The sequence below is a fragment of the Lentzea sp. CA-135723 genome, assembly GCF_050936595.1.
Classification (GTDB): Bacteria; Actinomycetota; Actinomycetes; order Mycobacteriales; family Pseudonocardiaceae; genus Lentzea.
Genome location: NZ_JBNJMK010000001.1, coordinates 1150029 through 1202746, shown reverse-complemented (window position 1 = coordinate 1202746; position 52718 = coordinate 1150029). Strand labels below are relative to the sequence as shown.

62 protein-coding genes (2 of these 62 cut by a window edge) are annotated in these 52718 nt (G+C 70.5%); 36 read left to right on the top strand and 26 right to left on the bottom strand.

Annotation, left to right across the window (positions count from 1 at the left end; genetic code table 11):
* The 3 genes from ACQEU1_RS05205 to ACQEU1_RS05195 all read left to right on the top strand — a co-directional run.
* On the top strand, nucleotides 1–904 hold the 3' portion of the coding sequence (locus ACQEU1_RS05205) for an ABC transporter substrate-binding protein/permease (RefSeq protein WP_433196758.1). 566 nt of this gene lie to the left of the window's left edge; the window shows 904 of its 1470 coding nt (coding positions 567–1470); its start codon lies beyond the left edge, outside the window; it ends in the stop codon at nucleotides 902–904.
* Nucleotides 901–1668, top strand: a complete 768-nt coding sequence (locus ACQEU1_RS05200) for an amino acid ABC transporter ATP-binding protein (RefSeq protein WP_433196756.1) — start codon at nucleotides 901–903, stop codon at nucleotides 1666–1668. The genes ACQEU1_RS05205 and ACQEU1_RS05200 overlap by 4 nt, the downstream gene beginning before the upstream one ends.
* 108 nt (nucleotides 1669–1776) lie before the next feature.
* On the top strand, nucleotides 1777–2085 hold the full coding sequence (locus ACQEU1_RS05195; protein WP_285639988.1) for a DUF1540 domain-containing protein: 309 nt from the start codon (nucleotides 1777–1779) through the stop codon (nucleotides 2083–2085).
* On the opposite strand, the gene ACQEU1_RS05190 is transcribed toward ACQEU1_RS05195, so the two are convergent.
* Nucleotides 2082–2504, bottom strand: coding sequence for an MgtC/SapB family protein (locus ACQEU1_RS05190; RefSeq protein ID WP_433196754.1), 423 nt, complete (start codon nucleotides 2502–2504; stop codon nucleotides 2082–2084). The genes ACQEU1_RS05195 and ACQEU1_RS05190 overlap by 4 nt on opposite strands.
* Before the next feature lie 206 nt (nucleotides 2505–2710).
* Nucleotides 2711–3277 (bottom strand): SMI1/KNR4 family protein, encoded by a 567-nt coding sequence (locus tag ACQEU1_RS05185; RefSeq protein WP_433196752.1) that lies wholly within the window; start codon nucleotides 3275–3277, stop codon nucleotides 2711–2713.
* 137 nt (nucleotides 3278–3414) lie between these two features.
* Between ACQEU1_RS05185 and ACQEU1_RS05180 the strand changes: the two genes are divergently transcribed.
* A complete protein-coding gene (locus tag ACQEU1_RS05180; protein WP_433196750.1) occupies nucleotides 3415–4056 on the top strand; it encodes a TVP38/TMEM64 family protein in 642 nt (213 codons plus the stop codon).
* 81 nt (nucleotides 4057–4137) lie between these two features.
* On the opposite strand, the gene ACQEU1_RS05175 is transcribed toward ACQEU1_RS05180, so the two are convergent.
* Both ACQEU1_RS05175 and ACQEU1_RS05170 read right to left on the bottom strand, forming a co-directional pair.
* The gene (locus ACQEU1_RS05175) at nucleotides 4138–4482 is read right to left on the bottom strand and encodes an RNA polymerase-binding protein RbpA (RefSeq protein WP_065919117.1); all 345 of its coding nucleotides are present in this window, start codon (nucleotides 4480–4482) and stop codon (nucleotides 4138–4140) included.
* Between the two features lie 238 nt (nucleotides 4483–4720).
* Nucleotides 4721–5476: a thymidine kinase gene (locus ACQEU1_RS05170; RefSeq protein WP_382437734.1), complete on the bottom strand. Its 756-nt coding sequence runs from the start codon at nucleotides 5474–5476 to the stop codon at nucleotides 4721–4723.
* Between the two features lie 517 nt (nucleotides 5477–5993).
* Here ACQEU1_RS05170 and ACQEU1_RS05165 point away from each other — a divergent pair.
* Together ACQEU1_RS05165 and ACQEU1_RS05160 are read left to right on the top strand one after the other, a co-directional pair.
* Entirely contained in the window at nucleotides 5994–6341 is a 348-nt protein-coding gene (locus tag ACQEU1_RS05165) for a PadR family transcriptional regulator (RefSeq protein WP_433196747.1), read from the top strand.
* Nucleotides 6338–7216, top strand: a complete 879-nt coding sequence (locus tag ACQEU1_RS05160; protein WP_433196745.1) for a hypothetical protein — start codon at nucleotides 6338–6340, stop codon at nucleotides 7214–7216. Before ACQEU1_RS05165 ends, ACQEU1_RS05160 begins: the two co-directional genes overlap by 4 nt.
* Here ACQEU1_RS05160 and ACQEU1_RS05155 read toward each other — a convergent pair.
* Complete coding sequence (locus tag ACQEU1_RS05155) at nucleotides 7213–8619, bottom strand: MFS transporter (protein ID WP_433196743.1); 1407 nt, start codon at nucleotides 8617–8619, stop codon at nucleotides 7213–7215. The genes ACQEU1_RS05160 and ACQEU1_RS05155 overlap by 4 nt on opposite strands.
* A gap of 54 nt (nucleotides 8620–8673) precedes the next feature.
* Nucleotides 8674–9435 carry a glycerophosphodiester phosphodiesterase gene (locus ACQEU1_RS05150; RefSeq protein ID WP_433196741.1) on the bottom strand — a complete coding sequence of 254 codons (762 nt, stop codon included), beginning with the start codon at nucleotides 9433–9435 and terminating at the stop codon, nucleotides 8674–8676.
* A gap of 295 nt (nucleotides 9436–9730) precedes the next feature.
* On the opposite strand from ACQEU1_RS05150, the gene ACQEU1_RS05145 reads away from it, so the two are divergent.
* The 3 genes from ACQEU1_RS05145 to ACQEU1_RS05135 all read left to right on the top strand — a co-directional run bounded on the left by ACQEU1_RS05145 (nucleotide 9731) and on the right by ACQEU1_RS05135 (nucleotide 12808).
* The gene (locus tag ACQEU1_RS05145; protein WP_030475304.1) at nucleotides 9731–10072 is read left to right on the top strand and encodes a hypothetical protein; all 342 of its coding nucleotides are present in this window, start codon (nucleotides 9731–9733) and stop codon (nucleotides 10070–10072) included.
* Between the two features lie 72 nt (nucleotides 10073–10144).
* Nucleotides 10145–12148, top strand: a complete 2004-nt coding sequence (locus tag ACQEU1_RS05140; RefSeq protein WP_433196738.1) for an EAL domain-containing protein — start codon at nucleotides 10145–10147, stop codon at nucleotides 12146–12148.
* Between the two features lie 51 nt (nucleotides 12149–12199).
* Complete coding sequence (locus tag ACQEU1_RS05135; RefSeq protein WP_433196736.1) at nucleotides 12200–12808, top strand: VOC family protein; 609 nt, start codon at nucleotides 12200–12202, stop codon at nucleotides 12806–12808.
* On the opposite strand, the gene ACQEU1_RS05130 is transcribed toward ACQEU1_RS05135, so the two are convergent.
* Entirely contained in the window at nucleotides 12801–13208 is a 408-nt protein-coding gene (locus ACQEU1_RS05130) for a hypothetical protein (protein ID WP_433196734.1), read from the bottom strand. The two genes, ACQEU1_RS05135 and ACQEU1_RS05130, sit on opposite strands and share 8 nt — an antisense overlap.
* Nucleotides 13209–13224: 16 nt before the next feature.
* Nucleotides 13225–13689, bottom strand: coding sequence for a PPOX class F420-dependent oxidoreductase (locus tag ACQEU1_RS05125; protein WP_433211334.1), 465 nt, complete (start codon nucleotides 13687–13689; stop codon nucleotides 13225–13227).
* A 10-nt stretch (nucleotides 13690–13699) separates the two neighbouring features.
* On the opposite strand from ACQEU1_RS05125, the gene ACQEU1_RS05120 reads away from it, so the two are divergent.
* The gene (locus ACQEU1_RS05120) at nucleotides 13700–14542 is read left to right on the top strand and encodes an alpha/beta fold hydrolase (RefSeq protein WP_433196732.1); all 843 of its coding nucleotides are present in this window, start codon (nucleotides 13700–13702) and stop codon (nucleotides 14540–14542) included.
* 84 nt (nucleotides 14543–14626) lie between these two features.
* On the opposite strand, the gene ACQEU1_RS05115 is transcribed toward ACQEU1_RS05120, so the two are convergent.
* The 3 genes from ACQEU1_RS05115 to ACQEU1_RS05105 form a co-directional block, all read right to left on the bottom strand.
* Nucleotides 14627–15814, bottom strand: a complete 1188-nt coding sequence (locus tag ACQEU1_RS05115; protein ID WP_433196730.1) for a diguanylate cyclase — start codon at nucleotides 15812–15814, stop codon at nucleotides 14627–14629.
* Nucleotides 15815–16044: 230 nt separating this feature from the next.
* Nucleotides 16045–17304 carry an MFS transporter gene (locus ACQEU1_RS05110; RefSeq protein ID WP_433196728.1) on the bottom strand — a complete coding sequence of 420 codons (1260 nt, stop codon included), beginning with the start codon at nucleotides 17302–17304 and terminating at the stop codon, nucleotides 16045–16047.
* Between the two features lie 3 nt (nucleotides 17305–17307).
* Entirely contained in the window at nucleotides 17308–18792 is a 1485-nt protein-coding gene (locus tag ACQEU1_RS05105; RefSeq protein WP_433196726.1) for a carboxylesterase/lipase family protein, read from the bottom strand.
* Between the two features lie 138 nt (nucleotides 18793–18930).
* Here ACQEU1_RS05105 and ACQEU1_RS05100 point away from each other — a divergent pair, with 138 nt between their 5' ends.
* From ACQEU1_RS05100 to ACQEU1_RS05090, 3 genes are read left to right on the top strand one after another with little or no spacing between them, the layout of a single operon-like run.
* Entirely contained in the window at nucleotides 18931–19587 is a 657-nt protein-coding gene (locus ACQEU1_RS05100; protein ID WP_433196724.1) for an HAD family hydrolase, read from the top strand.
* On the top strand, nucleotides 19584–20588 hold the full coding sequence (locus ACQEU1_RS05095) for a phosphotransferase family protein (RefSeq protein ID WP_433196722.1): 1005 nt from the start codon (nucleotides 19584–19586) through the stop codon (nucleotides 20586–20588). Before ACQEU1_RS05100 ends, ACQEU1_RS05095 begins: the two co-directional genes overlap by 4 nt.
* Nucleotides 20588–21799 (top strand): acyl-CoA dehydrogenase family protein, encoded by a 1212-nt coding sequence (locus ACQEU1_RS05090; protein WP_433196720.1) that lies wholly within the window; start codon nucleotides 20588–20590, stop codon nucleotides 21797–21799. Before ACQEU1_RS05095 ends, ACQEU1_RS05090 begins: the two co-directional genes overlap by 1 nt.
* Before the next feature lie 338 nt (nucleotides 21800–22137).
* Here the strand turns inward: ACQEU1_RS05090 and ACQEU1_RS05085 are convergent, their stop codons facing one another.
* The 4 genes from ACQEU1_RS05085 to ACQEU1_RS05070 are packed head-to-tail and all read right to left on the bottom strand — an operon-like array spanning nucleotide 22138 to nucleotide 26009.
* Complete coding sequence (locus ACQEU1_RS05085; RefSeq protein ID WP_433196718.1) at nucleotides 22138–22494, bottom strand: VOC family protein; 357 nt, start codon at nucleotides 22492–22494, stop codon at nucleotides 22138–22140.
* A gap of 10 nt (nucleotides 22495–22504) precedes the next feature.
* Nucleotides 22505–23218 (bottom strand): poly-gamma-glutamate hydrolase family protein, encoded by a 714-nt coding sequence (locus tag ACQEU1_RS05080; protein WP_433196716.1) that lies wholly within the window; start codon nucleotides 23216–23218, stop codon nucleotides 22505–22507.
* 59 nt (nucleotides 23219–23277) lie between these two features.
* Complete coding sequence (locus tag ACQEU1_RS05075) at nucleotides 23278–24126, bottom strand: S66 peptidase family protein (protein WP_433196714.1); 849 nt, start codon at nucleotides 24124–24126, stop codon at nucleotides 23278–23280.
* Nucleotides 24123–26009 carry a prolyl oligopeptidase family serine peptidase gene (locus tag ACQEU1_RS05070; protein ID WP_433196712.1) on the bottom strand — a complete coding sequence of 629 codons (1887 nt, stop codon included), beginning with the start codon at nucleotides 26007–26009 and terminating at the stop codon, nucleotides 24123–24125. Before ACQEU1_RS05070 ends, ACQEU1_RS05075 begins: the two co-directional genes overlap by 4 nt.
* Before the next feature lie 78 nt (nucleotides 26010–26087).
* Here ACQEU1_RS05070 and ACQEU1_RS05065 point away from each other — a divergent pair, with 78 nt between their 5' ends.
* The gene (locus tag ACQEU1_RS05065) at nucleotides 26088–26654 is read left to right on the top strand and encodes a DUF3090 domain-containing protein (RefSeq protein ID WP_285639948.1); all 567 of its coding nucleotides are present in this window, start codon (nucleotides 26088–26090) and stop codon (nucleotides 26652–26654) included.
* Between the two features lies 1 nt (nucleotide 26655).
* Nucleotides 26656–27441, top strand: coding sequence for an SCO1664 family protein (locus tag ACQEU1_RS05060; RefSeq protein WP_433196710.1), 786 nt, complete (start codon nucleotides 26656–26658; stop codon nucleotides 27439–27441).
* On the opposite strand, the gene ACQEU1_RS05055 is transcribed toward ACQEU1_RS05060, so the two are convergent.
* A complete protein-coding gene (locus ACQEU1_RS05055) occupies nucleotides 27438–29201 on the bottom strand; it encodes a KAP family P-loop NTPase fold protein (RefSeq protein WP_433196708.1) in 1764 nt (587 codons plus the stop codon). The two genes, ACQEU1_RS05060 and ACQEU1_RS05055, sit on opposite strands and share 4 nt — an antisense overlap.
* A gap of 686 nt (nucleotides 29202–29887) precedes the next feature.
* Here ACQEU1_RS05055 and ACQEU1_RS05050 point away from each other — a divergent pair.
* From ACQEU1_RS05050 to ACQEU1_RS05035, 4 genes are all read left to right on the top strand, one after another.
* Entirely contained in the window at nucleotides 29888–30922 is a 1035-nt protein-coding gene (locus tag ACQEU1_RS05050; RefSeq protein WP_433196706.1) for a S66 family peptidase, read from the top strand.
* Nucleotides 30923–31067: 145 nt separating this feature from the next.
* Complete coding sequence (locus ACQEU1_RS05045; protein ID WP_433196704.1) at nucleotides 31068–31496, top strand: hypothetical protein; 429 nt, start codon at nucleotides 31068–31070, stop codon at nucleotides 31494–31496.
* 5 nt (nucleotides 31497–31501) lie between these two features.
* Entirely contained in the window at nucleotides 31502–32203 is a 702-nt protein-coding gene (locus tag ACQEU1_RS05040) for an aminoglycoside phosphotransferase family protein (protein ID WP_433196702.1), read from the top strand.
* A gap of 9 nt (nucleotides 32204–32212) precedes the next feature.
* The gene (locus tag ACQEU1_RS05035; RefSeq protein ID WP_433196700.1) at nucleotides 32213–33019 is read left to right on the top strand and encodes a DUF3097 domain-containing protein; all 807 of its coding nucleotides are present in this window, start codon (nucleotides 32213–32215) and stop codon (nucleotides 33017–33019) included.
* Here ACQEU1_RS05035 and ACQEU1_RS05030 read toward each other — a convergent pair.
* A complete protein-coding gene (locus ACQEU1_RS05030) occupies nucleotides 33000–33428 on the bottom strand; it encodes a hypothetical protein (protein ID WP_433196698.1) in 429 nt (142 codons plus the stop codon). The two genes, ACQEU1_RS05035 and ACQEU1_RS05030, sit on opposite strands and share 20 nt — an antisense overlap.
* Before the next feature lie 98 nt (nucleotides 33429–33526).
* Between ACQEU1_RS05030 and ACQEU1_RS05025 the strand changes: the two genes are divergently transcribed.
* The 5 genes from ACQEU1_RS05025 to ACQEU1_RS05005 all read left to right on the top strand — a co-directional run bounded on the left by ACQEU1_RS05025 (nucleotide 33527) and on the right by ACQEU1_RS05005 (nucleotide 38255).
* Nucleotides 33527–33952 carry an NfeD family protein gene (locus ACQEU1_RS05025; RefSeq protein ID WP_433196696.1) on the top strand — a complete coding sequence of 142 codons (426 nt, stop codon included), beginning with the start codon at nucleotides 33527–33529 and terminating at the stop codon, nucleotides 33950–33952.
* A 46-nt stretch (nucleotides 33953–33998) separates the two neighbouring features.
* Nucleotides 33999–35195, top strand: coding sequence for an SPFH domain-containing protein (locus ACQEU1_RS05020; RefSeq protein ID WP_433211331.1), 1197 nt, complete (start codon nucleotides 33999–34001; stop codon nucleotides 35193–35195).
* A gap of 154 nt (nucleotides 35196–35349) precedes the next feature.
* Nucleotides 35350–35772: a YciI family protein gene (locus tag ACQEU1_RS05015; protein ID WP_433196694.1), complete on the top strand. Its 423-nt coding sequence runs from the start codon at nucleotides 35350–35352 to the stop codon at nucleotides 35770–35772.
* A 47-nt stretch (nucleotides 35773–35819) separates the two neighbouring features.
* A complete protein-coding gene (locus tag ACQEU1_RS05010; protein ID WP_433196692.1) occupies nucleotides 35820–37094 on the top strand; it encodes an RNA polymerase sigma factor in 1275 nt (424 codons plus the stop codon).
* An 84-nt stretch (nucleotides 37095–37178) separates the two neighbouring features.
* A complete protein-coding gene (locus tag ACQEU1_RS05005) occupies nucleotides 37179–38255 on the top strand; it encodes a hypothetical protein (RefSeq protein ID WP_433196690.1) in 1077 nt (358 codons plus the stop codon).
* 36 nt (nucleotides 38256–38291) lie between these two features.
* Here the strand turns inward: ACQEU1_RS05005 and ACQEU1_RS05000 are convergent, their stop codons facing one another.
* Entirely contained in the window at nucleotides 38292–39710 is a 1419-nt protein-coding gene (locus tag ACQEU1_RS05000; RefSeq protein WP_433196688.1) for an amidase, read from the bottom strand.
* 50 nt (nucleotides 39711–39760) lie between these two features.
* On the opposite strand from ACQEU1_RS05000, the gene ACQEU1_RS04995 reads away from it, so the two are divergent.
* Together ACQEU1_RS04995 and ACQEU1_RS04990 are read left to right on the top strand one after the other, a co-directional pair.
* A complete protein-coding gene (locus ACQEU1_RS04995; RefSeq protein ID WP_433196686.1) occupies nucleotides 39761–40258 on the top strand; it encodes a hypothetical protein in 498 nt (165 codons plus the stop codon).
* 72 nt (nucleotides 40259–40330) lie between these two features.
* A complete protein-coding gene (locus tag ACQEU1_RS04990; RefSeq protein WP_433196684.1) occupies nucleotides 40331–41200 on the top strand; it encodes a pentapeptide repeat-containing protein in 870 nt (289 codons plus the stop codon).
* Between the two features lie 4 nt (nucleotides 41201–41204).
* Here the strand turns inward: ACQEU1_RS04990 and ACQEU1_RS04985 are convergent, their stop codons facing one another.
* Nucleotides 41205–41705, bottom strand: a complete 501-nt coding sequence (locus ACQEU1_RS04985) for a CGNR zinc finger domain-containing protein (protein ID WP_433196682.1) — start codon at nucleotides 41703–41705, stop codon at nucleotides 41205–41207.
* A gap of 26 nt (nucleotides 41706–41731) precedes the next feature.
* Between ACQEU1_RS04985 and ACQEU1_RS04980 the strand changes: the two genes are divergently transcribed.
* The 3 genes from ACQEU1_RS04980 (at nucleotide 41732) to ACQEU1_RS04970 (ending at nucleotide 43442) form a co-directional block, all read left to right on the top strand.
* Entirely contained in the window at nucleotides 41732–41938 is a 207-nt protein-coding gene (locus tag ACQEU1_RS04980; RefSeq protein WP_433196680.1) for a hypothetical protein, read from the top strand.
* On the top strand, nucleotides 41925–42533 hold the full coding sequence (locus ACQEU1_RS04975; RefSeq protein ID WP_433196678.1) for a TetR/AcrR family transcriptional regulator: 609 nt from the start codon (nucleotides 41925–41927) through the stop codon (nucleotides 42531–42533). Before ACQEU1_RS04980 ends, ACQEU1_RS04975 begins: the two co-directional genes overlap by 14 nt.
* Nucleotides 42534–42809: 276 nt before the next feature.
* The gene (locus ACQEU1_RS04970) at nucleotides 42810–43442 is read left to right on the top strand and encodes a cyclase family protein (RefSeq protein ID WP_433196676.1); all 633 of its coding nucleotides are present in this window, start codon (nucleotides 42810–42812) and stop codon (nucleotides 43440–43442) included.
* 7 nt (nucleotides 43443–43449) lie between these two features.
* On the opposite strand, the gene ACQEU1_RS04965 is transcribed toward ACQEU1_RS04970, so the two are convergent.
* Nucleotides 43450–44313 (bottom strand): sucrase ferredoxin, encoded by an 864-nt coding sequence (locus ACQEU1_RS04965; protein ID WP_433196674.1) that lies wholly within the window; start codon nucleotides 44311–44313, stop codon nucleotides 43450–43452.
* A 100-nt stretch (nucleotides 44314–44413) separates the two neighbouring features.
* On the opposite strand from ACQEU1_RS04965, the gene ACQEU1_RS04960 reads away from it, so the two are divergent.
* Nucleotides 44414–44785 (top strand): DoxX family protein, encoded by a 372-nt coding sequence (locus ACQEU1_RS04960; protein ID WP_433196672.1) that lies wholly within the window; start codon nucleotides 44414–44416, stop codon nucleotides 44783–44785.
* On the opposite strand, the gene ACQEU1_RS04955 is transcribed toward ACQEU1_RS04960, so the two are convergent.
* The gene (locus ACQEU1_RS04955; RefSeq protein WP_433196670.1) at nucleotides 44776–45105 is read right to left on the bottom strand and encodes a hypothetical protein; all 330 of its coding nucleotides are present in this window, start codon (nucleotides 45103–45105) and stop codon (nucleotides 44776–44778) included. The two genes, ACQEU1_RS04960 and ACQEU1_RS04955, sit on opposite strands and share 10 nt — an antisense overlap.
* Complete coding sequence (locus ACQEU1_RS04950) at nucleotides 45102–45689, bottom strand: PadR family transcriptional regulator (protein WP_433196668.1); 588 nt, start codon at nucleotides 45687–45689, stop codon at nucleotides 45102–45104. Before ACQEU1_RS04950 ends, ACQEU1_RS04955 begins: the two co-directional genes overlap by 4 nt.
* Nucleotides 45690–45737: 48 nt before the next feature.
* Here ACQEU1_RS04950 and ACQEU1_RS04945 point away from each other — a divergent pair, with 48 nt between their 5' ends.
* Nucleotides 45738–46433: an SDR family oxidoreductase gene (locus ACQEU1_RS04945; protein ID WP_433196666.1), complete on the top strand. Its 696-nt coding sequence runs from the start codon at nucleotides 45738–45740 to the stop codon at nucleotides 46431–46433.
* Nucleotides 46434–46483: 50 nt separating this feature from the next.
* Nucleotides 46484–47113 carry a class I SAM-dependent methyltransferase gene (locus ACQEU1_RS04940; RefSeq protein WP_433196664.1) on the top strand — a complete coding sequence of 210 codons (630 nt, stop codon included), beginning with the start codon at nucleotides 46484–46486 and terminating at the stop codon, nucleotides 47111–47113.
* 6 nt (nucleotides 47114–47119) lie between these two features.
* Here ACQEU1_RS04940 and ACQEU1_RS04935 read toward each other — a convergent pair whose 3' ends face one another.
* Nucleotides 47120–47869 carry a ZIP family metal transporter gene (locus ACQEU1_RS04935; RefSeq protein ID WP_433196662.1) on the bottom strand — a complete coding sequence of 250 codons (750 nt, stop codon included), beginning with the start codon at nucleotides 47867–47869 and terminating at the stop codon, nucleotides 47120–47122.
* Nucleotides 47870–47872: 3 nt separating this feature from the next.
* Nucleotides 47873–48955, bottom strand: a complete 1083-nt coding sequence (locus ACQEU1_RS04930; protein WP_433196660.1) for an epoxide hydrolase family protein — start codon at nucleotides 48953–48955, stop codon at nucleotides 47873–47875.
* 52 nt (nucleotides 48956–49007) lie between these two features.
* Between ACQEU1_RS04930 and ACQEU1_RS04925 the strand changes: the two genes are divergently transcribed.
* The 4 genes from ACQEU1_RS04925 to ACQEU1_RS04910 all read left to right on the top strand — a co-directional run bounded on the left by ACQEU1_RS04925 (nucleotide 49008) and on the right by ACQEU1_RS04910 (nucleotide 51781).
* Nucleotides 49008–49952: a helix-turn-helix transcriptional regulator gene (locus tag ACQEU1_RS04925; protein WP_433196658.1), complete on the top strand. Its 945-nt coding sequence runs from the start codon at nucleotides 49008–49010 to the stop codon at nucleotides 49950–49952.
* Nucleotides 49953–49954: 2 nt separating this feature from the next.
* A complete protein-coding gene (locus ACQEU1_RS04920) occupies nucleotides 49955–50221 on the top strand; it encodes a hypothetical protein (protein WP_433196656.1) in 267 nt (88 codons plus the stop codon).
* A 119-nt stretch (nucleotides 50222–50340) separates the two neighbouring features.
* On the top strand, nucleotides 50341–51210 hold the full coding sequence (locus ACQEU1_RS04915; RefSeq protein ID WP_433196654.1) for an SDR family NAD(P)-dependent oxidoreductase: 870 nt from the start codon (nucleotides 50341–50343) through the stop codon (nucleotides 51208–51210).
* Nucleotides 51211–51220: 10 nt separating this feature from the next.
* Complete coding sequence (locus ACQEU1_RS04910) at nucleotides 51221–51781, top strand: TetR/AcrR family transcriptional regulator (protein ID WP_433196652.1); 561 nt, start codon at nucleotides 51221–51223, stop codon at nucleotides 51779–51781.
* Here ACQEU1_RS04910 and ACQEU1_RS04905 read toward each other — a convergent pair.
* Nucleotides 51770–52564 (bottom strand): LLM class flavin-dependent oxidoreductase, encoded by a 795-nt coding sequence (locus ACQEU1_RS04905; RefSeq protein ID WP_433196650.1) that lies wholly within the window; start codon nucleotides 52562–52564, stop codon nucleotides 51770–51772. The two genes, ACQEU1_RS04910 and ACQEU1_RS04905, sit on opposite strands and share 12 nt — an antisense overlap.
* A 64-nt stretch (nucleotides 52565–52628) precedes the next feature.
* Nucleotides 52629–52718, bottom strand: partial view of a DinB family protein gene (locus ACQEU1_RS04900; protein WP_433211328.1) — the final stretch only. Its footprint extends 405 nt past the window's final position; the window shows 90 of its 495 coding nt (coding positions 406–495); its start codon lies beyond the right edge, outside the window; its stop codon occupies nucleotides 52629–52631.

The window sequence follows — 52718 nt, the reverse complement described above, 5'->3', positions numbered from 1 at the left end:
CGACTACCTCGCCACCACCGGCTCGAAGGACGTCGAGATCGCCGGTGACGCCGGTCAGGCGGGCAGCGAGCAGGTCCTCGCCTTCCGGCAGGCCGACGGGGCGTTGCTGACGCAGGCGAACACCGCGATCGACGCGCTGAAGGCCGACGGCACGTTGCGTGGCATCTCGCAGAAGTACTTCAAGGCGGATGTGTCCGTTGAGGACGGTGGCGCGGCGGATCTTTCTCAGGGGCGTGGTCCGCGCAGCACCTGGGACGTCCTGGCGTCGACGGCCTGGCCGATGTTCGTGGGACTGGTGAAGGTCACGATCCCGCTGACGGCGCTGTCGTTCGCGATCGGCCTGGCGCTGGCGCTGCTGGTGGCGCTGGCCCGGATCTCGCCCTACCGCGTGCTGTCGGGCCTCGCGCGGGCGTTCATCTCGGTTATCCGCGGCACACCGTTGCTGTTGCAGCTGTTCATCGTCTTCTACGGCCTGCCGCAGATCGGCCTGAAGTTCCCGCCGTTCACCGCCGCCGTGGTCGCGTTCTCGCTGAACGTCGCCGGCTACGCGGCCGAGGTGATCCGCTCGGCGATCCTGTCGGTGCCGAAGGGCCAGTTCGAGGCGGCGTCGACGATCGGTTTCGGCTACGCGCAGACGTTGCGCCGCATCGTGCTGCCCCAGGCCGCGCGCACCGCCGTGCCCCCGCTGTCCAACACGCTGCTGTCGTTGCTGAAGGACACCTCGCTGGGCTCGGTCGTGCTGCTGACCGAGCTCTTCCGCGAGTCCCAGCTCGCCGCGGCCGAGAGCAACGAGTTCCTCGCTCTCTACGCCTTCGCGGGCCTCTACTACTGGGTGATCTGCGTGGCGCTGTCCGCAGGGCAGAAACGACTGGAGACCAGGCTGAACAGGTACGTGATCGCATGACCGACATCCGCATCGAGGTCTCCGGCCTGCACAAGTCGTTCGGCTCGCTCGACGTGCTGCGCGGCATCGACTTCACCACCCCGCGCGGCACCTCCACCGTCCTGCTCGGGCCGTCCGGCTCCGGCAAGACCACCCTGCTGCGCTCGCTCAACGTCCTCGACGTCCCCGGCAGCGGCGTCGTGCGCATCGACGACGTGTCGGTCGACTTCTCGTCGTTGCCCGCCGGCAAGGCCGGGCGCGCCGAGGGTGCGCGGCTGCGGGGGCAGAGCGGCATGGTGTTCCAGGCGCACAACCTGTTCCCGCACCGCACGGTCCTGCAGAACCTCACCGAAGGACCGGTCGTGGCGCAGCGGCGGCCGGAGGACGAGGTCGTCTCGGAAGCGCGGGCGTTGCTGGACCAGGTGGGCCTCGCCGACAAAGCAGATTCGTACCCGTACCAGCTTTCCGGCGGACAACAACAACGCGTGGGTATTGCCCGTGCGCTCGCTTTGAAACCCCGCGTCGTGCTGTTCGACGAACCCACTTCCGCACTGGATCCCGAACTGGTGGGGGAGGTGCTCGCCGTGATCAAGGACCTGGCCTCGGAAGGGTGGACCACGGTCATTGTCACGCACGAGATCCGGTTCGCCGAGAAGGTCGCCGACCAGGTGCTCTTCCTCGACGGCGGGGTGATCGTGGAACGCGGAACCCCAGGTCAGGTCATCGGTGATCCGCGCGAGGAACGCACCCGCAAGTTCCTGCGACGCGTTCTGGACCACGGGTGAAATGATTGTTGAAGGATAGGCTCGCCTAATCATTCTCGAATTGCGGGGCTCCTGCCGCGGTGGCATCGTCCGGTTCACCGAACCTTTCCCACCACGGCAGGAGCGGACATGACCACCCTCGAGAACCCGGCGATGCCCGCAGTCCACGACTGCACCGTGAGCGACTGTTCCTACAACCACGACGGCTGCCACGCGTTCGCGATCACCGTGCGCGGCGACAACGGCGCGGCCGACTGCGGCACGTTCATCCCGCTGGGCACGAAGGGCGGCCTGGACAAGGTCGTCGCGCAGGTCGGTGCCTGCTCCCGGACCGACTGCACGCACAACGCCTCGCTGGAGTGCACGGCGCAGAGCGTGCGGGTCGGGCAGGGAGAGGGCGACCACCACGCGAACTGCCTGACGTACCAGCCGCGTTAGTCGTCTTCCTTGCGGTCGACGGCCCGGCCGAGCTCGCGCAGGCCCACGTTGACCAGGATGATCGCGACCGTGCCCGCCGCCGCCACGACGTGCAGGCCGGCACCCGCGAGCGAGCCCACCGCGGCCGCGCACCAGAGCGTGGCCGCGGTGTTCAACCCGCGCACCGACAGCCCGTCGCGCAGGATCACGCCCGCGCCCAGGAACCCGATGCCGGAGACCACCTGCGCCGCGACGCGGGTGGGGTCGCCCTGGCCGTCGAAACCCTGGGCGGACAGCAGGACGAACAGCGCGGCGCCCACGGCCACCAACGCGTTGGTGCGCAGGCCCGCCATGCGAGCGCGGTACTGGCGCTCGAACCCGATCAGCGCGCCGAGGCCCATGCTCTCGGCGATGCGCAGGGTCATGTCGAAGATGTGCATCGTGTGACTCCCCTTGTGTGCAGGGGTGTGCGTCACACGCCAGAACTCAAGCGTGCCCGAAAGGGTTCAGCGAGGTGCGTGCACCTGCACTGGCTACTGTCGCCTGGCATGTGTCGCTCACCTCGCTTCCTTGTGTCTGGTTGTAAGACCGGGGGACCACGTTAGCGGGCAGGGCGTGAGTCCGTCGTGAGAGTGGGACGCGCGTCTCATTCCCACTCGAAGTAGCCGTCCTTGACGACGACCCGGCGTTCGGTCTCGCCCCGCAGGGCGCGCGCCGCGTGGTCGAGCATCGCGGACACGGTGGGGTACAAGGGTTCCGTATCGGCCCCTTCGACGTTGTCCCACGCCATCACGCACCCGTGCAGCGGGCCACCGCGCAGGTCGGCGAACAGGTAGCTGCCGCCGAGGTTGGTGGCGACGGGAACCCACGCGGGCAGCCACAGCTCGGTGTTCTGGGTACCGGCCGGGTGCTGGAGCGCGGCCTCGGGGGAGGAGTCGAAGAGGTCGTTGCGGACCTCCATGGTCATCGCGCGGTCCGCCAGTGCTCCCGCGAGGCCCAGCGGTTGCCAGTAGCCGGGGATCAGGTCCCACAGCAGGGTCCGTTCGCCGATGCCGCCGAACTGCCGCCACCACGCGGCGAGGTCGGCGGGGAGCGGGTGGCCGATCGAGTGTTCCGCCGTCCTGATGTCGTCGGCGGACGACGGCGGGAGCAGGGTGGCGTGCAGGGCCGGGAGGTTGCCGGCGATCCAGGCCTCGATGTCGGTCCAGCTCATGGCGCGCACTAAAGCACGGCCGGCGAGGTGGGGCCGGTCGGGGGAGGGAAGGCGCGGTCCAGGTCCTCGCGTCCACGGACTTGCCCGGAGGGGAGCAGCATGGTCATGAGTGCCGGCCTGCCGGGTACGTTGGGCTGATGCGACGCGTGGGCCTGATCGTGCTGGTGCTGCTCGTCGTGGCGCTGGCGGTGGCGGCCCGGTTCGTGGATCTGCCCGACGGCGCGGAGCTTCGTGCCCTCGTCGACGGCGCCGGTGCGTGGGCGCCCGTCGCGTTCGTGGCGGTGTGCGCGGTGGGCACGGCGGTGTTCTTCCCCAAACCGGTGCTCGCGACGGCGGCTGGGCTGCTGTTCGGGGTGGGGTGGGGGAGCGCTCTCGCGATCGCGGGGTGCACGGCGGGGGCGATGATCGCGTTCGGGGTCGCGCGCCGGCTCGGCCGGGAGACGGTCAAGGGGTGGCTCGGCGCTCGGCTGGCCGTGCTGGAACGGGTCTTCGAGCGGCGCGGGGTCGAGGCGACGCTCGTGATCAGGTTGTTGCCGATCCTGCCGTTCACGCTGGCGAACTACGGCGCGGGCGTGACCTCGGTGCGCGGGCGGGACTTCGCGCTCGGCACGGCGCTGGGGCTGGTGCCGTCGACCGTGCTCGCCGCCGTGCTGGGGGACGCGCTGAGCGATCTCGGCTCGCCGCGGTCGGTCGTCGCGTTGGCGATCTGGGCCGTGCTGGCGGCCGTGGGCGTGTGGTGGGGCCGGAACTTGATCACGGGCGCTCTGCGGGCCTCCTAGAGGCCCTTGTGCGGCACGCAAAAAGCCGTCCCGGCGGGAGACCGGGACGGCTTGAAGCGTCTGCGACCTTGCGGGCCTGGATCAGGCCGTGCGGGTGCGGCGTCCGCGAAGCTCTTCGAGCCGCTCGTCGAGCAGCTCCTCGAGCTCGGGGATCGACCGGCGCTCCAGGAGCATGTCCCAGTGCGTGCGCGGCGGCTTGATCTTCTTCACCTCCGGCTCGACACCGTCGATGATCTTCGACTCGGTGCCGTGGAGGCGGCATTCCCAGGTCGGCGGCAACTCGGCGTCGTCGGAGAACGGGACCTCGAAGTCGTGTCCCTTGGGGCAGGCGTACCGCGCTGCCCGGCGCGGAGCGAGATCGTGGTTTCGGTCGGTCTCGTAGCTGACTGCTCCGAGCCGGCTTCCACGCAAAACGCGGTCGGCCATGGCGGTGTCCTTTCGCTCGGCTCAGGGCCGGGGCCCAGGCTTCTTGCTCACCGTGTGCAACGCCCGGATTGCTCCGTTTGTTTCCGGTTCGCTCTCATGGTCGCCCACAGTGACGTCGTTCACTCGTCAACGAAGGCTTCCTACTAATGGATGCGATCGCCACAGGATCGTGACGCGTTATCAAGCTCCTGCGCTCATGCATCACTCTAATGGCCCAGTGGGGGCTGTGGGTAGTCGCCTATGCCAACCGAAGCTGACCACTTTGTGCGACGTCAGGGCCTAGGTCGCCCAACCGAAAGTGACGCCGACAGAGCACCTGATAACGGACAGTAGTTTCCGTGTTGTCGGTTACAGTGTTGCTCTCTGTACCCGATCGGTGCTGTTCCGTGTCCGAAACCGTGTCGGCGACCAGCACGGTGTCCCCGGCGCGAATCACCCGTCCGGCCCGCACCCGAGCGTTGAACCTCCCGGGAACCCCGCACCAGCAGAGCACCTCGACCTGAATCGCCTTCAGCTCGTCGGCGAGCTCGAACAGCCGCCGCGACCCTGGGAACATCTCCCCGCGGAAGTCCGTGGCGAGCCCGAAGCAGTAGACGTCGACCTGGACGTCGTCCGCGAGCTCCGCCAGCTGCTCCACCTGCTCGCCCGTGAGGAACTGCGCCTCGTCCACGATCAGGTAGTCCACCCGCCTGCCCTCGGCCCACTCCGAGCGCACCAGCAGGCGGAGATCGTCGTCGCGGATCTCCGCGGCCTCGCGGGTGATGCCGATGCGGCTGGAGATCTGCGGCCGCCCCGACCGGTCGTGCCGCACCAGCAGCAGACCCCGCCGGCCCTGGCGCGAGTTGTTGTGGTCGATCTGGAGCGCGAGCGTCGACTTGCCGCAGTCCATCGGACCGAAGAAGAACTTGAGGTGCCCGACCACCGGCGTCGAGCGCCGGGAACCAGCGACAGGTACAGCGGAAAGGGCGTCTGTCGGATCGGGAAGGGCGTCCACGGCGGGTCACCCTAGTGCCTCGATCCCGATCATGAGGAATCCCCACGGTTCGTGCACCCCCTCGCCTGGGCCCGTTCGGCGCGACCTGCCATTTCCGGTCGACATAGCCGCTGGGACGGGGGTTGAAACATCGTCTCGGCTCGGATCACTCGAAGGTTTCAGTGCGGACTGAGGCGCGAGTTGTTGCCGGGGCGGTCTGGAGGGCCGGTGGGAGAGGGAAGGGGCGCAAGGAGGGGGAGGGATCCGGGGAGCCGAGATGCGATGGGAGTCGGGAAAGGGGGGAGGTGGGCGGGCGGCGGGTGGAGCAGGGGAGTCACAGGGCGGGAGAGGGAAGCGGTGGCCCGGTCGTGGGGTGAAAGGCGCGGAAGCGGGTCCGGCCGGCGAGCTGGATTGCCTCACCGGCTTGTCCGTCGTCCAACTTCTTGGACTGCTCGATAGTTTCAGTGTTGACCGAAGGCAACCCTTCACCGGTTGCTCCGCTTCCCGATATAGCTCGCGCCGCGATATATTCAGCGACATGAGTGGTCGGGTCATGTCCGAGCAGACGTTCTTGGTGCTCACCGCGCTGGCGGAGGAGCCGCTGCACGGCTACGCCATCGTGCAGGCGGTCGAGCAGCTGTCGGAGGGGCGGATGGCGCTGCGGGTCGGCACGCTGTACGGGGTGCTGGACAGGTTGGTGGCGGACGGGTTCGCCGAACGCGACCGCGAGGAGGTGCACCAGGGGCGGCTGCGGCGCTACTACCGGCTCACCGACTCCGGGGTGCGGGCGTTGCAGGCCGAGGTCGCGCGGCTCAGCGCCAACGTGCGGGCGGCGAGTGCCGTGCTGAAGACCCGAGGTGTCCAGGCGTGGGCGGGGCGAGCATGAGGAACCTGGAGCGGCGGTACCGGGCGTTGTTGAAGGTGTTGCCGCGGTGGTACCGGCAGGACCGCGAGGAGGAGATGGTCGGGATCTTCCTGGCCGAGCGGGACGACGACCTCGACCTGGAGCACAGCTGGCCGGGGTGGGGGGAGACGTGGGCGGTCCTGGGGCTGGCGGTCAGGACCCATCTCGCGGCCGGGGCGGCGATGACCAGCGTGCCGGCGAAGGTCGTGTGGCGGGGCGAGGTCGTGCGGGCGCTGGGGATGCTCGGGTTGTTGCTGGGGGTGTACTACGCGACGGCGGCGGTCGTGAACCTCGCCGCCGGGGTGCGGCAGGACCTGAGCTGGTGGCGGGTGGTGGAGCTGGCGCCGCTGGTCGCCTTCCCGGCGTTGCTCACCGGGCGGCGGACGCTCGCGAAGGTCGCGGCGGCGGCTCCGGCGTTGTTGTCGGTACCGGCGCTGGTCCAGCCGGGGCCTGCGGCGGCGATGTGGGCGGTGTTCCAGTTGCCGTCGCTGGTGACGTTCGCGTGTCTGTGTCTGGGGTTCCACCGGGAGGCTCCGACGCCACCGGCGGCCAGGTTGCTGTGGTGGGGTGGGGGAGCGGTGGTGCTCGGTGTCGTCGGCGGGTTCGCGACGGGGACCGGGCTGGCTTTGCTCGCGCTCACGACGGTGGCGCTGCGGGTGTTCGCGTTCGTGCGCGGGGACGCGGTGTTCGGGCGCGCGTTGTCGTTGTTCGCCCTGGTTCAGCTGGTGCCGTTGGTGTTCCTGGTGCTGGCGTGGGACGAGGTCGTCACGTCCAGGACGTTGATCGTGGTGTTGCTGGTTCTCGCGGTGGTGTTGCCGGTGCGGCGCCGCTCGAAAGCGGCGCCGCGGGTGACCTAGACGAGGGCGGGCTCTTCGTTGCCGACGGCCTTGATGGCGCGGCGGACGGGCACGAAGATCAGCAGGACGAAGCCCGCGACGAAGAAGATGATCAGGGCGAGGATGGCGGGGCGGAGGCTGCCGGTGGCCTGGCCGACGCCCGCGAACACCAGGGGGCCGAGCCAGCTGGTGGAGCGTTCGCCGACCTCGTAGAGCGAGAAGTACTGGGCTTCGCGGCCGGGCGGGACCATCTGGCTGAAGAGGCTGCGGGACAACGCGTTGGTGCCGCCCAGCACGATGCCGATGCCGGCGGCGACGAGGTAGAACGAGGTCTCGTCGCCTGCCTTGACGAAGAACGCGGCGGTGATCACGACGATCCAGACGACGAGCGAGCCGAGGATCGTCTTCTTGGCGCCGATGCGCTTGGCGACGAAGCCGTGCAGGACGCCGCCGACGAAGGCGACGAACTGGACGATGAGGATGACGGTGATCAGCGTCTGCTGTTCGAACTTGAGCTCGACGCTGCCGTACTGGGCGCTGACGTTGGCGACGGTGGCGATGCCGTCGGTGTAGATCAGGTAGGTGCCGAGGAACGCGAGGGTGAGCGGGAAGGCCTTGGCCTGCCTGAGCGTCGTGCCGAGTTCCTTGAAGCCGGCGGAGATGACGGACGTGCCGTGTTCGCCGCCGTGGGGCCGCTGGTGTTCGGTCAGCGCACGGAGCGGGATGATCGTGAAGGCGGCCCACCAGACGCCGGAGATGACGAACGCGATGCGCGCGGCGTCGCCCGAGGTGATGCCGAGGAAGTCGGCGCCGAGGGTGATGCCGAGCTGGATGGCGAGGGCGACGCCGCCGCCGAGGTAGCCGAAGGCCCAGCCGCGGCTGGAGACGGCGTCGCGTTCGTCGGGCAGGGCGATCTCGGGCAGGAAGGCGTAGTAGACGACGACGCTGGCGCCGTAGCAGATGTTGGCGATGATGAAGAAGACGACGCCGAGCTTCCAGTTGGTGCCTTCGACGGCGGCGAGCGCGATGGTGGCGGCGGAGCCGGTGAAGGCGAAGGCGCCGAGCATCTTCTTCTTGTTCTGGGTGCGGTCGGCGATGGCGCCCATGACGGGCAGCACGATCACCTGGACCACGGTGGCGACGGAGAGCAGGTAGCCCCAGAGGGAGCCGCTGGGGAACTGGAGTCCGAGGATCGTGACGTCGCAGTTGGCGAAGGCGTTGTCGTTCGCGCACGGGTTGGTCCCGTTGAGCGCGGTGTCGGCCTTGGCGGCGTTGGTCGCGATGCTCGTGAGGTAGAGCGAGAGGAAGACGGTGATCACGGACGTGGGGAACACGGAGTTCGCCACGTCGTACCAGACCCAGCCGCGTTGTTCTTTTTTGCGGCGCCGCGTGGTGTTGGCGGTGTCGTCGCCCGTGCTCTTCATGTCGGCGGACTGTACTTGTCCGCCGACCGCGCTGATGATCTGTGGTCCAACCTGTTACCAGCTGTTGCGGGACTGGAGAACTTCGCGCAGGAGATCTGGCCTGTCGGTGACGAGTCCGTCGACGCCGAGGTCGAGCAGGGCGCGCATGTCGGCTTCGTCGTCGACGGTCCAGACGTGGACTTCGAGTGCTCTGCGGTGGGCTGCTTGGACGAAGCGGCGGTCGACGATGTGCAGGCGGCCCTGGCTGACGGGGACCTGGGCGACCTGGCCGCGGACGGCGGCTCCGGCGAGGGGGATGCGGCGGGCGGCCCAGAGGGCGCCGGCGGAGCGGGGGCCCATCGAGGTGAGCAGTTCGGGGCCGGCGATCTTGCGCAGGCGGGCGAGGCGGTTGTCGCTGAAGCTGGCGAGGCAGACGCGGTGCATCGCCTTGGTCTTGCGGAGCAGGGTGATGATCGGTGTGACGGCCTGTTCGGACTTGACGTCGATGTTGAAGAAGGTGCCGGGGAGTTCTTCGAGGACGTCGGCGAGGCGGGCGACGGGTTCGCGGCCGCCGATGCGGGCGCGGCTGACCTCGGTCCAGGGGAGTGCGGCGACGTGGCCGTGGGCGTCGGTGGTGCGGTCGAGGGTGTCGTCGTGGTGGACGACGACGTGTCCGTCGGCGGTGGCGTGGACGTCGGTCTCGATGTAGCGGTAGCCCTCCTGCACGGCCCTGCGGAACGAGCTGAGCGAGTTCTCCATGCCGGCGAGGTCTCCGACGTGCCAGCCGCGGTGGGCGAAGGCCCTGGGGCGGGGGCCTGCGAGGTAGGGATGTGTCACAGGTGGTGAGTGTGCCTTCCGGCGGTGGCTCCGGGGTGGACAGTGGGTGGCGACACACTTTCTGATTGACCACTATTTCTTCAGTGTGGACCAAAATCTTGCCTCACGGCCAATCAACCCAGCGAGACCCTGGTGCAAAGCAGCAGAGGACCGGCGGAAAGCAACGGAAGTTGATCAAACCGGCCCCGAAAGCGACACGAACGGCCCTGCGGGTACTGTCCGGTTCCCTACGAAGGTCGGGCTTTCTGGCGCGTCGCTGGAGACCACCCACCGCAGTTCGCTACCGTCGCGCGCCATGGAGCGCTCCATGGAGGCGGATGAGCCCAGGCACTGCGCGTGGTGCGGGAGGCGGTTGCCCGGGAGCGGGCGGATCGGCCGGCCGAGGCGGTACTGCGCGCAGCCGTGCCGTCAGCGCGCGTACGAGCGCAGGGCGGCGTTGCAGCGGGGTGGTCTGCCGGAGGACGCGGTGGTGCTGAGCACCGCGGAGCTGGCGGATCTGCAGGACAGGTTGTTCCAGCTGCGGTGCGCCGCGGAGGATGTGGTGACGGCGGCGCAGGACGGGGCGGAGAACGAGGAGCTGAGGAAGCTGGCGGCGGAGCTGGTGGAGTCGGCGAAGGGTCTGGAGCGGCTGCGATAGCCGTTCGCACAACAGCGAACTGACCGGCGTAGCGGGTTGCTTACGTCCGGTGATCGGACGATCATGACGCGCGTGACCTCCTACTGCCGCACGGTGCTGGACCGGGCGGGTGTCGGCTATGCCGTGACGGACTCGCGCGGGAACCTGTTGTGGTGCAACCGCGCGTTGGGTGTTGTGCTGGGGGTTCCGGTCGAGCAGGCGTACGGGCGGTCGTTGCCCGCGTTGCTGCCGGGCGTGCCCGAGGTGCCCGCTCCTGTGCGGGAAGTGCTGGTGCCGGGGCCGAAGTGGCTCGAGGTGCGGTGCTCGAAGCTGGGTGACGACCTGATGTACGAGGTCGTGGACGTGACGGCGTGGCGTGATCGTGAGCTGACGGTGACGCAGGAGGCGGACGCGTTGCGCCGGGCGCAGGCGCTGGGGCGCATGGGGACGTGGGAGTGGTCGATCCGCGACGACCGCGTGACCTGGTCCGACAGCTTCCTGGAGATGTTCGGGTTCGCGCCGGGCACCGCGTTCGACTTCGGGCTGTACTCGCAGCTGGTGCATCCGGAGGACCTGCCGATGATCGAGGAGACCCTCGACAACGCGTTGAAGACCGGGTCGGTGTTCACCTACACGCACCGGATGTTGCGGCCGGACGGCAAGGAGCGCGTCTTCGAGTGCTTCGGCGAGGTCGTGCTGGGTGATGACGGCGCGCCGTTGCGCGCGCTGGGCACGGCGCACGACGTCACGCAGTCGTCGCGGGTGCACGACGAGCTGGTGCGCATGGCCGAGCAGGACCCGCTGACCGGGTTGCCGAACCGGCGTGCGTTGACGCGGGCGTTGGAGCAGGAGCTCGCGAACAACGGTTCCGGCGCGTTGCTGGTGCTGGATCTGGACAACTTCAAGGACGTCAACGATCTGCGCGGGCACGCGGTGGGTGACCGGGTGATGCGGATGCTGGCGTCGGCGTTGCAGTCCCGTCTGGGTGACAGGCTGATCGCTCGTCTGGGTGGTGATGAGTTCGCGGTGGTGTTGCCGGGGGCGTCGCCGAAGGACGCGTCGGAGGTCGCCGACGGGTTGCGGGACGCGGTGGCCGGGTTCCCCCTGGCGGGGATCGGGACGCCGGCGCGGATCACGGTGAGCACGGGGCTGGCGGAATTCGGTCCTGGTGACTCGTGGGAGCTGGTGCTGGCGAACGCGGATCTGGCGTTGTACGCGTCGAAGGCGGCGGGCCGGGACCGGGTGACGGTGTACGAGCCGAACCACTACGCGGACACGGTGAAGCGGGTCAGCGTGCTGGACCGGTTGCGGGCGGCGCTCGCGGGTGGCGGGCTGGCGCTGTACGGGATGCCGATGGTGGAGCTGGCGACCGGTGAGGTGCTGGGGCACGAGTTGTTGCTGCGCCTGGAGGACGGTCAGGAGCCGTACCTGGGTCCTGCGGACTTCCTGCCGGTGGCGGAGCGGTCGAACCTGATCCTCGAGGTCGACCGGTGGGTTCTGACGACGGCGATCGAGGCGTTGGTGGCGCAGCCGGATCCGCGGTTGCGGTTCAACGTGAACGTGTCGGGCCGGACGCTGGAGGATCCGGACTTCGGCGGGTTCGTGCTGGACATGCTCGGGTCGGCCGGGGTGGCGCCTGGCCGGTTGGGGCTGGAGATCACGGAGACGGCGGCGGTGACGAACCTGGACGCCGCGGTGACGCTCGCGACGCAGCTGCGCGGGTTCGGGTGCCGGATCACGCTGGACGACTTCGGGTCGGGGTTCGGGTCGTTCGTGCACCTGAAGCACCTGCCGATCACGGGGATCAAGATCGACGGCGAGTTCGTGAAGGGCATCGAGACCTCCGACGCGGACGCGGTGCTGGTGTCGGGGATCGTGCAGATCGCCAACGGGCTCGGGTTGTCGGCGGTGGCGGAGTGGGTGGAGCGTCCGTCCCAGGTGGACGCTTTGAAGGGGCTGGGCGTGCAGGTGGGGCAGGGTTTCCACCTCGGCAGGCCGGTGCCGTTGAGTGACATCGTGAGCGCGGAGCGCATGCCGCCGAATGGCGCATTGTCGTCTCAGGTGGTCGGAGCAGAGGATGGTGCCCGCCGCCCCTGATCCCCGCTTGATCGGATACCCGTGTCGTCTTGTGGTCTTCGCCGTCTTGAGTTGAGCGTTGCCGAGCCGGAGAAGTCGGTGGACTTCTTCGCCGGGGTTCTCGGGTGGACGGTGATCGCGGAGCCGGGTGGGTCGTTCTCGGGCTGGGTCGGTGACCGGCTCGCGGCGCAGGTCGGTGCGGGAGAACAGGGTTGGACCGTGTTCTTCGGCGGTGACGAGGCGCGGGAGCTGAAGGTCAACTCCTGTGTGGACGGCGGGCGGGTGCTGCACGGTCCGTGGGCGCCGCCGCCGCGGTCGGGTGAGCCGTGCTGGGTGGAGCTGTCTGCCGGCGTGGCCGAGGACGGGTACTGGCTCGGTGAGCTCGGCTGGGAGAGCCGTGACGTGGCCGAGGACCTGGTGGTGTTCACGTCGTCACGGCATGGTGACGCGCGTGCGGTGGCGGGAAGGCTGAGGTCGTCGGACGGGGACGGCTGGCGGCCGTTCTTCGCGGTCGACGATCTGGACGGCGCGGTGGCGCGGGTGTCCGAGTTGGACGGTCGTGTGCTGCGGGAGCCGACGACCGTGCCAACCGGACGGATCGCGTCGATCGAGGGCCCGCACGGCGGTTCCTGCGTGCTGCTGGAGAAGCCGGCGGGCTGGGGCGGTGCGTGGTCTAGCTGACCGCGTGGTCCGGCTGAACGGGGTCGCGGTCCAGGAACGCGATCGCGAGCAGGACGAGGCCGGTGGCGATGCTGACGCCGGCGTTGAGCAGCAGGTCGCTCGTGGCCATGCCGATCTCCCGGCCCCAGTAGGCGAGCTGTGAGCCCGCGTCCCAGAACAGGTACAGCAGCGCGTTGACCAGGATGATCTTGCGCCGGTCCCGTGCCTGCCGCAGGCCCATCGCGATGATCGTGACGGCGATGATCAGCACGTGGTAGCCGGCGACGGCGTACCACTGGAACGCGCGGGTGGGCGTCATCTCGCCGCCGAGGTAGGCGCGGTCGGTGAGCGCCGGGTCGAAGGTGAGCACGACGGCCTGGAGCAGGTTGAACGCGATGTAGACCCAGAGGACGATCCTCATCCAGGGCTTCACCGGGTCACTGGTCCAGTTCGGGTGGGAAGCCGCCGGTGGCGACGGGGCCCCAGGTGTCGATGGTGACGCGGATGAGGGACTTGCCCTGGCGGAGCATGGCGGCGCGGTACTCGTCCCAGTCGGGGTGTTCCCCGGCGATGCAGCGGTAGTACTCGACGAAGTCCTCCAGCGCCTCGGGCAGGTCGAGGACCTCGGCGGTGCCGTCGATCTGGACGTAGGCGTCGTTCCAGTCCTCCGACAGCACGCACATCGTGACGCGCGGGTCGCGGCGGGCGTTGCGGACCTTGGCGCGCTGGGGGTAGGTCGCGATGACGATGCGGCCCTCGGTGTCGACGCCGCAGGAGACGGGCGAGACCTGCAGGCCGTCGGTGGTGCTGCGGTGGGTGATGAGGACGCCGTGGTGGCGGGTTTTGAGGAACTCGAGCAGCTGCGGCCGGTCGACGAGGTCGGCCGTGGCGATCTTCGGCATGATGTGCAGCATGGCACGCTTCACCTCGTTCGACGGCACCGAACTCGCCTATCGGGAAGTGGGTGAGGGGGTTCCGCTGCTCGTGCTGGCGGGTGGTCCCGGCAGGGCGTCGGAGTACCTGGGGACGCTGGGCGGGCTGGACGCGGCGCGGCGGCTGGTCGTGCTGGACAACCGGGGCACGGGCGAGTCGGACGAGCCGGCGGATCCGTTCACCTATCGGCGGGACATGCTGGTGCGCGACGTCGAGATGCTGCGCCGTCACCTCGGGCTGGACGTGGTGGACGTGCTCGGGCACTCCGCGGGCGCCGGGATCGCGATGGGGTACGCGGCGGACTTCCCCTCCCGTGTCGGGAGGCTCGTGCTGCTCACGCCCGCGTTGCGCAGCGCCGGGTTGTCGCCGGAGCAGTCCGACTGGGACGCGTTCCTGGCCGCCCGCACGGGTGAGCCGTGGTTCGAGGCCGCCACGGCCGCGCTGGAGCGCAACGCGGCCGGTGACGACTCGGTGGAGAACCGGGTCGCGGCCTCGCCGTTGCTGTACGCGCGGTGGGACGAGACGACGAAGGCGCACGCCGAGGCTGAGCTGGGGCAGTGGAAGTACGAGGTGGCGGCGGGCTACAACGCCGAGGGCGCGTTCGTGCCGGGTGTGCTGCGGCGCGCGCTGGCCGAGTTCGACCACCCGGTGCTGGTGTACGCGTGCTCGGAGGACCCGATCTCGCCGGTACGGCGGTGCGTGGAGCTCGCGGCACTGTTCCCGGACGTGACGCTGCACGTGCACGAGGGCGTGGGGCACTACCCGTGGGTGGAGGAGCCCGCGGCGGTGGCGGCGCGCCTGGCGGAGTTCCTGGGGGCTTAGGCCCTGTCCTGCGAGTCCGCCGGGCGGCACCGCCTCCGGGTCGCTCGCCCGCGCCTGCCGCCTGACGGACTCGCAGGTCGGCGCCTAGAAGACCTGGGCGGTGGCGACGCGGTCGCGGCCGTTGCTCTTGGCCTGGTAGAGGGCTTCGTCGGCGGCCAGCAGCAGCGGGCTGAGCTCGGTCGCGGTGTCCGGGAAGACCGCGGCGCCCACGGAGGCGGTGAGTCCGGCGACGACCTGGTCCTCGCCGAGCCGGTCGACCACGAGGATGTGCAGGCTCGCGATCTCGAACCGGATGCGTTCGGCGGTCTCCCTGACCTCGTCGGTGCTCACCCCGGGCAGCAGCACGGCGAACTCCTCGCCGCCGAAGCGGCCCACGAGGTCGTAGGAGCGCACCGAGTGCTTCAACGCGTCGGCGACGGCGCGCAGGACGCGGTCGCCGGCGAGGTGGCCGTAGGTGTCGTTGATCAGCTTGAAGTGGTCGAGGTCGAGGATCAGCACGCCGACGGTGGAGGTCAGGCGGCGGGCGCGTTGCAGTTCGCGTTCGGCGACGTCGTGCCAGAACGTGGCGTCGACCAGGCCGGTCTTGGAGTCGGTGCGGGCGGCGACGCGGAACTGCGGCAGCAGCAGCCCCATGTGCAGGGCGAGCACGGTGAGCAGCAGCATCGGCGTGAGCCACGGCCGCCAGTTCAGGATGATCGCGACCCCGGAGCCCAGGCCCACCGAGGCGAGCACGATCAGCACGTCCGAGGCGTTGCCGAGCGCGGTGCGCAGGGGGTTCTGGCGGTTGGTGAAGTAGATGGCCGCCACGACCATCGCATAGTTGATGAACCAGTACAGCGCGCCGGCCGTAACCAGAGCCAACAGGCCGAGCGGGCCGTCAACGTCAACAGCACGGTCCGGAAAGAGACCTAGGACGAGTTGCGCCACGGCACTGCCCAGGACGACAGTGGCCGCGGAGAACACCTTGCGGAACAGGACCGCCCGCCGCTTGTAGACCCGGTACCACGAGTGCGTGTAGCTGATGACGATCAGCGCCACGAGCAGTGGCATCGGTAGTACGAGCACGCCCGCGAACAGCCACACCGACTGCATGTGGGCGTGCGGTGACCCTTCGGCCCCGATTTCGCGGATCCGTTCGATTCCCCGTGCCGCTTCCAGGTGCACCACGGCACCACCGGCGAGCAGCAGGAACCAGGGCCAGTTCAAGGCCTCGGCAGGGGTACGCCATGCGGTGGCGAGCGTGACGAGGGTCGCCAGAACAACCACCGTCACGACATAGGCCAGCACCACAGGAGGAAGCGACCATAACTTCCACCGGCGCGGGTCGAGCCAAGGCACGCTGCCACCCCCACACCACCGTCCAGGAACCAACCACTGTAGCTACCGGGTCACGCAAAGTCGTGGCTCCATGTGGGGGACCTCACCGTGAGTAGTCCTCACAGTTCGCACGCCACAAACCTCTGCATCAACCGCACAACGAACACCCATAGGAGCAGTCATGATCAACCGCGCTTCCGCCACCGGCCGTCCCGTCCGTCCGACCGACTGGCTGCGTCCGACCGACTGGGCCCGTCCGACCGACTGGCGTCGCTGAGCCACCACAGGATCGCCGCACCGCCCGCCGCGAGCACCCCGAGTGCTCCGGCGGCGGCGACGACCCGGTGCACCGCGACGGTCTCGGCCGCCACACCCGCCAGCGCCACCCCCACTCCTTGGGACACGCGCAACGCGGTGACGGCCAGACCGAAGGCCTGACCTCGTGACTCGTCCGGCACGGCGCGCACGAACCGCGTGTTCGCGACCAGGTGATAGGCACTGGCCGCCCCGGACAGCGCGAACATCCCCACACTGACGACCAGGCCCGGCCGCAGCGCGGCCGGGACGAGAACCGCGCACGCCGCGATGGCGAGCCACGGCATCCACCGCAGCTGCCTGTCCTCTTTGAGGTGGGCGACGACGAGCATGCCCGCGGCCGCGCCCGCCGCGTAGGCGCCGAAGATCATGCCCACGCCGGCCGGCCCGGCGCCCAGATGTGCCGCGTACGGCACGGCGAGTGCCTCGCCGACGATGTAGAACCCGGACACGCAGGCGAGCGCGACCAGCGCCCGCAGCCGCCGGTCACCCCACACCAGCCTCGTTCCGCCGACCAGGTCCGTCGGCCACGCCCTGCGGTGCGCCCGTCGTGGCGCGGGCCGGTCCAGCAGGAACACGCCGAGCAGGAACGCCGACACCCCGAACGTCACCGCGTCCGCGACCAGCACCAGCGCCGGTCCGAACCACGCCACCAGCGCGCCGCCCGCGATGAACCCGGCGACCTGCGCCGCCTGCGTCACCGTGCCCATCACGGCCTGGCCCAGCGGATAGCGTTCGTCGGGCAGCACGTGCGGCAGCAACGCCGCCCGCGCCGCGCCGTGCGGCGCCCCGGCGAACTGCACCAGCACCACCACCGCCGCGAGCACCCACAACGGCAGCCCCGGCACGGCTATCACCAGCAACAGGGCCGCCCGCACGAGATCGGCGGCCACCATCACCTGCTTGCGTTCGAACCTGTCGGCGAGCCCCGACAGCAGAGGCCCGCCGATCAGGTCCGGCAGGAACGTCAACGCGTACGCCAGCGCGGTCAGCCCGGCGCTGGCGGTGCGGTCGTAGACGTGCACCGTCAGCGCGACCCTGGCGAACTGGTCCCCGGCCACCGACACCACGTGCGCCGTGAACAACGCACGGAACTCGCGATCACTCGCGAGGGCGCGGTAGCCGGGCATGCCTCACATGGTGGACCAGAACCCGCACTGATGATCCCGGGCGAAGTCGGCCGGGCCGACGCCGCTCGCGTTGAGCGACTGCACCTCGGCCCGCCAGCCGGGGTCACCGGTGCGTGCGAACCGGCCCCACGCCGCGATCATGTAATCCGACAGCTCGCGCTGCTTAGCCGTGAGCGGCAGGCCCTCGAACTCGAACAGCAGCGGGAGCTCCGAGGCGTGGAACGCCCTGTAGCCGCCGGGGAACTCCGGCAGGCCGGGGAAGAACATCGGTATGTCCTTGTCCGCGAACTCGTAGCCCGACACGCGCCCGCGCAACTCGGCGCGCGTCGTCTGCGCGGTGCACGACCACAGCTTGTCCGTCAGCAGCCGGGCGATCTCGTCCCGTGCGTCGCCGTTGCCGTTCACCGGGTAGCGCGCGGCGACCTTCTCGGCGTTCGTGGTGAACAACCCGGCCAACGCCTGCCCGTACGCGGCCTCCGGGATGGGCTGCGGGAACACCTGCGGCATGAACAGTGTCATCTCGTCGTGCGTGGTGCCCACCAACGACGGCACCCGATGCATGCGGCCCGTCCGTTGCGCCACCACCGGGTCGATCGGCAACACGGCCGTGTCGAACGCCGGCGTGGAGAACCGCTCGTGCACCTCCAGCAGCTTGTCCACCGGTAACGCGCGCAAGCACGCCAGGTCGGCGCACCCGGCCGCGCCGACGCCGCTCTGCTCCACCTCGGTGCGCGGCTTCCACAGGTGCGTGAACGTCCCCGGCGCGTCCGGTGCCTGCACCCCGCACGGCCCGGACTGCATGATCGCCTTCGCGAACAGTCCCGCCGCCCGCGGTGACGCGAGCTGCGCGCAGATGCTGAGCGCGCCGGCGGACTCGCCGAACACCGTCACGTTCCGCGCGTCCCCGCCGAACGCCCGCGCGTTGCGCTGCACCCACTTCAGCGCGGCCTGCTGGTCGGCGAGGCCGAACGTGCCGGAGCCGGGCAGCCCGGGGTAGCCGAAGAACCCGAACACGCCGAGCCGGTAGTTCACCGTCACCACGACGGCGTCGTTCTTCGTCGCCAGCCAGCGGGCGTCGTACATCGACGCGCCACCGGAGACGAACGACCCGCCGTGGATCCACACCATCACCGGCCGCGGCTTGGGCGAGGTCGACGCCGGGGTGGTGACGTTCAGGTACAGGCAGTCCTCGGCCTGCGACGGCTGCCCGCCCAGCTCCGCGGTCTGCGCGCACATCGGCGCGGGCACCGTCGCGTCTCGCACCCCCTGCCACGCGTTGGCAGGCTGCGGATCACGCCACCTGTTCGCCCCCACCGGGGGAGCGGCGAACGGGATGTTCCCGAACGTCCGCGCCTGCTGCGTCACCGTGCCGCGCACGGCACCCTTGTCCGTCCGGACGACCGAGCCGTCCCCGGCGTGTGCCGCCGGCACTCCTATGACGGCGAACGCCATCACGGCGGCCGCGGCCACCGTCGCAATCCTTGCCATGTAGACCCCCTTCGGACTCGAACGTAGCGAGGGCCGGGCAGGACCGGGAACCGCAGAAAGGCAGATGTTCCAGGTCCGAAAGTTGTCGTCCGCCCTCCCCGGTTGCCGACATACCGACCGGTCGGTACCCTCCGATCCGTGGGTGACACAACGCTTCCTCAGCAGCCGCTGGTCGACGCCCTGATCTTCGACTGGGGCGGCGTCCTGACCGTCTCCGTGCCCGAGTTCGTCGGGGCCTGGCTGCACGCCGAGTCCATCGACCGCGAGGTCTACGGCCGGATCATGCGCGACTGGCTCAGCCGCGAGGCGCTGCCGGGCAACCCGGTGTTCCGGCTGGAGACCGGCGAGCTGACCGTGCCCGAGTTCGAACGCCTGCTCGCCGCCGAGCTGATCACCGTCGAGGGCGCGCGGGTCGAGGAGAACGGGCTGCTCAAGCGCATGTTCGGCGGCGCAACGCCCGACCCGGCCATGGTCGAGCTCGTGCGCAAGGCCCGCGCCGCCGGTCTGCACACCGCGCTGCTGTCCAACAGCTGGGGCGAGGGCTACCCGAAGGACCTGCTGCTCGAGCTGTTCGACACGATCGTCATCAGCGGGCGGATCGGCCTGCGCAAACCCGACGAGGCCATCTACCGGCACACCCTGGAGCAGGTCGGGATCCCGGCCGGCCGGTGCGTGTTCTTCGACGACGCGCCGATCAACGTCGAAGCCGCCCAGGCCGTCGGCATGCACGCCTTCCGCCACACCGGCGCCGAGAGCACCCGCGCCCACCTCGCCACCCTGGGAGTGACCCTGTGACCGACCTTCCCGGCCTCGACCTCGGCGCGCTCGCCGCCCACCTGGGCACCGGCCCGCTGACCGGTGAGCTGTTCCGCGGCGGCCGCTCCAACCTCACCTACCGCGTCAGCGACGGCAGCCAGAGCTGGGTGCTGCGCCGCCCGCCGCTCGGCCACGTCCTCGCCACCGCGCACGACATGGCCCGCGAGTTCCGCGTCATCTCCGCACTGGCCGGCACGGCGGTCCCCGTCCCGGGAGCGCGGCAGCTGGTCGAGGACACCTCCGTCATCGGCGCGCCGTTCTACCTCATGGAGGAGATGCCCGGCGCCGCCCTGCGCGAACGGTCGCAGTGCCCGTGGCTCACCCCCGAGCAGGCCCGCACCCTGTCCGAACGGCTCGTGGACGTGCTCGCCGACCTGCACTCCGTCGACCCCGACTCGGTGGGGCTCGCGGACTTCGGCCGCCCGGAAGGGTTCCTCGCCCGGCAGGTCAAGCGGTGGAGCAAGCAGCTCGACGCCTCCCGCAGCCGCGACCTGCCCGGCATCGAGGAACTGCGCGACAAGCTCGCCGACACCGTCCCCGCCTCACCGCGGGCGACGATCATCCACGGCGACTACCGCCTCGACAACGCGCTGGTCACCCAGGAACCCCTGGCGATCAGCGCGGTCCTGGACTGGGAGATGGCCACCCTCGGCGACCCGCTCGCCGACCTCGGCCTGCTCTACGTCTACTGGGCAGGCCTGGGCGCCGACAACGACCCCATCACCGGCGGCGTCACGTCCCTGCCCGGGTTCCTGACCGCGGACGAGCTCGTCGCCCGCTACACCGCCCGCACCGGCACCGACACCTCCGGCCTCGGCTGGTACATCGCCTTCGGCTACTTCAAGCTCGCCGTCATCGTCGAAGGCATCCACTTCCGCTTCGCCAGCGGCAAGACCGTCGGCGCCGGCTTCGAAAAGCTCGGCGCGTTCACCGTTCCCCTCGTGCGGCAAGGACTCGCCGCCGCCCACAAGGAGCTCTAATGGACTTCGCCTACGACGCCAAGACCGAGGAACTGCGCACCAAGCTCCTCACGTTCATGGACGAGCACGTCTACCCGGCAGAAGCGGTCCTCGAACAGCAGCTGCACGACGCCGCCGACCCGTGGGAACGCCAGCCGGTCCTCGAGGAGCTCAAGGCCGAGGCACGCCGCCAGGGCCTGTGGAACCTCTTCCTGCCCGACGCCGAGCACGGCGGCGGCCTCACCAACCTGCAGTACGCGCCGCTCGCCGAGATCACCGGCCGCAGCCCCCACCTCGCCCCCGAGGCGTTGAACTGCGCCGCCCCGGACACCGGCAACATGGAAGTCCTCGCCATGTTCGGCACCGACGAGCAGAAGAAGCAGTGGCTGCAGCCGCTGCTCGACGGCGAGATCCGCTCCGCGTTCTGCATGACCGAACCCGACGTCGCGAGCTCCGACGCCACCAACATCGCCACCCGCATCGATCGCGACGGCGACGACTACGTCATCAACGGCCGCAAGTGGTGGTCCTCGGGCGCGATGAACCCCAACTGCGCCATCTTCATCGTGATGGGCAAGACCGACCCCGACGCCGAACGCCACCGCCAGCAGGCCATGATCCTCGTGCCGCGCGACACCCCCGGCGTCACCGTCAAGCGCGCCATGCACGTCTTCGGCTACGGCGACCACGCCCACGGCGGCCACGCCGAGATCGTCTTCGACAACGTCCGCGTCCCCGCCTCGAACCTGATCGCAGGCGAGGGTGAGGGCTTCGCGATCGCCCAGGCGCGCCTGGGCCCCGGCCGCATCCACCACTGCATGCGCCTGATCGGCATGGCCGAACGCGCCCTCGAACTCATGTGCAAGCGCGCCCTGTCGCGCGTCGCGTTCGGCAAGCCCATCGCCGCCCAGGGCGTCGTGCACGAGTGGATCGCCGAGTCCCGCGTCCGCATCGAACAGGCCCGCCTGCTCGTGCTCAAGACCGCGTGGCTGATGGACACCGTCGGCAACAAGGGCGCCCACACCGAGATCCAGGCCATCAAGATCGGCGTCCCCGCCATGACCGAATGGGTCCTCGACAAGGCCATCCAGGCCCACGGCGGCGCCGGCGTCAGCCAGGACTTCCCGCTGGCCGAGCTGTGGGCCGCCACCCGCACGCTGCGCCTCGCCGATGGCCCCGACGAGGTCCACCGCATGTCCCTGGCGAAGCGCGAGCTCAAGAAGTACGCGTAAGTCGCCGGTCGTGAGGCGGGTGTCGCGCCCGCCTCACGCTCCGCCAGCTCTGATGTCCGGTGGGCTGGTCAGCCGGGTGATGGGTGGCCGGCCTCCTGGAGCAGAGCGGGCTCGGCGGTGATTGCAGAAATCGATCCGGCCGGGCAGTGCGGTTCGGCGTTCGGTTTCTGACTGGTAGTGGCGGGCGTAGGCCCAGCCGGACGGCGAACGGTCATGTCCGCGCCCATGAACAGGTTCGCCGCTTCGGCAGGCCGCCAGTTTGCTCGACGATCAGACGCGTCAGGCGCAGCCGCGCACGTGGCGTCAGGGTCGGACACGAAGGTCCCCGGACCTCACATCTAGGCCTTGAACAGGCAGAACGGGTGCCCGTCGGGATCGAGGAGCACCCGCACGCCCGGCTGCGGCTGCTCCTCGGCCAAGGCCGCCCCGCACCCGAGCGCGTGCCCGACCGCGGCCTCCAGGTCCTCGACCTCGACGTCCAGGTGCTGCGACGCGGTCTGCTCACCCGCTCGCGCGGGCCACACCGGCCTGCGGAAGCACGCCTCGTGCTCGAAGTTCAGCGTCAGCCCGCCCGGCACCCGCACCTGCGCCCAGTCCGGCTCCGTGCGGCTCACCGACCCGCCCAGCAGCCGCGCGTAGAACGCGGCCAGCTCCAGGGGTCGTGCCGTACCCACCGTGACCGACGTGAGGCGCATGACCGGCACGCTAGTTGTTCAGCGCCTCGCGGGCCGCCAGCGCCGCCCGGCACGCGTGCACGAAGTCCCAGAACACCTCGGTCGTCGTGTGCCGCCGGTCCGACCGCGAGTTCTCCTCGAACATCGCCGACCGCAACGGCGTCGTCAGCTCCAGCTGCCCGCCCTGCCGCGAGCGCGTCCGGTTCGCGATGTTCGCCCGGTCGAACCCGCCCAGTATCGGGTGGTCCACCGCGTCGATCGTGTGGAACCCGGCTCTGCGCAGCCGCGTGAGCAGCTCGACGCGCAGCACCGCGTCCCTGCCGCCCACCAGCACGGCCCGGTCGTGGTCCTCCAGCCCGGCCGCCGCCGCGGTGCACCCGTGCAGGCCCAACGCGTGCGAGGCGCCGGACACGAGCGTGCGTGCCACCCGGTCGTCGCAGTTCGACGACGTCACGTGCAGCTCGTCGTTGGAGGCCGTGCGCAGTCCCTCGAACATCCAGTAGTCGTGGGTCTGCCCGATCGGCACCCGCGTGCCGGGGTGGAAACCCGCGATGGCCAGGCACAACTCGGACGTCCCGACCTCGATGCCGCCGCCGTGCGGGGCGAGGACGACGGAGGGCGTGCGGGGGCGGTGCCGCTTGAAGCGACGCCGGTAGTCCACCCGTTCCACCAGTCGGGGATCGGCGTAGAGGTCGGAGTTGGACGCGTAGACGTCTAACGCCGCCCACTGAGGCTGGGGTCTCATGGCGGCAGGAAGCCTACCTGCCGTCACCCGGTCGGCCGCCGCCCACCGGGTGACGACACTCACACCACTGTCAGAGTTCGTGCCGCCACGTCCAGCGCCGCGGGCACACCCAGCGGCAGCGACCACGACCCCGCGCAGTGCCCGAACCCGAAGTCACCCAGGATCGGCACGCCCAGACCCGACAACCTGTCCGCGAGGACGTCGGCGACGTCCCCGCAGTCCGTCCACGAGCCCAGCACGATCCCCGACACCGGCTCGAACCAGCCGGCCCGCAGCAGCTGCGTCAGGATCCGGTCCAGCCGGTAGGCCTCCTCGCCGATGTCCTCCAGCAACGCGATCGCGCCCTCGGCCGGCCGTTCCCAGCGCGGCCCGCCCACCGACGCCGCCAGCAACGCGGTGTTCCCGCCCACCAGCACGCCCCGCGCCCGGCCGGGCACCACGGGCGTGCCGGCCGTCCACGACGACACCCCGTCGAACAACACCGACCGCAGCCGTTGCTGCGCCACCGGGTCGTCCACGAAGTCCGCCGTGCCCGGCATCGGGCCGAACACCGTCGGCTGGCCCACCGCGTTGAGCTCCGCGTGCAGCACCGTCACGTCCGACGAACCCACGAACACCCGCTGCGGCAGCGACTTCCACGGCACCAGATCCGTCATCCGCAGGCACCCGTAGCCGCCGCGCACGCAGAACACCGCCGTCACGTCCGAGCGCCACGCGTCGGCGAACTCCCGCGCCCGCGCCTCGTCCGGCCCGGCCAGGTACGGCAACGCCCACGGCCGCACCACAGGTGTGGTGACCTCCAGGCCCCACGAGCGCAGCACCTCGGCGCCCGCCGCCACCCGCGAGGGAAGGGCCGGGCCGGCCGGTGACACCAGCGCGACCCGATCCCCTGCAGCGAGCAGCTTCACTCCGACAGTTCCAGCACCGGCACACCGGGCGGGACGAACCCGAACGCCTGCCCGTAGAACGACAGCTCCGCCTCCAGCGCCGTCTTGATGTTCTGCGCCATCCGGAACCCGTGCTGCTCGCCCTCGAACGTCAGGTAGGCGTGCGGGATCCCGGACCCGGCGAGATCGGCGGCGAACCGGTCCGCCTGCTCCGGCGGGCAGATCTCGTCCTCCAGGCCCTGCAACAGCAGCACCGGACCCGACACCGACCGCGCCTTCGTCGACGGCGACCGGTCCCGGTAGCGGTCCGCGGCCTCCGGCAGCGTGCCGACCAGGCCCTCCACGTACCGCGACTCGAAGTCGTGCGTCTCGCCGCCCTCCGACGTCCAGCCCGCCAGGTCCAGGATCGGGAACGCGACCATGCCGCACCGGTAGACGTCGGTCGAGGTCAGCGACGCCGCCGACGTCCAGCCGCCCGCCGAGCCGCCCCGGATGCCCAGCCGCTGCGGATCCGCCGTGCCCTCCTTCGCGAGCTCCTGCGCGACGAACGCGCAGTCCGCGACGTCCACGACACCCCACTGCTCGCGCAGCCGCTCCCGGAACGCCCGCCCGTAGCCGGTCGAGCCGCCGTAGTTGACCGCCACCACGCCGATGCCGCGGCTGGTGAAGTAGGCGATGTCGCTGTCGAGCTTGGGCAGCGCCCGTCCCGTGGGACCGCCGTGCACGTGCACCACGTACGGCGGCAGCTCGTCCTCCGGGCCCTCGAAGTCCGGGTTGGACGGCGCGTACACGTAGGCGGGGATCTCCCCGAACATCCGCTCGACCGGTTCCGGCAGGTACGCCTCCTCAGGGGAGGACTCGCCGCCGGTGAGGTAGGTGAGCTCGCCGTTGGACAGGTCCAGGCGCACCACCGCGAAGTCCGACGTCGGGCCCGCCGCCGCGCAGATCACCACGCCGTCGCGCACCGACAGGTCCGGCACCCACGTCGGCAGGTCGGTCTGCACGTCGGTGACCGTCGCGCTGCGCTCGTCGAGCACCGCGAGGCTGCCCGAGCGCACGACCAGGTACCGGCCGGGCGAGAGCGTGGCGAACCAGCGGTTGCCCAGCCGCCACATCGGCCCGCCGAGCTCCTCCTCGACCGGCGCGAGGTTCTTCCGCGTGCCGTCGGGGGAGACGCGGTGCAGGTTCCACCAGCCGTCCGGGTCGGTCAGCGCCAGCAGGGAGTCACCCTCCCACTCGAACTGGCACACCGCCTCCGTCTCCGAACCCGCGACGACCTCGTGGGTGGCCGATCCGACCTCGGCGACGCACAGCTCGGTGCCGTCCCACGGCATCTGCGGGTGGTTCCAGCCGATCCACGCGAACCGCGTGCCGTCCGGGCTGATCTTCGGGCCCGTCATGAAGTGGTGGGACGCCCCCAGCACCCTGACTTCACCGGAACGTGTGATCGCCACCAGGTCCCGCGCGATGTCCGTGCGCGCCTCACCCGTGACGGTCTCCCGCACGCACCACACCTCGCCGTCCGGACCGGCCGACAGGTCCGAGTACCGCACCCCGTGGTGGCGGTCCGGCGCGGGCGTCAACGGCGTCGGCTCGGGCGCGTCCGGGTTGAACACGTAAACGCGCTGGTCGTCCCAGTGCGTGAACGCCACCAGGTCGTCCGCGAGCACCACGAACGGCCGCCCGCCGTACTCGTGCACCCGGTTGCGGGCGTTCCACGGCGCGGGCAGCACCTCCACGCCGTCGCGCACCAACGCCACCCTGCCGGCCTGCGCGGGCCGGCTCTCCGCCCACCACACGCGATCGGCGTGCAGGTCGGCCCACTGGAACCCACCGCCGGGTTTCGAGGTGTCTCCCGCCGTGATCGGCGAGGTCCAGGTCCCGTACGAAGCGATCTTCACCACAACCCGACCCTATACGCGGAGTGTTTGGTGGGGGAGGACCTGCCGACGATCTCCGCGTGGCCTAGGGTCGTATCTGCCATGGCTCGCGTCATTCACGTATTCCGCGCACCCGACCGGTTCATCGCAGGAACCGTCGGGCAGCCCGGCGACCGCACCTTCTACCTGCAGGCCTCCGAGCAGAGCAGGTTGATCAGCGTCGCCTTGGAGAAGCAGCAGGTCCAGGTCCTCGCCGAACGCATCGGCTCGCTTCTGGAGGAGGTGCACCGCCGCTTCGGCACCGACGTGCCCGACGACGCCCCGCCGGACGACCTCGACACGCAGCCCCTCGACGTCCCCGTCGAGGAGGAGTTCCGCGTCGGCACCATGGGCCTCGGCTGGGACGCCGAGTCCAAGGCGGTCGTCATCGAGCTCCTCGCGATCTCCGAGGAGGAGGTCGACGAGGCGGTCGTGCTCGACGACACCGAGGAGGGCCCCGACGCCGTGCGGGTCTTCCTGTCGCCGTCGGCCGCCCGCGCCTTCGCCGAACGAGCCGACCGCGTCGTCAACGCCGGCCGCAAACCCTGCCCCCTGTGCGCCGAACCGCTCGACACCGACGGCCACATCTGCCCGCGGCAGAACGGCTACCGCCGCACCGAAGAAGACTGACGTGGACACCTCCGCGGCCCTGCACCTGCTCGAACACGGCCGCATCGAGGTCGAGGGACGCCTCGTCGACGCCTCCAACGCCACCTTGTTCTGCAAGATCTCGTTGGACGGCGTCGACGCCCAGTGCGTCTACAAGCCCGTGCGCGGCGAACGCCCGTTGTGGGACTTCCCCGACGGCACGCTCGCCGGCCGCGAGGTGGCCACCTACCTGATCTCCGCCGCGTCCTTCGACGTGGTCCCGCCCACCCTGCTGCGCCCCGGCCCGTTCGGCACCGGCATGGTCCAGCTCTGGGTGGACACCCGCGAAGAGGACGAACTCGTCGACATCGTCGGCGTGGACGACGTCAAGCCGGGCTGGATCCCCGTGTTCCACGCCCACGACCGCTTCGGCGACCCCGCCGTCCTGGTGCACGCCGACCACCCCCGCATCGCCGACATGTCCGCCTTCGACGTGGTCGTCAACAACGCCGACCGCAAGGGCGGCCACGTCCTGCACGCCCTCGACGGCTCCGTCTTCGGCGTGGACCACGGCATCTGCCTGCACACCGAGCCCAAACTCCGCACCGTCCTGTGGGGCTGGGCCCGCGAACCCCTCCCGGACCACGTCCTGGAGACGCTGCGCCGCCTGAGATCGTCGCTGGACGGCCCCCTCGACGAAGCGCTGCACGACCACCTGACCCGGGCCGAGGTGCGAGCGGTGGGCGAACGCGTGGACAAGCTCCTGGCCGCGGGCGTCTACCCGGAGCCCTCCGGAGACTGGCCCGCGATCCCTTGGCCGGCCTTCTAGGTCAACTCCTCGGCGAGCTTCGCGATCTTGACCCCGTCGTACTCGCTCAGGATCTTCAGCACCCCTGCGCGAAACGCCTTGTGCCGATCGCCGTCGAGCTCGTACTTCCTGACCTCGATCTCCCACTGAACGTTGTCCTGGACGGCGTCGGCGAGCGCCCTCAACCCGTGCACGCCCTCGACCCGCCGATGCAGGTTCCGCTGTGACGCGGGCCACCGGGCCACGATCTCCGCCAGCAACACCAGCTCGCGCGCCCTCTCGACCGCGGCGGTTCCTTCTTCAGGACCGATCCGGTCCAGGACGCGCACGTAGAACGTCCACACGGTGACGATCCGCTTGGCCTCCCGCACTGACAGGTCAGGCTGGGCCTTCAGCCTCTCCGCGAACCGCGCCTGCACCCGCTCGTCGTGCTCCAACGCCTCGATCACCGGGTCCCTGGACACGACCTCGGCCGGCTCGGGCTCGCTGAGCCGCGAGGCGGCCGACGCGGAGGGCCGCAGACCCGCCAGCTCCTCCTCGGTGATCACCGATCGCTGCGGCGCCGTCCCGAGCAACCCCTTGACCAACGGCTCGACCTGCGTGTGCGCCACCCGCGGCAACGGCAGCGGAAGCTGGATCAGCTTGCGCAAGAACGTCCACCCCGGACTCGGGTCGGCCGCGTCCTTCCCGGCGCCGGCGGTGACCAACGCCGGATACGCGGCGTCGAGGTGGGCGGCGGTGGCCGCCGCATCGATGCCCAGCACGAACCGGATGGCCGGGAACGACGCGCTCAGGAACCCGTTGATCGCCTCGAACACGTCCGCCGTCGTCCGCGGCGAACACCGGTCCAGGTCGTCGATGAACACCACCAGCTGAGTCCCGTGCCCTCCCAGCTGCCGGATCAGCCGATGCACGTCCTCCTGCGCGCTGAGCAACAGGCCCTTGCGCGCCCGCCGCTGAGGATCGCGCAACGGATCCTCCGCTCCCGCCGCCGTGGAGTAGGCGCCCATAGCTCCGGAAGGCCCGAACAGCTCTGCGGGCAACAGCGTGTCCGCCGCCCGGAACAGGTACCTGCCCACGGTGTGTGCCAGACCGGCGAACAGCAGCGCGACCACGACCCAGAACACGAGGTGGTGCGGCGCGAGGTCGAATCCGAACACGCGGTAGGACGTGGTCGCCCGCAACAGCTGGACCAGCACAGGTACGGGCAGCGCGAACACCGCCAGCTTCAGCACCGGTGACACCAGCCGCTTGCGCAACGTCCGCTGCACGTGGCTGCGGTCGAGCTGCTCGGCGTTGTGCCGGAACCAGAACCGCTGCAACGACGAGCTCGACTCCCGCGCGATCACCGGTGCGCCCGTCGCCACGATGCAGTCGTTGAGCCCCGCCCACACCTGCTCACCGGTCTGTGCGGACCACGGGTTGTAGACCGCCGTCAGCACGCGAGGCGCCGTCAGCGGCTTCCTGCGCCACGGCCGCCGGAACCAGCCGCGCAACATCAGGTCCGCGTCCCACGCCCGCACCCGGCGCTGCCGCCAGTCCGCCACCTCGGCAGGCCACTCACCTGCGGCGTCGAGGCGGGCTTTGGTCATGTCCATGAGCGTGCTCTTGCCCGACCCCCACGCGCCCTCGATGGCGATCACCGTCGGACCCGCCAGTTCCGGATCCTGGTCGGAGTGGGCCAGCAGTTCCGCCAGCGAGTCAACGTAGGCCTGCCGGGCCAGCAGGTCGGTGCGCGCGACCCGGTCGCCGTGGCCCATCGTCTTGAGTTGGAGCGCCACAGCCCTCTGGCTGAGGCTGACGGCCAAAGCCATCGCAAACTGAGTGGCGACGGCCAAACCGGAAGGCATGTCGGGGCTTGGGGCTGCAGAACCATCGCCGCCGGATCCGTAGAGCACCAGAGACGGCACACCCAACCTTCGCCTGATGGCGACAGACTCGGCGGCATCGTTCACTCCGAACGCGAGCCCGATTTCGGGCGTCGCCATGGGGTAAACGGGTAACAGTTGCCACCACCGGGTTTGAGCCAGTCGGTTCGCGTTCCACGCCAGTGCATTGCTGGGGTTGTCATGATGGTCCGCTGCCACGAGGACTTCGCTGGTCGCGGTTCCGGGAACTTCGAGCGCGGTAACAAAGAAGGCTGCCAGCGGTTGCAGATGGGAGATAGCTTCAGGGTCGAGCGCTTCGCCCGGGATGTCGCTGGAGATCGCGACCCGTGCGGACGTACCTCGGATGGTTCCGACCACAAGCTGAGGACGAACATGGTGCACAACCACTGCGGAACCGTCGAGGAATTCTCGCCAAACGTCGTACACGGCGGCCGACGACGTCACCAGCAACGCCTGTACAAGACCGAATCCCGGTGCTCTCCAACCCGGCACGCTCATCTGTGATCCCTGGGACGTTCGGCTACCGGCACCGCTAAAGGTCGTGCCCCCGCCCCGGGCCGTTACTACGCTCGGCACCCATGTCGTTGATCAACCCGCCCAAGCCCCAGCCCGGCGACCGCGTCGCGATCGTCTCCCCGGCCGCAGGGCTGGCGGGCCTCTACCCGCTGCCCCACGAGCTGGGCCTGGAGCGCCTCAAGACCGAGTTCGGCCTGGTCCCGGTCGAGTACCCGACGACCCGCAAGGTGGGCGCCACCCCGCAGGAGCGCGCGCACGACCTGCACCAGGCGTTCGCGGACCCGTCCATCAAGGCCGTGCTCGCCACCATCGGCGGCGACGACCAGATCACCGTGCTGCCGCACCTGGACGCGGAGCTGATCACGGCGAACCCCAAGCCGTACTTCGGGCACAGCGACAACACCAACGTCCTCACCTGGCTGCACAACCGCGGCATCCAGGGCTTCTACGGCGGCAGTGTCATGGTGCAGTTCGGCCGGCCCGGCGCGATGCACCCCGCCACCAGGGAGTCGCTGAAGGCCGCGCTGTTCACCGCGGGCGAGTACGAGCTGACGGAGTCCACCGCGTACGGCGACAAGGACAGCCCGTGGGAGGACCCCGAGACGTTCACGAGGGAACCCGAGCTCGAACCTGCGCGGGGCTGGATCTGGCACCAGCCGACGAAGACGGTCAGGGCGCCGTCGTGGGGCGGGAACCTGGAGATCCTGAGCTGGCTGATGATGGCCGGCAAGGAGATCAACGAACCCGAGCACTACGAGGGCAAGGTCCTCTTCTTCGAGACCTCGGAGGAGATGCCGAGCGCCATCGAGGTGTACCGGATCCTGCGCAACATGGGGGAGCGCGGCCTGCTCGCCAAGTTCCCCGCCGTGCTCGTCGGACGCGCCAAGGCGTGGTTCTTCACCAACCAGGACACCGACCGTGCGACCCACACGCGAGAGCAGCGCGAAGCCGTCCTGAAAGCCTTCGCCGAGTACGCGCCGGAGGCGATGATCGTGTTCGACGTCGACCTCGGGCACACCGACCCGCAGGTGATCATCCCCGTCGGCGGCGTCATCGAGGTCGACGGGCCGCGGCGGCGCGTCACCGTCACGTACTAGGGAAGTCATCGGAGAACTATTCCTTGCCCATTGACATACCCCTGTTGAGATGAAAGTGGGGTTTGACGGGCGATCAGCGCGGCCCCTAATCTTTCTCGTTGGCGTTCTGACCTGCGGAAACATTCGAATTGTGAATGCGGGACACATGAGTTATCTCGAACGGATCGTCGTGGTGGGCGCGGCCGGGCTCGGCGCGTGGGCGGCGGCGTGCCTGGCCCGCCGGTTCGGGCCGGTCGACCTCATCGGGCCCGGTGCCCAGGCGCTCGCCGACGTCGGGGTGCGCCACCACGAGCGGGCCACGGTCCGCGACTTCGACCTCGACACGCCCGCGGTCATCGTCGAGAACGACGGCGGGCGGTTGCAACGGCTCGTGTGCGACCGGCTGCTGGTGGCGGGGTGGCCCGTGCCGTTGCTGCCCGTCAACCGGTGGATCATCGACGGCAAGGTCGTCGTCGCACGCGACGGTGCGGACCTCAAGTTGTTGTCGACGTGTTTCGACGCCAACGGGCTGTGGCGTCCGGCGCTCGCGGACTACCAGTTCCGCCGACAGTCCGGGGCGAACTCGCTAATCTGAACCGGGTGATCGATGAGGACGCGAGAACGCGATTAGTCCGTCGTTTCGGCCGCGACGTCACCGCGTGGATCGACGCGCTGCCCGACCTGGTCGCGACCCTCACCGCCCGCTGGGGCCTCACGCTGGTGAAACACCTGCCCGGCGGCACCAGCGCCACGTTCCTGTGCACCAACGCCGTCCTCAAGGTCACACCGGAGCACGACATCGCCGTGCACGAGGCCAGAGCGCTCGCCGCCTGGGCCGACACGAGCGCGATGGTCGGCCTGCTCGACACCGACATCACCCGCGGCGCGCTCCTGCTCGAACGCCTCGACCCCGGCACCCGCGCCACCGACCCCACCCGCGTCGTCCCGCTGCTGCACGAAGCACGCCCCGCGGGGTTCCCGCCGCTCAAGGCCCGCGTCGACCACCTGTTCGAGACGGTGCTGACCCGCCGCACCGGCAGCTACTACGCCACCGAACACCACCGCGCGCGCAAACTCGCCGACGACAACGTCAAGCCCGTGCTGCTGCACGGCGACATGCACCCCGGCAACGTCCTGCAGGGCAGGAACGGTCCGGTCGCCATCGACCCCAGGGCGTGCGTGGGCGACCCGGCCGTCGACTGGCTCGACTTCGTGCACGCCGGCTACGACCTGCACGGCGCCGACGTCGACCTCGACCGCGTCCACGAGTGGCTCGCCGCCTTCAAACCCTTCTACGGATAGGGTCGCCCCGTGCGTTCCCACGACTACGGCCGCGACGTCCTCAACACGCCGAAGCGCAAGAAGGTGCCCGAGGTCGCGGCCGAACCCGGACTCGTCGTCGAGGACCCCGCGAGCGGCTTCTGCGGCGCGGTCGTCAAGTTCGAGTACGGCCAGGTCGTGCTGGAGGACCGCCACGGCCGGCACCGGCTGTTCCCGCTCAACCCGGCCGGGTTCCTGCTCGACGGCAAGCCCGTCACGCTCGTGCAGCCCGCACCGCAGGCGCAGAAGCCGAAGATCAGCGCGTCGGGCTCGGTGAAGGTCGAGGGCCTGCGCGCCCGGACCGCGAAGGCCAGCCGCATCTGGGTCGAGGGCAAGCACGACGCCGAGCTCGTCGAACGCGTCTGGGGCCACGACCTGCGCGTCGAGGGCATCGTCGTCGAACCCCTCAACGGCGTCGACGAGCTCCCGCAGCGCATCAGCGAGTTCGGCACCGCGCCCCACCGCCGCCTCGGCGTGCTGGTCGACCACCTCGTCGCCCACTCCAAGGAGCAGCAGATCGTCGACCGGATCACCGACGACAACGTGCTCGTCACCGGCCACCCGTACGTCGACATCTGGCAGGCCGTGAAACCCAGGGCCGTCCGGATCGAGGCCTGGCCGGTGATCCCGCGCGGCACCGACTGGAAGACCGGCGTGTGCGAGCGGCTCGGCTGGGGCGAGACCTGGGAGGGCTGGCAGCGCGTGCTGAGCTCCGTCAGCAGCTACAAGGACGTCGAGTCCGACCTGCTCGGCGCCGTCGAGCGGCTGATCGACTTCGTCACGGTGCCGCGGGACTAGGCCGCACCGGCGACCACGCGACCAGGTTCAGCACGACCAGGCCGGAGATGACGACGCCCAGCATCACGCCCATGACCCAGAACCCCTGGTCGTTGTCGGCCAGCGCCGCGTCCACGACCTTCCCGTCGCCGCCCAGGTCGTAGCGCACCTCGACGCGCGTGCCCGTCTCGTGGATCGAGCCGTTCTCCGACAGCGTCGTCACGTGCGTGCCGCCGCCGGGCAGCGAGAACTCGACGCGCACCTTCGCGTTCTTGCCCGACTTGATCCGCTCCTGCACGACGGCCTCGGTGCTCGACCACGCATGCTGCTCGTTCGCCGTCTGCAGCAGGAACACGAGCCCGACGCACGCGCCTGCCAGCGCGAGCGCGGAGATGATCCGGCCCCTGCGCGATTTCACCGAGTTCGCCACGACCAGAACATCTCCCGTTGATCGATTTCGTTACGGTACGGGGCCCAGCACGGTGAATCTCCCGGTCACGCACTCCCCGTTGGTGTATGTATGGGCTCATGGCCGCGCTGATCTGGCTGATCGTCGGGATACTGCTCGTCGTCGCCGAGGTTCTCTCCGGTGACTTCGTGCTGGTCATGCTCGGCGCCGCCGCGCTGGCCGCGGCGGGCGTGTCCGCACTGGGTGCCGCCGACCTGGTGAGCGTGCTCGTCTTCGCGGCCTCGTCGCTGGGCCTGATCGTCACGGCCCGGCCGTTGCTCAAGAAGCGGTTGCAGCTCGGCTCGAACGTCAGGATGCACCACGAGGCGCTGCTGGGCAGCAGGGCCGTCGCGGTCACGCGGGTGGACGAGCACGGCGGGCAGGTGAAGATCGGCGGCGACACCTGGAGCGCGCGCACCCTCGACGGGTCCGTGGTCGAAGAAGGCGAAGCCGTCACCGTTGTCGAGATCTCGGGAGCCACCGCCGTCGTCATCGCCGCCGTGTGACCCCCTGGGTGTGAACCCAAGAAGGAAGTGAACCGAGTTGGACCCGATCACCCTCGTGATCATCGCGGTCGTCGCGATCTTCGTGCTGACCATCGCCGTCAAGTCCGTGCTGGTCATCCCGCAGGCACAGGCCGCCGTCATCGAACGCCTCGGCCGTTTCCGCAACACCGCGGCGCCCGGCCTGAACATCATGGTCCCGTTCATCGACAAGGTGCGCGCCCGGATCGACCTGCGCGAGCAGGTCGTGTCGTTCCCGCCGCAGCCGGTGATCACCCAGGACAACCTCACGGTGTCCATCGACACGGTCGTGTACTTCCAGGTGACCGACCCGCGCTCGGCGGTCTACGAGATCTCCAACTACATCGTGGGCGTCGAGCAGCTCACCATCACGACGCTGCGCAACCTCGTCGGTGGCATGAGCCTCGAGGAGACGCTGACCTCGCGCGACCACATCAACGGCCAGCTGCGCGGTGTGCTGGACGAGGCGACCGGCCGCTGGGGCCTGCGCGTGGCCCGCGTCGAGCTGAAGTCGATCGACCCGCCGCCCTCCATCCAGGACTCGATGGAGAAGCAGATGCGCGCCGACCGCGAGAAGCGCGCCATGATCCTCACCGCCGAGGGCCAGCGCGAGTCGTCCATCAAGACCGCCGAGGGCCAGAAGCAGTCGCAGATCCTCGCCGCCGAGGGCGCCAAGCAGGCCGCGATCCTGTCCGCGGAGGCCGAGCGGCAGTCGCAGATCCTGCGCGCGCAGGGTGAACGCGCGGCCCGCTACCTGCAGGCCCAGGGTCAGGCCAAGGCCATCGAGAAGGTCTTCGGCGCGATCAAGGACGGCAAGCCCACCCCGGAGGTGCTGGCCTACCAGTACCTGCAGACGCTGCCGCAGATGGCGCAGGGCGACGCGAACAAGGTCTGGATGATCCCGACCGACTACGGCAAGGCGCTCGAAGGGTTCGCCCGCATGCTCGGCGCGCCCGGTGACGACGGCGTGTTCCGCTACGAGCCGCCGACCGACACCGCGCAGCGTCCCAAGCCGGAGGACGACGACGAGTCGATCGCCGACTGGTTCGACACCGCCCCGGACCCGAAGGTCGCCGAGGCCGTCGCCGCGGCGGAGGCCGTGGCCCGCAAGGAGGTCCCCGGACCGCTGTCCACGCCGCCGCGTTCGGTCGCCGCGCCGTCGGCCGTGCCGGAGCTCGAGGCCGAGCAGCCCCGGTCGCTGCACCAGCCCGACGACCAGTTCTGAGCAGATAACCGCAGTTGAGAGGCCCGTTCCCGAGTTCAGGGAACGGGCCTCTCAACTTTTTTCGCCGGTCGTGTCGATCGAACGGCCTGCCCGTTCGACCTGAGCGTGAAAGGGTCCACAACGGACCCGCACGAACCACCCGGGAGAGACCGACATGAAGTTCATGCTCATCTGGCGCGCCACCTCCGACGAGGCCTGGGCCAACCTCGGCGAGATCGACTTCGACGCCATGCTGGAGACCGTCGGCAAGTTCAACGAGGAGCTCATCGAGGCCGGCGTCCTGATCGCCGCCGAGGGGCTCGCGCCCGCCGAGGAGGGCGTGGTCGTCGACTTCTCCAGCGAACCCCCGGTGGTCACCGACGGCCCGTACGGGGAGACCAAGGAGCTGTTCAACGGCTTCTACCTGATCAACGTCCCCACCATCGAGGACGCGGTGGAGTGGGCGAAGCGGACGCCGATGACCGCCGCCGGGTTCAAGACCGAGATCCGCCGCGTGCCGACGATCGACGAGTTCCCGCAGGACAACGAGTGGATCAAGAAGGAACGGGCGTGGCGCGAGTCCACGGGCCAGCTCTGAGGGCGTTCGGCGGACCTGTCCCGGCAGGTTGATCTATTTTGGGCGCCATGAGCGACCCGACCGGCCGCAAGGCCGTGGCGGCGGTGTGGCGCATCGACTCCGCGAGGATCATCGGTGCGCTCACCCGCTACACCGGCGACTTCGCCCTCGCCGAGGACCTCGCCCAGGAGGCACTTGCCGAGGCGCTGGTGACGTGGCCGCGCGAGGGCGTGCCGAACAACCCCGCGGGCTGGCTGCTCACCGTCGGGCGGCGCCGTGCGATCGACGCGTTCCGCCGCCGCAGCGCCCGTGACGAGAAGTACGCGGCCATGGCCCACCACCTGCCGGAGGGAGGCGCGTTGACCGGTGCCGATCCCGGTCCGGCACCCGACGAGGTGCTGTGGGACCCCGACCAGATCGACGACGACACCCTCGCGCTGATCTTCACCTCGTGTCACCCGGTGCTGTCGCGGGAGGCCGGGGTGGCGCTGACGTTGCGCGTCATCGGGGGTCTGACCAGCGACGAGATCGCCCGCGCGTTCCTGGTGCCCACCGCGACCGTGCAGGCCCGCATCACGCGGGCGAAGAAGACCCTGGGCGCGGCGAACGTGCCGTTCGAGGTGCCGCCGGTCAACGAACGCCCCGCGCGCCTGGCGCAGGTGCTCAGCGTGCTGTACCTGATCTTCACCGAGGGCTCGTCGGCCAGTTCCGGCGACGAGGTCATCCGCCTCGACCTGGCCGGGGAGGCGCAGCGGCTGGCGCGGATCCTGTCGCGGCTGATGCCCGAGGAACCCGAGGTGCACAGCCTGCTCGCGTTGCTGGAGCTGACCGCCGCGCGGTTCCCGGCCCGGCGCGGGCCCGACGGTGAGACGGTGCTGCTGCAGGACCAGGACCGGCGGCGCTGGGACCGTTCCGCGGTGGCGCGCGGCCGGGCGGCGCTGGCGAAGGCCGCCGACGCCGGGCGCGGATACGGCTACTACGGGCTGCAGGCGGCGATCGCCGAGTGCCACGCCGTCGCCTCGTCGGTCGAGGACACCAACTGGGGCCGCATCGTCGCGCTCTACGACGGGCTCGGCAGCCTCGCCCCGTCCCCGGTCGTCGACCTCAACCGCGCGGTCGCCGTGTCCATGGCGCAGGGGCCCGACGCGGCGCTGCCGATCGTGGACGCGCTGGCCGGAAGTGAGGCGTTCAAGGGCTCGCATCAGCTACCGGGCGTGCGCGGAGAGTTGCTGCGGCGGCTGGGCCGGGTCGAGGAGGCCCGCACCGAGCTGGAGCAGGCCATACGTCTGTGCGGCAACGAGCGGGAGCGCGTCGTGCTGGCCCGCAAGCTGGCGGAGCTGTAGGCGTTCGAACACTGAGGGTGAACCTTAAATCCGTCTGGGCGACATGAGTGGCACTCGACCAGGTGACGGCGAGATGATGTTGTGATGGACTCGCTGCCCGTCACCGTCGCCTCCGCGCTCGCCGAGGCCGACCGCGAGACCACCGACTGGCCCGCGCAGTGGCAGGCGCTCACCGCGGTGTCGGTCGAGCTGCAGTCGTTGCTGGTCACCGACCCCGGGCCGCGGCTGGTGGCGTTGATCGAGCAGATCGTCACCCAGCTCGCGGACGGCGTCGCGGCGACCCGCCGGCACCGCGTCGAGCTGGCCGAGCTGGCGCACCGGGTGCTCGGGACGCACGCCCGCGCGTGCGCCGAGACCTCACCCGACCCGGTGCGGCTCGCGGACTGGCTGCTGGACCTGCAGCTGGAGCACCCCGACGCGCCGGACGTGAGCCTCGCGGCCTACGGCGCCGCGCTCGACGACGAGGGCCTGGCCCACTACCGGCGCCGGGCGGTGGAGCTGTTCGAACCGCTGCCGGTGATCGGGTTCGGCGAGACCGGCCGCTACGACCGCGCCCGGTGGGCGTTGCTGCGCGTCATGGAGGAGCTGGCCGAGTACACCGAGGACGTCGACCTGCAGCTGCTCGTGCTGTCCAAGGACTTGTCGTCGGGGTGGCACTACCTGCAGGTCGCGACCGTGCTGCGGGACAACGGCCGTTCCGACGAGGCACTCGACTGGGTGGAACGCGGGCTGCGCGCGGTGGCCGGGCGGGGCGCGGCGTTGCGGCTGATCGACCTCGCGGTGGAGGAGCACCTGCGCAGGGGCACACCGCAACGGGCGGTCGCGGTGTGCCGGGAGGCGTTCCTCGCGCGGCCAAACCTCGACGTCTACCTCAAGTTGCGGGCGCTGGTCGTGCACACCGACGAGTGGCCGCCGTTGCGCGCGGAGCTCGTGCATCACCTCGTGCAGGACGCCAGCCGGCTCTCGGTCGAGGTGTACCGGCGGATCGTGGAGGTGGAGCTCGCCCGCCGCGGTATCGAGGAGCAGGAGCTCGTCGTGGAGTGGTTGCGGCAACTACGCGGTCTGCAGCCGGACGCGTTCGCGGACTACCTGGAGCACATCAAGTCGCGGCACGTGGCGGACCGGGAACTGCTCGACGAGTTGTCCCGGCGCGGATTCTGACCGTTTCGACCTCGGATAGTCCGTACTCGTAATATCCTAGTTCGCATGATCGAGGCCGGAGGGGATCCGGTCCGCCCACGGCCGGGCGCGTTCCAGCTGGGCGGACACCGACAGCAGCGTGCACTCGTCGTGCTGGCGGCCCACGAGCTGCACGGCCAGCGGCAGGCCGGTGGCCGAACGACCGGCGGGCACGGCGGCCGCGGGGTTGCCGACGATGTTCCACAACGGCAGGAACGTCGTGTAGTGCGAGGCGGCGAGCAGCGCGGTGAAGGCGCTGCGGGAGCTCCACTCGCCCACCCGGATCGGCGGGCGGGTCAGCGCCGGGGTGAGCAGCGCGTCGATCGAGGTGAACATGCGGTTGGCGTAGGCGGTGAGCGACGCGTCGTCCTGGGCCGCCCAGCGCGCCACCGGCGCCGGCACGCGGCGACCGAGTTCGCTGACCGCACGCGTGCGCGCCTCGACGAGGTCCGGGAACTCCATGCCGGTGTGCGCCAGGTGGGCGTTGCGCAGGTAGCGCGCGGCGAACTGGGTGGACGCGGTCAGGTCGCGCATCGGCGGGTCGAGGCGCACGACGTCGTGACCGAGGTCGGTGAGCAGCGCGGCGGTGTCCTGCACGGCGTCGCGGACCTCGTCGGCGATCGCGATGCCCGGACCCCACGGCCGCAGCGACACCCCGATCCGCAGCCGTCCGGGATCGGTGCGCGCGGCCTGCGTGAAGGTGGTGCGCGGCGGGTGGGCGACGTGCGCGTCACCGGGGGCGGCGCCGTGGATCTGGTCGGCGATCAGCGCCCAGTCCTCGACCGTGCGGGTGAGCGGTCCCGCCACGACCATGCCGCCCCACATCTGCGGTTCGGGCGAGAGGGAGACGCGGCCGCGCTGGGGCTTGAGCCCGAACAGGCCGGTCATGGCGGCGGGGATGCGGATGGACCCGGCGCCGTCCGTGCCGATCGCCGCGGCCGCGAGTCCCGCCGCGACGGCCGCGGCCGAACCTCCGCTGGAGCCGCCGGGGGAGTGCGTGAGCGACCACGGGTTGCGCGTGGGTCCCGCCCAGGCGCTCTCGGTGTAGGGCCACAGGCCGAGCTCGGGCATGCGGGTGCGGCCGATGATCACCGCTCCGGCCGCGCGCAGCCGGGCCACGATCGCCGAGTCGCGCGGTTGCGGGGTGCGGGCGGCGTTCGTGCCCTTCGTGGTGGGCAGGCCCTCGATCGCGATGTCCTCCTTGACGGCGATGGGGACGCCGAGCAGTGGCAGGTCCTCGCCTCGGCGGGCGTCGGCCCGTTCGGCCTCTGCCAGTGCCTGCTCGGCGAAGACCAGCCGGAACGCGTTGAGCCTCCGGTCGAGCCGCTCGATGCGCCGCAGGTGTTCGGCGACCAGGCCGGCCGCGCTCACCTCGCCGTCGCGCACCGCCCGCGCCTGCCTGGCTGCCCCGGCGAAACACAGCTCCGTCAGCTCCATGAACCGACCCTAAGCGCCCACAGGTGATCTACGGAATGGGAGTAGTCCGCATGAGAGTTCTCGCGATGGCCGCCGTCGTCCTGCTCGCGCTGAGCACGCTGGTGTCGCCGGCGCAGGCCGCGCAGGTGTCCCGGCAGGAGATGATCACCCGCGCGAAGTCGTGGCTGACCGCGAACAACGGTGGGCCCGTCCCGTACTCGCAGAGCGCGTACTGGGGCGCGGAGCGGTACCGGCAGGACTGCTCGGGATTCGTGTCGATGGCCGCGAAGCTCGGCGCGCCCGGTCAGCGGACCGTGGAGCTCGCGCAGGCGCCGTTCTCGACCGCGATCGCGATGAGCGACCTGCGCTGGGGCGACATCGTGGTCGACTCGGTCGGCACCGGGGACACCCGCCACGTCGTGATCTTCGACAAGTGGGCCGACCCGTACAAGACCGCCTACCACGCCTACGAGCAGCGCAGCACCTACGGCACCACGTACCGGGTCCTGCGCTACGGCCTGGGAGGCGACCAGTACGTGCCGCGCAGGCTCACCAACGTGACCGGCTGAGGATCGGCGAGTGGGTCCCGCGTTGAACTCCACCACTGTCAGCGGCGATGACCCAGATCACATCATCGAGGTATGTCGCTCCTCTCGCGCTGGTTCACAGCGACCTCCGACGTCCTGACCGTGGCGGTGCTCGGCAGGCGCCGGGTGGAGACCACCCCGCCGCCGGCGCCGCCCGTGTCACCTGTGTCCCCGCTTCAGGACATCGGCGCGCGGCTGCGGTCCGACGAGTCGGACGTGCGGATGGACGGCCTGCGCGACTGGGTCGCCTTCGGGGAGAGCCTGGCTGAGCACCGGCAGCCCGCGCTGGACGAGCTGTGCGCGGTGCTGCGGGACCTGCCGTGGCCCGGTACGCAGGTCGACCAGCGGTGGCGGATGGTGCTGCAGGCGACGCTGGCGGCGCGGCTGCGGCCCGGTCCGGGGTTCTGGCTGGGCTGCGACCTGGACCTGCGGCACACGACGCTGGTGGACTTCGACCTGTCGGCGTGCCGGCCGCGCACCGTCCGGTTCGACGGCACCCGGTTCCTCGGCGACACCCGCTTCGACCAGGCGACGTTCCTCGGTGGCTTCGACGCCTCCGGCGCGTTCTTCGAGCGGCACGTGCAGTTCACCGGGTCGGTGTTCGCGCGCGGGCTGGGGCTGCGGGGCGTGGCGGTGTGCGGCAACGGCGAACTGTCGCACATCCACGTCGCCGGTCCGGTGGTGCTGGGCCGTGCGCGGTTCTCCGGCCGTGCGGACTTCACGGGCGCGCGGTTCGGGTCGGAGATGGACTGCTCGTTCGTGCGCTTCGGGGGGCGGGCGGTGTTCCGGCGGGCGTGGTTCGCGGGCGTCTCGTCGTTCGCGGGCACGTGGTTCCGCGGCCGGGAGGACTTCGTGGAGGCGTCGTTCGGCGGCGAGTCGTCGTTCGAGAACACCCGGTTCGGGCACCGCGTGCACGCCGACTGAGCGGCTACGCGCTCTGGCGGCTGCGGTGGTTCGCGACCGCGACCCGGTTCGCGCACCTGGTGGAGCAGAACCGGCGCTTGCCGTTGCGGCTGGTGTCGACGAACACCGTGTCGCAGCCCTCCCGGCCACACCAGCCGATGCGCCCGGCGTCCTCGCAGAACAACGCCGCCATGCCCGCCGCCGTGTAGGCCTTCACGCGCACCTGCGTCGGCGCATCCTCCCGCGCGTAGTGCAGGTGCGGGCCGCGGTCGTCGTGGGTGGAGATGTAGTGCGTGGTCGACGACTGCGCCAGCAGGTCGTTGAGCAGCGCGATCGTGGGTTCCCGGAACACCTGCCGCAGCTGCTCGATCCAGTCTCGTACGTCACGTTCCTGCTGGGCGTCGAGGGACCCGAGCGGCTTGTAGTCCGAGGCTTTCAGCACGTCGAGCAGGGGGTGGGAGGGGTCGGCGTTGACGAGCCTGGCGGCGAGCTCCGCCGCCGCCCCGCCGTAAGGGTTGAAATGCACTAGACCATGACAGCACGCTGGTGGGCATGATCGCCACCTGCCCCGCCTGCCACTGGCCCAGCACCGCCGCCGTCTCCTCGCACAGGGCGGTGTCCTACGTCCGCTGCGTCTGCGGCCTGTTCCTCGTGGTGGAGCGCGGCACGGTCACCGCGACGGCCGGGACCAGCACGTTCGCCCCGGCGCGGCACCCAGGTGGTGATCTTGCTAGTGTCCCGGGATGTGAGCCGTCGTGACCTTCTGTGCGACACCGCGATCCAGATCCTCGCGGTGGAAGGCGGCCGGGGCCTGACCCACCGCGCGATCGACCGCGAGGCAGGCGTCCCCATCGGCACCACCAAGAACTACTTCCCGACCCGCGAGTCGATCCTCACCGCGTGCGCCGCCCGGATGACCGCGCTGCACCAGGCCGCCGTCGAGCGCCTGCGGGAGACCACCCCGCCCGCGATCAACGCCACCGACGTGGCCGAGCTCTACCCCGCCTTGTTGCGCCGCGCCGTGGCCGACGACCCGACCCAGATGCTCGCGATGGTGGAGCTCTACCTGGAGGCGGTGCGCCGGCCGGGCGTGCGGGAGGCGTTGTCGGGTATGGTGCTCGCGAACGCGGAGGCGGGGGCGGCGTTGCAGCAGGCGGCCGGTCTGCCGTCGACGGTGCGCGACACCGGGCTGCTGGACGCCTACTTCCTCGGGGTGGCGATCTCGTTGCTGGCGCTGCCGGTGGAGACGTTGCGGACGGTGGGGCTGGACGACCCGTACGCGCTGGGGATCGGCGTGTTCTCCGCGACCGTGCCGAGCGCGGGCCCGGTCGAGCGGTCAGCGGAGTCCGGCTGAGGCGAGTCTCGCGAGCAGTGCAGCGTAGGTCTGCTCCACGGTGCCTGATGCCTCGATGACTTCAGTGCCGGCCATAAAATAGCCCTCGATCCGTGCGTGGCTTTCGTGCACGACCCGCTCTCCGCCCAAGGCCTCCACGACGTGGTCGATGTGGTGCGTGCGTTCCCGGTACCGGGTGACCGCGACCTGTGCTGGGGCGAGAGGTGGATCAGCCGGGGCACTCGAGCGAGGTCAGCCGCGGAGATCACGTCGGGGAGACCACCTCATACTGGGCGCGTGCGTCGCATCGTTGATCTCAGCCACCCCATCGTCCACGGCATGACGACCATGGGCGGTATGAGGCCGCCGAGCGTGTCCACCTACGTGAGCCGGGAGGAGACGGCGGCGCGGATGGGGCCGGGGGTGTCGTTCGAGATCGGGCAGATCGACCTGATCGCGAACACCGGCACCTACCTGGACACGCCCGCGCACTACCACCAGGGCGGCTACGACACGGCCGGTCTGCCGCTGGAACGGGTCGTCGACGTGCCCGTCGCCGTGCTGCGGATCGGTGACCAGGTCCCGGCGGAGCTGGTGGGGCACGCGGTGCTGTTCCACACCGGGTGGTCGCGGCACTGGGGCACGGACGCCTACCAGCACGGTCACCCGTTCCTCACCGCGGACGTCGTGGAGGCGTTGATCGCCGCCGGGCCCGCGTTGGTCGGCATCGACTCGCTCAACATCGACGACGCGGGCGACCTGACCCGGCCGGCGCACCAGGGGCTGCTGGGGGCGGGCATCCCGATCGTGGAGCACCTGACGAACCTGGACCAGCTGCCCGCGAGGGGCGCGCGGTTCACGGCGCTGCCGATGCCGGTCGTGGGCATGGGCACGATGCCGGTGCGCGCGATCGCGGTCGTGGACGGGTGAACGCCGGCTAGCCGCAGACGCCGACCAGCTCGTCGATCGCCGTGGCGACCAGGGCGATCGCGATGTCCGGCGACTTGCCGCAGCTCGCGGGCCGCGGCGGCACCGGCTGCTCGGTGAGCGTGACCCGCCACTCGCGGCCGTCGGTGTGCCGCACGGTCGCGGAGTCCGTGGTCTCGGCGACGACGGTCAGCACGTCGCGGTGCTCGCCGATCTGCGAGCGGACCGCGACCTCGGCGACCTGACCCCGCGGGGTGAAGCAGGACCGGCCGCGGCACCGGTCGGCGACGATGCCCTCCGTGACGACGCGCTGGGCCAACTGGTGGTCAAGGCGCCCGTACAGGTGACCTGTCGGCAGGAGGACCCCGGTGGGCGCGAACCTGTGCCCTCCGGTGTGCGTGCACTCCCACAGGTTGAGCGCGGTGGCGATCGGACGGCCGTACAGCGCGCAGCAGACGTCGCGTTTGCTGTTGGTGCAGACCAGCAGGAGCGGATCGTCGACCGGCGTGCCGAACGCCGTGGAGCGGCCCGCGCCCAGTGCCTCGAAGTCGAGTTCGAGGGCCTCCTCCGGGGAGGCGAGGTCGGCCTGTTCCAGCCACGAGGCACCGGGCTTCGTCGAGGCCAGGTACAGGCGGCGACGGGCGGGAACGTGGTCGTCGAAGTGCTTGCCGGGGCGGCGGATCAGCAGGATGCGCACACCGGTGCCGGCGGCGCGGCGGGACAGTTCGGCGCCGAGTTCGGGGTCGAGGTGGCTCTCCAGCAGGGCGTCGCGGCCCCAGGGGCCCGGCTGTTCCAGGCACAGCCACGCCGTCGCGGTCGCGGCCGTGCCGGCCAGCGGTTCGCCCGCGAAGTCGGAGAGTATCGAGCACCTCATCTGCACACTCTATACGGCCGTTCGGGTGAGGACTAAGGCCACCCTTACTTCAAGGGTGTGATCTTGGGCATCGGTGCCGGGCGGGCTAGGTTGCGAGGTCATGGACGTCGTGCTGTGGATCGTGTCGGGTGTGCTGGCCGCCCTGTACCTCATGGCGGGCTTCACCAAGCTGGCGAAGACGAAACAGGACCTGCTGGCCGAGCCGCGGATGGCGTGGGCGGGGGACTTCACGTCCGGGCAGGTCAAGGGCATCGGCGCGGTCGAGGTGGCGGGCGCGCTCGGGCTGGTGCTGCCGTGGCTGACCGGTGTCGCGCCGATCCTCACGCCGATCGCGGCGCTGGGGCTCGCGCTGGTGCAGGTGGGCGCGGCGATCACGCACATCCGGCGGGGTGAGGGCGCGACGGTGCCGGTCAACCTCGTGCTGTGCGCGCTGGCGGTGTTCGTCGCCGTGGCGCGGTTCGGTCAGCTCTGAGCTTCGAGCTCGCGGACGCGGTCGCGCATCGACGCTTCGAGGCGGGCGCGGTAGCCGATGAACAGCTTGTTGGCCAGGTACGGCGCCCAGTTGCCCTGGCGGGCGATGTTGTAGACGCGGTGCCGCACGAGCGTGCCGCCGGGGTGGGGGTGCAGGGAGTCCTCGCCGCGGTACCACCAGTCGCCCCAGTAGGCGATGACGCCCTGCTCGCGGTCCACGAGCCGGTGCGTGCCGGACTCGCCGGCGTCGGCGAACATCCGTTCCCGCACGACCTCCAGCGGCGCTCGCACGACGCCGGTCACTTCGAACAGCAGTCTCATCGGTGACGCTCCTCCCAGGTGTCGTAGCCGCCGACCGTGCCTTCACGGGTGGCGGTGGTGAACCACAGCAGCCATTCGCGTTCGGCGCGCAGCACGGCCATGCGGTAGTCGAGCTCGATCCACGCGAGCTGCGGCAGTCCCATGCCGGCGAGGCGCTCCAGCAGCACGGCCAGCGAGGTGAGCTGCTCGCCGACGGCCGCTGACCGCTGTTCGACGACCTCCAGCGCGTCGGCGGGCGGCAGCAGGCCGACCATCGAGATCCCGGCCTCGAACCGCCGGTACTCACGGGCGGGTTCGGCGATCAGCGCGCGCAGCCACGTGTGCAGCTCTGTCGTGCCCGCCTCGGTGATGGCGTAGACGGTGCGTTCGGGCCGGTTGCCCGCCTTCTGCACGGCCGAGGCGGTGATCAGCTCGTGGCGGTGCAGCGACTCCACGACGGTGTAGAGGGAGCCGTAGTTGAGCTTGATCACCTCCTCCTGGTGGCGTTCGCGCATGGTCTGCGCCATCTCGTAGGGGTGCATGGGCCGCTCGGCGAGCAGGGCCAGCACCGCCAGGGCCAGGGGGTTCGTGCGTTTGAACGTCATATCCGCTCCCGTATATCCGGCGACGAGTATATGGATAGGGTGGGCGGTATGACAACGGTGATCACCGGGGGAAGCCGGGGTATCGGCGCGGCGACCGCGCGCAGGCTCGTGCGCGACGGCCACGAGGTCGTGATCAGCTACCGCCAGGCGCAGGACGAGGCGCGGGCGTTGGAGAAGGAGCTCGGCGTCACCGCGATCCAGGCCGACACGGCCGACGAGGACGACGTGGCGCGCCTGTTCGACGCCGCGGGCGAGATCACCGGCGTCGTCAGCAACGCCGGCATCACCTCCCCGGTCGGCCCGCTCGCCGACCTGCGCACCGCCGACCTGCGGCGGGTCGTGGACGTCAACGTCGTCGGCGCGTTCTTCGTGGCCCGCGAGGCCGCGCGCAGGATGACCAGTGGCGCGATCGTGAACGTGTCCTCCGGCGCGGCGACGCTGGGCAGCCCGGGGGAGTACGTGCACTACGCAGCCACCAAGGCCGCCGTGGACGCGTTGACGATCGGCCTGGCCAAGGAGCTCGCCCCGCGCGGCATCCGCGTCAACTGCGTGCAGCCCGGCACGGTCCGCACCGACATCCACGTGCTCTCGGGCGTGCCGGACCGCCCCGACCGGGTGGTCGCGAGGATCCCGCTCGGGCGTCCCGGCGAGGCCGAGGAGATCGCGAACGCCATCGCGTGGCTGCTCTCGGACGAGGCCTCGTACACGACGGGCGCGATCCTGCGGGTGGCGGGCGGGATGTGAGGCTTTCGCCTCTGCGGGCCGCCTCCGCGCTGCCCCTAAGCTTCTCCGTCATGTCCGCGCCCACGCTCACCGACTTCGTGCTCGCCAACACGACGCTGGCCCCGGTGCCGCTGGTGCCCGAGGTGCTGCTGCACAGCGCGGCCGAGGCGATGGACCTGTGGGAGCTCACCGACCACGACCAGCCGCCGTTCTGGGCGTTCCCGTGGGCGGGCGGCCAGGCGCTGGCGCGGCACCTGCTCGACCACGCGGGCCTGGTGCGCGACAAGAAGGTGTTCGACCTGGCGTCCGGTTCCGGCCTGGTGGCGATCGCCGCCGCCCTGGCCGGGGCCGACTCGGTCACCGCGAACGACATCGACCCGCTCGCCCTGGCCGCCGTCGACCTCAACGCGGCGGCCAACGGCGTCACGATCCGCACGGTCGGCGGCGACCAGCTCGACAGCGACGCCCACGGCGCCGACGTGGTGCTCGCCGGGGACGTCTTCTACGACGCCGAGATCACCGCGCTGGTGCTGCCGTTCCTCATCCGCGCGGCCGCCCGTGGCGCGCTGGTGCTGCTGGGCGACCCCGATCGGGCGCACCTGCCGCGGGACCGGTTCTGCGCGCAGGCCCGCTACGAGGTGCCGGTGCCGTTGACGCTGGAGAGCACCGAGACCCGCAGCGCCACGGTCTGGCGCGCCTAGGCCTCGCTAGCCGAGCCGTTCGACGACGAACGCCGTCAGGAACCCCGCCGTCGTGCACAGCCCGGTGTACAGGCGGGCGCGTTCGTAGGCCTCCGGGATCATGGTGTCGGCGATCATCGCCAGGATCGCGCCCGCGGCCACCGCCGTGATCACCGCGACCAGCCCCGGCGGCGCGCCGTCCAGCAGCACGTTGCCCAGCGCCGCCGACACCCCGCTCGCCACCGCGATGCCACCCCACACCCCGAACACGTACCGCGCGCTCCGCCCGGCCTGCTTCATGCCGGCCACGCTGGACAGCCCCTCGGGGACGTTGGAGACGACGACCGCCGCGAGCATCGCCACGCCGACCCCGCCGCCGCCGATCAGCGACACGCCCAGCACCACCGACTCCGGCACACCGTCGAGCAGCGCGCCGACCGCGATCGCCGTGCCGCTGCCGGCCTGCTCGGACTCCGCGGGCTGGTCGCTGCTGCGCTTGCGGTGCCGCGCGCCGTGCCGGGCGAGCACGAGGTTGGCCAGCACGTACCCGGTCGCGCCCGCCGCGAACCCGAGCGAGGTGGGCAGCAGCCCGCCGGTCTGCTCGGCCTCGTCCATCAGCTCGAACGCCGCCGCGGCCGTGAGCACCCCGGCCCCGAACGCCATCACCACCGCCACCACGTCGCGGGGCACGCGCAGGAACCAGGCGACGAGCGCGCCCACCACGAGCGCGCCGCCGCCTGCCAGTCCCCAGATCCCCGCCTCAAGCCACTGCGGCACGCCCTACATCTTCGCGAAGAACACCCGGATGTCGCCCGCCAGCAGCTCGGGCGAGTCGTGCCCGGAGTAGTGCCCGCCCGTCTCGAACTCCGACCAGTGCACGAGGTTGTGGTGGTCGCGTTCGGCGAAGCGGCGGATGGTCTGGAAGTCGTCGGGGAAGATCGCCACGCCCATCGGCACGGTCGTCGGTCCCGGCTGGTCCTCGCGGTGGGCGTCCTCGAAGTACAGCCGCGCGCTGGACCCGGCGGTGGCGGTGAACCAGTAGATCGCCACGTTCGCCAGCAGGAAGTCCTTGGTGACGGCCGGTTCGCCCATCAGCTGCATGGTCCAGGCGAGCTGGCCGACGGGGGAGTCGGCGAGCCCGAACGCCACGTTCTGCGGCCGCGCCTGCTGCAGCTTCGCGTACCCGGACATGGTCTCCCGGAAGTTCTGCAGCACGCCCAGGCGCCGGTGGTCGTCCTCGGTCAGCCCCTCCATCTCCGCCGGGTCGCCGGAGGGGAACGAGAAGATCTGCGTGACGTGCACGCCCACGACGTGCTCCGGGTCGGCCTGCCCGACCTGAGGGGCGATGATCGCGCCCGCGTCGTTGCCGTGCACCCCGTACCGCTCGTAGCCCAGCCGCGCCATCAGCTCGGCGAACGCTCCCGCGATCCGCCCGGAGTGCCAGCCGACGTCCCTGGTCGGCCCGGAGAACCCGAAGCCGGGGATCGACGGGATCACCAGGTGGTGGTCCTCGCGCAGGTGCTCGACGACGTCCACGAACTCCATCACCGACCCCGGCCAGCCGTGGATCAGCAGCACCGGCAGCGCGTCCGGGTTCGGGCTGGTGACGTGCAGGAAGTGAACGTTCGTGCCGTCGATCTCGGTGACGAACTGAGGGTAGGAGTTGAGCCGCGCCTCCACCGCCCGCCAGTCGAAGTCCTCCGCCCAGTACCGCGCCATCTCCCGGACGTCCTCGACGGCGTCCCCGTAGCGCGACCCGGCCCCCGCGACCTGGTCGGTCCACCGCGTCCTGCCCAGCCGCGCCTTCAGTTCGGCGAGGTCGGCGTCGTCGATCGCGATCTGGAATTCCCTGATCTCCGTCATAACCCGAGGCTAACGAGCCTTGCGGCCAGCCCCTGTCCTAAAGTGTCCGTCCATGTTGGAAACCTCGGCCCGCCTGCTGCGCCTGCTCGCACTACTGCAGTCCCGCCGCGACTGGCAGGGCAGCGAACTGGCCGACGAACTCCAGATCAGCCCCCGCACCGTCCGCCGCGACGTGGACCGCCTGCGCGAACTCGGCTACCCGGTCAACGCCACCACGGGTTCGTTCGGCGGCTACCGCCTCGGCGCCGGCGCCGAACTGCCACCCCTGCTCCTCGACGACAACGAGGCCGTAGCCGTGGCCGCCGCCCTGCGCACCAACGCCGTCACGGGCCTGGAAGAGGTCTCCCTGCGCGCCCTGCTCAAACTCGAACAGGTCCTCCCGTCCCGCCTGCGCCACCGCGTCTCGGCCCTGGAACAGATCGAGTCCGTCCCCCGCGACCACCCGGCCCCCGCCCTCGACCCCGAGCTGCTCTCCGTTCTGGCCGCCGCGTGCCGAGACAGCGACACCCTCCGCTTCGACTACCAGGCCCACGACGGCACCCCCACCCGCCGCCGGGTAGAACCCCACCGCCTGGTCAACTGGGGCCGCCGCTGGTACCTCGTCGCCTGGGACGCCGACAAGTCCGACTGGCGCAGCTTCCGCGTGGACCGCATCACCCCACCCCAACCGCCTTTCGGCCCCCGCTTCGCACCCCGCGACTTCGACGCCACCACCTACGTGGCCTCCCGCGTCAACCAAGCGGCCTGGCGCTTCCAAGCCCGAGTCCTGATCCACGCCCCGGCTTCCACGGTGGCTGACCGCATCAACGCCATGGTCGGCACCGTGGAAGCACGCGATGAGGTGTCCTGCGTCCTCGTGACCGGCTCCGACTCCCTCGAAACCCTCGCCGTCTGGATCGGCATGCTCGACCTCGACTTCGAGGTCACCTCACCACCCGAACTCGTGGCACACGTTCGCACCCTTGCGGCCCGCTACGCCCGCGCCGTACAAGACTGAGCATGGCCATCACCGGACGTGACATCGAGCGCCTGCTCTACACCGACACGCCCGACCCGATCCTCGTGCTGCACAACGGGGAAACCTCGATCGTCGCCGCCGCGGAGCTGGGGCGCCGCCCTGGAGCCGTCGTCGTCTGCTCCCGGGCCGAACTGCTGCGGCGGGTGGGGGAGCGCGACCTGTCCGAGGCCGAACTCTCCGCCCTGGCCGCCGAACTCACCAGCTCAACTGGACACCCAACTCCGCCACCGCCCGCCTGGCCCGCCTGACCAGATCTCGACGGCCTCGTTGTGGCCCACCTCTGTCCCACTGAAGCGGATAGCTCATCCGTATTTGTGCTAGCGTCGGCGACGGAAGCGGATTCGGTATCCGGATTGAGGGAGTGGGCATGGTGCGCAGGGCGGTTGTGACGGCTGGGACCGGTGGCATCGGGCTGGAGACGGCGTTGGGGCTGGCGGATGCCGGGTTTGCCGTCACCGTGGTCGGGCGCAACGCCGAGCGTGGGGCTCGGGCGGTCGAGAGGCTCAACGTCAGGGGAGCGGAAGGCGCTCGGTTCCTGCGGGCTGACCTCTCGTCGTTGGACGAGGTTCGGGCGTTGGCCGCGGTGATCGCCGGCGAGGGGGAGGTGGACGTCCTCGTCAACAACGTTGGCGCCATGTTCGCCGACCGCGTCGAGCTCGGCGGGGTGGAAGGGTCGTTCGTCGTCAACCACCTCTCGCCCTACCTGCTCACCGAGTTGTTGTTGCCGGTGTTGAGAGACCGGGTCGTCAACGTGACGTCCGGGGCCGTTGTTGTTGCCAAGAAGGTGTTCGACGCCGTTGAGCCTCCTGGCGGGTACTACGGGTTTCACTGGTACGGGCGGGCCAAGCTCATGAATCTCGCCTACACGCTCGACCTCGCCCGGCGGCTTGAAGGGTCGGGGGTGAAGGTGTTCGCCGCCGATCCCGGGGGAGCGGCCACCGACATGACGGACGGGACGATGAGGTCGCCCAAGATCGTGTCGCCTGGGTTGCGGGTGTTGTGGCCGTTGGTGCGGCGCACGTTCGAGAAGTCCACCTCCGGGCCCGCGGACGTTGCCGCTCGGTCTTCGATCCTGGCCGCCACCGGGGATCTGCCCAGCGGCACCGTGGTCGGGCGGCACGCCGTGCCCGTCACGCCCGCCAAGGCCGCTGTCGACCCGCAGGTGCAGGCGGCCGTGCGGCGGCTCAGCGAGAGGCACGCGCCACTTGGACGCGTTCCGGATGGCGTATCCAATTAGTCTTGGAGGCATGACGCCTCAGCGGAAGGACGCCGCTCGCAACTGGGAGCACATCGTCGGTGTTGCCAGGGAACTGGTGGACGAAGGCACACCGCTGCAGCTCAACGACGTCGCACGGCGGGCCGGGCTCGGGGTCGGCACCGTCTATCGGCACTTTCCCACCGCCGAGGCGTTGCTGGAGACCGTTGCCACGCCCTGTCTCGAGGCGCTCGCCAGCACCGGGGAGCAAGGGCTTGCCCACGATGATCCGTGGGAGGCGTTCGCCGCGTTCCTCGCCAAGGTCGTCGAAGGCCAGGTCACCGATCCCGCACTCGTGAAGGTGTCGGCCGCACCGCAGGACGTGCTGCCACGCACCACCGAGCTCAAAAAGCAGATCATGGGCATCGGCGCCAAGTTGCTCGCCCGTGCGCGGGAGGCCGGAGCGGTGCGCAACGACCTCGACAACGCCGACATCGTTCCGTTGATGTGCGGCATCGCCTACGCCACCTACGTGCACAGCGACAGCCCTGACGACCGGCTGCCCACCGCTCACCGGTACCTCGAGACGTTGCTGCGCGGGCTACGCGCCTGACGGAGGGCCCGCCGCGATGAAGGCGTGGAGGTCGTCGATCGATTGAGCGCCGCCGTCGGTGAGCATCCACGTCACCCCGGCGGCCTCGTACTCCGCGACCTCGGTGGGTAAGGCGGCACCGCCCCAGATCGTCACGTCGCCGTCCGCCGGGCCACCCGACGACACGAAGTCGGACTTCAGCCGCGCGGCGTCAGCAGGGGAGAGCACCACCAGACCCTCCTGACCGAACGTCGCCGGCACCACACCCGCCGCGTGCTCCGCCGCGCGGAACGGCGTCTCGCGCGGCCAGTTGCCACCCACCCAGATCGGAACGTCCACCGGCGCGAACCGCACACCCGACACCTCGAACACCTCACCGCGGTGCTCCACCTCGGCGCCCGACAACAGCGCACGAAGCAACTCGACGCCCTCGGACAACGCACGAGCGCGCGACACCCGCTCACCGAACGGCTCGAAGTCCTGCGGCACGCCCGCACCCACACCAAGCACCAAACGACCGCCCGACAAGCGCTGCAGCGTCGACGCCTCCAACGCCACCTTCCACGGACGCCGCCGCCCCAGCGACGTCACCATCGGACCCACCCGGATCGACGACGTCCGCGCCGCCACCGCACCCAACGTCACCCAGACATCCGCCACCAGAGCCTCACCGGGCACCACCACGTGATCCCACAGGAAGAACCCGTCCCAGCCCGCCTCCTCGGCCGCCACACCCAGCGAGACCAGCACCGACGGATCACCCAGCGACGCCCCGAACGAAGGAACATAGATCGCGTATCGCATGGACCCAGTGTGGCAACGACCCCCGACAAGATCGTTCACGAGCCTCTGAACTGCACAAACACGCTCAACGGCCCTCGCCGGTCGCCCCGTCCAGCTGCTCGCGCAGGATGTCCGCGTGACCCGCGTGCCGCGCCGTCTCCGACACCACGTGCAC

Bases quoted from the DNA above. Each gene is read 5' to 3' on its own strand.
- ACQEU1_RS05200 (WP_433196756.1), top strand. From the start codon at position 901: ATGACCGACATCCGCATCGAGGTCTCCGGCCTGCACAAGTCGTTCGGC.
- ACQEU1_RS05195 (WP_285639988.1), top strand. From the start codon at position 1,777: ATGACCACCCTCGAGAACCCGGCGATGCCCGCAGTCCACGACTGCACC.
- ACQEU1_RS05190 (WP_433196754.1), bottom strand. From the start codon at position 2,504: ATGCACATCTTCGACATGACCCTGCGCATCGCCGAGAGCATGGGCCTC.
- ACQEU1_RS05185 (WP_433196752.1), bottom strand. From the start codon at position 3,277: ATGAGCTGGACCGACATCGAGGCCTGGATCGCCGGCAACCTCCCGGCC.
- ACQEU1_RS05180 (WP_433196750.1), top strand. From the start codon at position 3,415: ATGCGACGCGTGGGCCTGATCGTGCTGGTGCTGCTCGTCGTGGCGCTG.
- ACQEU1_RS05175 (WP_065919117.1), bottom strand. From the start codon at position 4,482: ATGGCCGACCGCGTTTTGCGTGGAAGCCGGCTCGGAGCAGTCAGCTAC.
- ACQEU1_RS05165 (WP_433196747.1), top strand. From the start codon at position 5,994: ATGAGTGGTCGGGTCATGTCCGAGCAGACGTTCTTGGTGCTCACCGCG.
- ACQEU1_RS05160 (WP_433196745.1), top strand. From the start codon at position 6,338: ATGAGGAACCTGGAGCGGCGGTACCGGGCGTTGTTGAAGGTGTTGCCG.
- ACQEU1_RS05155 (WP_433196743.1), bottom strand. From the start codon at position 8,619: ATGAAGAGCACGGGCGACGACACCGCCAACACCACGCGGCGCCGCAAA.
- ACQEU1_RS05145 (WP_030475304.1), top strand. From the start codon at position 9,731: ATGGAGCGCTCCATGGAGGCGGATGAGCCCAGGCACTGCGCGTGGTGC.
- ACQEU1_RS05130 (WP_433196734.1), bottom strand. From the start codon at position 13,208: ATGAGGATCGTCCTCTGGGTCTACATCGCGTTCAACCTGCTCCAGGCC.
- ACQEU1_RS05125 (WP_433211334.1), bottom strand. From the start codon at position 13,689: ATGCCGAAGATCGCCACGGCCGACCTCGTCGACCGGCCGCAGCTGCTC.
- ACQEU1_RS05120 (WP_433196732.1), top strand. From the start codon at position 13,700: ATGGCACGCTTCACCTCGTTCGACGGCACCGAACTCGCCTATCGGGAA.
- ACQEU1_RS05110 (WP_433196728.1), bottom strand. From the start codon at position 17,304: ATGCCCGGCTACCGCGCCCTCGCGAGTGATCGCGAGTTCCGTGCGTTG.
- ACQEU1_RS05105 (WP_433196726.1), bottom strand. From the start codon at position 18,792: ATGGCAAGGATTGCGACGGTGGCCGCGGCCGCCGTGATGGCGTTCGCC.
- ACQEU1_RS05090 (WP_433196720.1), top strand. From the start codon at position 20,588: ATGGACTTCGCCTACGACGCCAAGACCGAGGAACTGCGCACCAAGCTC.
- ACQEU1_RS05085 (WP_433196718.1), bottom strand. From the start codon at position 22,494: ATGCGCCTCACGTCGGTCACGGTGGGTACGGCACGACCCCTGGAGCTG.
- ACQEU1_RS05080 (WP_433196716.1), bottom strand. From the start codon at position 23,218: ATGAGACCCCAGCCTCAGTGGGCGGCGTTAGACGTCTACGCGTCCAAC.
- ACQEU1_RS05065 (WP_285639948.1), top strand. From the start codon at position 26,088: ATGGCTCGCGTCATTCACGTATTCCGCGCACCCGACCGGTTCATCGCA.
- ACQEU1_RS05050 (WP_433196706.1), top strand. From the start codon at position 29,888: ATGTCGTTGATCAACCCGCCCAAGCCCCAGCCCGGCGACCGCGTCGCG.
- ACQEU1_RS05045 (WP_433196704.1), top strand. From the start codon at position 31,068: ATGAGTTATCTCGAACGGATCGTCGTGGTGGGCGCGGCCGGGCTCGGC.
- ACQEU1_RS05025 (WP_433196696.1), top strand. From the start codon at position 33,527: ATGGCCGCGCTGATCTGGCTGATCGTCGGGATACTGCTCGTCGTCGCC.
- ACQEU1_RS05015 (WP_433196694.1), top strand. From the start codon at position 35,350: ATGAAGTTCATGCTCATCTGGCGCGCCACCTCCGACGAGGCCTGGGCC.
- ACQEU1_RS05010 (WP_433196692.1), top strand. From the start codon at position 35,820: ATGAGCGACCCGACCGGCCGCAAGGCCGTGGCGGCGGTGTGGCGCATC.
- ACQEU1_RS05005 (WP_433196690.1), top strand. From the start codon at position 37,179: ATGGACTCGCTGCCCGTCACCGTCGCCTCCGCGCTCGCCGAGGCCGAC.
- ACQEU1_RS05000 (WP_433196688.1), bottom strand. From the start codon at position 39,710: ATGGAGCTGACGGAGCTGTGTTTCGCCGGGGCAGCCAGGCAGGCGCGG.
- ACQEU1_RS04995 (WP_433196686.1), top strand. From the start codon at position 39,761: ATGAGAGTTCTCGCGATGGCCGCCGTCGTCCTGCTCGCGCTGAGCACG.
- ACQEU1_RS04990 (WP_433196684.1), top strand. From the start codon at position 40,331: ATGTCGCTCCTCTCGCGCTGGTTCACAGCGACCTCCGACGTCCTGACC.
- ACQEU1_RS04980 (WP_433196680.1), top strand. From the start codon at position 41,732: ATGATCGCCACCTGCCCCGCCTGCCACTGGCCCAGCACCGCCGCCGTC.
- ACQEU1_RS04965 (WP_433196674.1), bottom strand. From the start codon at position 44,313: ATGAGGTGCTCGATACTCTCCGACTTCGCGGGCGAACCGCTGGCCGGC.
- ACQEU1_RS04960 (WP_433196672.1), top strand. From the start codon at position 44,414: ATGGACGTCGTGCTGTGGATCGTGTCGGGTGTGCTGGCCGCCCTGTAC.
- ACQEU1_RS04955 (WP_433196670.1), bottom strand. From the start codon at position 45,105: ATGAGACTGCTGTTCGAAGTGACCGGCGTCGTGCGAGCGCCGCTGGAG.
- ACQEU1_RS04950 (WP_433196668.1), bottom strand. From the start codon at position 45,689: ATGACGTTCAAACGCACGAACCCCCTGGCCCTGGCGGTGCTGGCCCTG.
- ACQEU1_RS04945 (WP_433196666.1), top strand. From the start codon at position 45,738: ATGACAACGGTGATCACCGGGGGAAGCCGGGGTATCGGCGCGGCGACC.
- ACQEU1_RS04940 (WP_433196664.1), top strand. From the start codon at position 46,484: ATGTCCGCGCCCACGCTCACCGACTTCGTGCTCGCCAACACGACGCTG.
- ACQEU1_RS04930 (WP_433196660.1), bottom strand. From the start codon at position 48,955: ATGACGGAGATCAGGGAATTCCAGATCGCGATCGACGACGCCGACCTC.
- ACQEU1_RS04925 (WP_433196658.1), top strand. From the start codon at position 49,008: ATGTTGGAAACCTCGGCCCGCCTGCTGCGCCTGCTCGCACTACTGCAG.
- ACQEU1_RS04920 (WP_433196656.1), top strand. From the start codon at position 49,955: ATGGCCATCACCGGACGTGACATCGAGCGCCTGCTCTACACCGACACG.
- ACQEU1_RS04915 (WP_433196654.1), top strand. From the start codon at position 50,341: ATGGTGCGCAGGGCGGTTGTGACGGCTGGGACCGGTGGCATCGGGCTG.
- ACQEU1_RS04910 (WP_433196652.1), top strand. From the start codon at position 51,221: ATGACGCCTCAGCGGAAGGACGCCGCTCGCAACTGGGAGCACATCGTC.
- ACQEU1_RS04905 (WP_433196650.1), bottom strand. From the start codon at position 52,564: ATGCGATACGCGATCTATGTTCCTTCGTTCGGGGCGTCGCTGGGTGAT.